This is a genomic window from Streptomyces sp. NPDC006733, assembly GCF_040636125.1.
Lineage (GTDB): Bacteria > Actinomycetota > Actinomycetes > Streptomycetales > Streptomycetaceae > Actinacidiphila.
In genome coordinates, this window is record NZ_JBEYJD010000010.1 from 115,344 (window position 1) to 171,012 (window position 55,669).

Annotated in this window: 51 protein-coding genes and 1 pseudogene (2 of these 52 only partly in view); 26 read left to right on the plus strand and 26 right to left on the minus strand. The window is 73.8% G+C overall.

The features are described from left to right. Positions 1-102, plus strand: partial view of a glycerol kinase GlpK gene (gene glpK / locus ABZ721_RS11610; RefSeq protein ID WP_358788432.1) — the 3' end only. The gene continues 1,413 nt to the left of window position 1, outside the view; the window shows 102 of its 1,515 coding nt (coding positions 1,414-1,515); its start codon lies off the left edge, out of view; it ends in the stop codon at positions 100-102. 71 nt (positions 103-173) lie between these two features. On the opposite strand, the gene ABZ721_RS11615 is transcribed toward glpK, so the two are convergent. From ABZ721_RS11615 to ABZ721_RS11625, 3 genes are all read right to left on the minus strand, one after another. Next, complete coding sequence (locus tag ABZ721_RS11615) at positions 174-1,403, minus strand: aromatic acid exporter family protein (RefSeq protein WP_358788433.1); 1,230 nt, start codon at positions 1,401-1,403, stop codon at positions 174-176. Between the two features lie 201 nt (positions 1,404-1,604). Then, a complete protein-coding gene (locus ABZ721_RS11620) occupies positions 1,605-1,880 on the minus strand; it encodes a hypothetical protein (protein ID WP_358788434.1) in 276 nt (91 codons plus the stop codon). A gap of 93 nt (positions 1,881-1,973) precedes the next feature. After that, positions 1,974-2,792, minus strand: coding sequence for a putative protein N(5)-glutamine methyltransferase (locus ABZ721_RS11625; RefSeq protein WP_358788435.1), 819 nt, complete (start codon positions 2,790-2,792; stop codon positions 1,974-1,976). Positions 2,793-3,032: 240 nt separating this feature from the next. On the opposite strand from ABZ721_RS11625, the gene ABZ721_RS11630 reads away from it, so the two are divergent. The 3 genes from ABZ721_RS11630 (at position 3,033) to ABZ721_RS11640 (ending at position 9,093) form a co-directional block, all read left to right on the plus strand. Next, complete coding sequence (locus ABZ721_RS11630) at positions 3,033-3,350, plus strand: hypothetical protein (protein ID WP_358788436.1); 318 nt, start codon at positions 3,033-3,035, stop codon at positions 3,348-3,350. Between the two features lie 85 nt (positions 3,351-3,435). Continuing rightward, positions 3,436-8,199 (plus strand): HEAT repeat domain-containing protein, encoded by a 4,764-nt coding sequence (locus ABZ721_RS11635; RefSeq protein WP_358788437.1) that lies wholly within the window; start codon positions 3,436-3,438, stop codon positions 8,197-8,199. Between the two features lie 111 nt (positions 8,200-8,310). After that, positions 8,311-9,093, plus strand: coding sequence for a glucosamine-6-phosphate deaminase (locus ABZ721_RS11640; protein ID WP_358788438.1), 783 nt, complete (start codon positions 8,311-8,313; stop codon positions 9,091-9,093). A gap of 73 nt (positions 9,094-9,166) precedes the next feature. Here ABZ721_RS11640 and ABZ721_RS11645 read toward each other — a convergent pair whose 3' ends face one another. Beyond that, entirely contained in the window at positions 9,167-9,577 is a 411-nt protein-coding gene (locus ABZ721_RS11645) for a VOC family protein (protein ID WP_358788439.1), read from the minus strand. Between the two features lie 96 nt (positions 9,578-9,673). Beyond that, positions 9,674-10,069 carry an AraC family transcriptional regulator gene (locus ABZ721_RS11650; RefSeq protein ID WP_358788440.1) on the minus strand — a complete coding sequence of 132 codons (396 nt, stop codon included), beginning with the start codon at positions 10,067-10,069 and terminating at the stop codon, positions 9,674-9,676. A 101-nt stretch (positions 10,070-10,170) separates the two neighbouring features. On the opposite strand from ABZ721_RS11650, the gene ABZ721_RS11655 reads away from it, so the two are divergent. Then, complete coding sequence (locus ABZ721_RS11655; RefSeq protein WP_358788441.1) at positions 10,171-10,761, plus strand: DNA-3-methyladenine glycosylase I; 591 nt, start codon at positions 10,171-10,173, stop codon at positions 10,759-10,761. Here ABZ721_RS11655 and ABZ721_RS11660 read toward each other — a convergent pair. Continuing rightward, complete coding sequence (locus tag ABZ721_RS11660) at positions 10,758-10,931, minus strand: hypothetical protein (protein WP_358788442.1); 174 nt, start codon at positions 10,929-10,931, stop codon at positions 10,758-10,760. The two genes, ABZ721_RS11655 and ABZ721_RS11660, sit on opposite strands and share 4 nt — an antisense overlap. A 212-nt stretch (positions 10,932-11,143) precedes the next feature. Here ABZ721_RS11660 and ABZ721_RS11665 point away from each other — a divergent pair, with 212 nt between their 5' ends. Then, the gene (locus ABZ721_RS11665; protein WP_358788443.1) at positions 11,144-11,533 is read left to right on the plus strand and encodes an STAS domain-containing protein; all 390 of its coding nucleotides are present in this window, start codon (positions 11,144-11,146) and stop codon (positions 11,531-11,533) included. Here the strand turns inward: ABZ721_RS11665 and ABZ721_RS11670 are convergent. Next, positions 11,508-12,737 carry a phospholipase D-like domain-containing protein gene (locus ABZ721_RS11670; RefSeq protein ID WP_358788444.1) on the minus strand — a complete coding sequence of 410 codons (1,230 nt, stop codon included), beginning with the start codon at positions 12,735-12,737 and terminating at the stop codon, positions 11,508-11,510. The two genes, ABZ721_RS11665 and ABZ721_RS11670, sit on opposite strands and share 26 nt — an antisense overlap. Before the next feature lie 229 nt (positions 12,738-12,966). Here ABZ721_RS11670 and ABZ721_RS11675 point away from each other — a divergent pair, with 229 nt between their 5' ends. Beyond that, a complete protein-coding gene (locus tag ABZ721_RS11675) occupies positions 12,967-13,662 on the plus strand; it encodes a hypothetical protein (RefSeq protein WP_358788445.1) in 696 nt (231 codons plus the stop codon). Positions 13,663-13,688: 26 nt separating this feature from the next. On the opposite strand, the gene ABZ721_RS11680 is transcribed toward ABZ721_RS11675, so the two are convergent. Then, positions 13,689-14,522 (minus strand): NmrA family NAD(P)-binding protein, encoded by an 834-nt coding sequence (locus ABZ721_RS11680; protein ID WP_358788446.1) that lies wholly within the window; start codon positions 14,520-14,522, stop codon positions 13,689-13,691. 61 nt (positions 14,523-14,583) lie between these two features. After that, positions 14,584-15,117 (minus strand): GNAT family N-acetyltransferase, encoded by a 534-nt coding sequence (locus ABZ721_RS11685; RefSeq protein ID WP_358788447.1) that lies wholly within the window; start codon positions 15,115-15,117, stop codon positions 14,584-14,586. A gap of 156 nt (positions 15,118-15,273) precedes the next feature. On the opposite strand from ABZ721_RS11685, the gene ABZ721_RS11690 reads away from it, so the two are divergent. Beyond that, entirely contained in the window at positions 15,274-15,624 is a 351-nt protein-coding gene (locus ABZ721_RS11690; protein ID WP_358788448.1) for a hypothetical protein, read from the plus strand. A 3-nt stretch (positions 15,625-15,627) separates the two neighbouring features. Here the strand turns inward: ABZ721_RS11690 and ABZ721_RS11695 are convergent, their stop codons facing one another. Together ABZ721_RS11695 and ABZ721_RS11700 are read right to left on the minus strand one after the other, a co-directional pair. Continuing rightward, a complete protein-coding gene (locus tag ABZ721_RS11695) occupies positions 15,628-16,422 on the minus strand; it encodes a maleylpyruvate isomerase family mycothiol-dependent enzyme (RefSeq protein WP_358788449.1) in 795 nt (264 codons plus the stop codon). A 63-nt stretch (positions 16,423-16,485) separates the two neighbouring features. Then, the gene (locus ABZ721_RS11700) at positions 16,486-17,472 is read right to left on the minus strand and encodes an aldo/keto reductase (protein ID WP_358788450.1); all 987 of its coding nucleotides are present in this window, start codon (positions 17,470-17,472) and stop codon (positions 16,486-16,488) included. A gap of 224 nt (positions 17,473-17,696) precedes the next feature. Here ABZ721_RS11700 and ABZ721_RS11705 point away from each other — a divergent pair, with 224 nt between their 5' ends. Beyond that, positions 17,697-19,658: a protein kinase gene (locus tag ABZ721_RS11705; RefSeq protein ID WP_358788451.1), complete on the plus strand. Its 1,962-nt coding sequence runs from the start codon at positions 17,697-17,699 to the stop codon at positions 19,656-19,658. Positions 19,659-19,713: 55 nt separating this feature from the next. On the opposite strand, the gene ABZ721_RS11710 is transcribed toward ABZ721_RS11705, so the two are convergent. Together ABZ721_RS11710 and valS are read right to left on the minus strand one after the other, a co-directional pair. Continuing rightward, a complete protein-coding gene (locus tag ABZ721_RS11710; protein ID WP_358788452.1) occupies positions 19,714-20,151 on the minus strand; it encodes an anti-sigma factor antagonist in 438 nt (145 codons plus the stop codon). A gap of 250 nt (positions 20,152-20,401) precedes the next feature. Continuing rightward, entirely contained in the window at positions 20,402-22,975 is a 2,574-nt protein-coding gene (valS, locus tag ABZ721_RS11715) for a valine--tRNA ligase (RefSeq protein ID WP_358788453.1), read from the minus strand. A gap of 141 nt (positions 22,976-23,116) precedes the next feature. Here valS and ABZ721_RS11720 point away from each other — a divergent pair, with 141 nt between their 5' ends. From ABZ721_RS11720 to ABZ721_RS11735, 4 genes are all read left to right on the plus strand, one after another. After that, on the plus strand, positions 23,117-23,797 hold the full coding sequence (locus ABZ721_RS11720) for a chaplin (RefSeq protein ID WP_358788454.1): 681 nt from the start codon (positions 23,117-23,119) through the stop codon (positions 23,795-23,797). 251 nt (positions 23,798-24,048) lie between these two features. Next, positions 24,049-24,993, plus strand: a complete 945-nt coding sequence (locus tag ABZ721_RS11725) for a CAP domain-containing protein (RefSeq protein ID WP_358788455.1) — start codon at positions 24,049-24,051, stop codon at positions 24,991-24,993. A 26-nt stretch (positions 24,994-25,019) separates the two neighbouring features. Then, a complete protein-coding gene (locus ABZ721_RS11730) occupies positions 25,020-26,546 on the plus strand; it encodes a sigma-70 family RNA polymerase sigma factor (protein WP_358788456.1) in 1,527 nt (508 codons plus the stop codon). 16 nt (positions 26,547-26,562) lie between these two features. Beyond that, complete coding sequence (locus ABZ721_RS11735) at positions 26,563-27,222, plus strand: GPP34 family phosphoprotein (protein WP_358788457.1); 660 nt, start codon at positions 26,563-26,565, stop codon at positions 27,220-27,222. A gap of 90 nt (positions 27,223-27,312) precedes the next feature. On the opposite strand, the gene ABZ721_RS11740 is transcribed toward ABZ721_RS11735, so the two are convergent. Together ABZ721_RS11740 and ABZ721_RS11745 are read right to left on the minus strand one after the other, a co-directional pair. Continuing rightward, entirely contained in the window at positions 27,313-27,786 is a 474-nt protein-coding gene (locus tag ABZ721_RS11740) for a GH25 family lysozyme (RefSeq protein ID WP_358788458.1), read from the minus strand. 75 nt (positions 27,787-27,861) lie between these two features. Then, on the minus strand, positions 27,862-29,196 hold the full coding sequence (locus ABZ721_RS11745; protein WP_358788459.1) for a helix-turn-helix transcriptional regulator: 1,335 nt from the start codon (positions 29,194-29,196) through the stop codon (positions 27,862-27,864). A 117-nt stretch (positions 29,197-29,313) separates the two neighbouring features. Here ABZ721_RS11745 and ABZ721_RS11750 point away from each other — a divergent pair, with 117 nt between their 5' ends. The 3 genes from ABZ721_RS11750 to ABZ721_RS11760 are packed head-to-tail and all read left to right on the plus strand — an operon-like array spanning position 29,314 to position 30,187. Beyond that, positions 29,314-29,745 (plus strand): ATP-binding protein, encoded by a 432-nt coding sequence (locus tag ABZ721_RS11750; protein WP_358788460.1) that lies wholly within the window; start codon positions 29,314-29,316, stop codon positions 29,743-29,745. Beyond that, complete coding sequence (locus tag ABZ721_RS11755; RefSeq protein ID WP_358788461.1) at positions 29,745-29,948, plus strand: hypothetical protein; 204 nt, start codon at positions 29,745-29,747, stop codon at positions 29,946-29,948. The genes ABZ721_RS11750 and ABZ721_RS11755 overlap by 1 nt, the downstream gene beginning before the upstream one ends. Next, the gene (locus ABZ721_RS11760; RefSeq protein WP_358788462.1) at positions 29,948-30,187 is read left to right on the plus strand and encodes a hypothetical protein; all 240 of its coding nucleotides are present in this window, start codon (positions 29,948-29,950) and stop codon (positions 30,185-30,187) included. Before ABZ721_RS11755 ends, ABZ721_RS11760 begins: the two co-directional genes overlap by 1 nt. Here ABZ721_RS11760 and ABZ721_RS11765 read toward each other — a convergent pair. After that, positions 30,156-30,944 carry a GH25 family lysozyme gene (locus ABZ721_RS11765; protein WP_358788463.1) on the minus strand — a complete coding sequence of 263 codons (789 nt, stop codon included), beginning with the start codon at positions 30,942-30,944 and terminating at the stop codon, positions 30,156-30,158. The two genes, ABZ721_RS11760 and ABZ721_RS11765, sit on opposite strands and share 32 nt — an antisense overlap. Between ABZ721_RS11765 and ABZ721_RS11770 the strand changes: the two genes are divergently transcribed. Then, positions 30,916-31,641 (plus strand): ABC transporter ATP-binding protein, encoded by a 726-nt coding sequence (locus ABZ721_RS11770; RefSeq protein WP_358788464.1) that lies wholly within the window; start codon positions 30,916-30,918, stop codon positions 31,639-31,641. The genes ABZ721_RS11765 and ABZ721_RS11770 overlap by 29 nt on opposite strands. Further along, entirely contained in the window at positions 31,638-33,323 is a 1,686-nt protein-coding gene (locus ABZ721_RS11775) for a hypothetical protein (RefSeq protein ID WP_358788465.1), read from the plus strand. Before ABZ721_RS11770 ends, ABZ721_RS11775 begins: the two co-directional genes overlap by 4 nt. Before the next feature lie 18 nt (positions 33,324-33,341). Here the strand turns inward: ABZ721_RS11775 and ABZ721_RS11780 are convergent, their stop codons facing one another. The 5 genes from ABZ721_RS11780 to ABZ721_RS11800 form a co-directional block, all read right to left on the minus strand. Next, complete coding sequence (locus tag ABZ721_RS11780) at positions 33,342-34,349, minus strand: sugar phosphate isomerase/epimerase family protein (protein WP_358788466.1); 1,008 nt, start codon at positions 34,347-34,349, stop codon at positions 33,342-33,344. Positions 34,350-34,458: 109 nt separating this feature from the next. Further along, positions 34,459-35,652, minus strand: coding sequence for a Gfo/Idh/MocA family oxidoreductase (locus tag ABZ721_RS11785; protein WP_358788467.1), 1,194 nt, complete (start codon positions 35,650-35,652; stop codon positions 34,459-34,461). Positions 35,653-35,710: 58 nt separating this feature from the next. Next, entirely contained in the window at positions 35,711-36,763 is a 1,053-nt protein-coding gene (locus ABZ721_RS11790) for a substrate-binding domain-containing protein (protein ID WP_358788468.1), read from the minus strand. A gap of 13 nt (positions 36,764-36,776) precedes the next feature. Next, entirely contained in the window at positions 36,777-37,898 is a 1,122-nt protein-coding gene (locus ABZ721_RS11795; protein WP_358788469.1) for an ABC transporter permease, read from the minus strand. After that, a complete protein-coding gene (locus ABZ721_RS11800) occupies positions 37,895-39,385 on the minus strand; it encodes a sugar ABC transporter ATP-binding protein (RefSeq protein WP_358788501.1) in 1,491 nt (496 codons plus the stop codon). The genes ABZ721_RS11795 and ABZ721_RS11800 overlap by 4 nt, the downstream gene beginning before the upstream one ends. Positions 39,386-39,792: 407 nt before the next feature. Between ABZ721_RS11800 and ABZ721_RS11805 the strand changes: the two genes are divergently transcribed. The 4 genes from ABZ721_RS11805 to ABZ721_RS11820 all read left to right on the plus strand — a co-directional run bounded on the left by ABZ721_RS11805 (position 39,793) and on the right by ABZ721_RS11820 (position 47,577). Then, positions 39,793-41,043: an ROK family transcriptional regulator gene (locus ABZ721_RS11805; RefSeq protein WP_358788470.1), complete on the plus strand. Its 1,251-nt coding sequence runs from the start codon at positions 39,793-39,795 to the stop codon at positions 41,041-41,043. Between the two features lie 283 nt (positions 41,044-41,326). Continuing rightward, positions 41,327-44,518: a carbohydrate-binding protein gene (locus tag ABZ721_RS11810; protein WP_358788502.1), complete on the plus strand. Its 3,192-nt coding sequence runs from the start codon at positions 41,327-41,329 to the stop codon at positions 44,516-44,518. 47 nt (positions 44,519-44,565) lie between these two features. Then, positions 44,566-46,167 carry a ThuA domain-containing protein gene (locus tag ABZ721_RS11815; protein WP_358788471.1) on the plus strand — a complete coding sequence of 534 codons (1,602 nt, stop codon included), beginning with the start codon at positions 44,566-44,568 and terminating at the stop codon, positions 46,165-46,167. 687 nt (positions 46,168-46,854) lie between these two features. Then, positions 46,855-47,577: a glycoside hydrolase domain-containing protein gene (locus ABZ721_RS11820; RefSeq protein WP_358788503.1), complete on the plus strand. Its 723-nt coding sequence runs from the start codon at positions 46,855-46,857 to the stop codon at positions 47,575-47,577. 21 nt (positions 47,578-47,598) lie between these two features. On the opposite strand, the gene ABZ721_RS11825 is transcribed toward ABZ721_RS11820, so the two are convergent. Beyond that, complete coding sequence (locus tag ABZ721_RS11825; RefSeq protein ID WP_358788472.1) at positions 47,599-47,790, minus strand: hypothetical protein; 192 nt, start codon at positions 47,788-47,790, stop codon at positions 47,599-47,601. Positions 47,791-48,026: 236 nt separating this feature from the next. Here ABZ721_RS11825 and ABZ721_RS11830 point away from each other — a divergent pair, with 236 nt between their 5' ends. Further along, positions 48,027-48,491 (plus strand): hypothetical protein, encoded by a 465-nt coding sequence (locus ABZ721_RS11830; protein WP_358788473.1) that lies wholly within the window; start codon positions 48,027-48,029, stop codon positions 48,489-48,491. Positions 48,492-48,526: 35 nt separating this feature from the next. Here ABZ721_RS11830 and ABZ721_RS11835 read toward each other — a convergent pair whose 3' ends face one another. The 3 genes and pseudogenes from ABZ721_RS11835 to ABZ721_RS11845 all read right to left on the minus strand — a co-directional run bounded on the left by ABZ721_RS11835 (position 48,527) and on the right by ABZ721_RS11845 (position 50,506). After that, on the minus strand, positions 48,527-48,907 hold the full coding sequence (locus ABZ721_RS11835) for a hypothetical protein (RefSeq protein WP_358788474.1): 381 nt from the start codon (positions 48,905-48,907) through the stop codon (positions 48,527-48,529). 89 nt (positions 48,908-48,996) lie between these two features. Beyond that, a pseudogene (locus ABZ721_RS11840) lies at positions 48,997-49,266 on the minus strand (helix-turn-helix domain-containing protein); the annotation flags it as partial. Between the two features lie 271 nt (positions 49,267-49,537). After that, positions 49,538-50,506, minus strand: a complete 969-nt coding sequence (locus ABZ721_RS11845; RefSeq protein ID WP_358788475.1) for an NADP-dependent oxidoreductase — start codon at positions 50,504-50,506, stop codon at positions 49,538-49,540. 190 nt (positions 50,507-50,696) lie between these two features. On the opposite strand from ABZ721_RS11845, the gene ABZ721_RS11850 reads away from it, so the two are divergent. Next, positions 50,697-51,077 (plus strand): helix-turn-helix domain-containing protein, encoded by a 381-nt coding sequence (locus tag ABZ721_RS11850; protein ID WP_358788476.1) that lies wholly within the window; start codon positions 50,697-50,699, stop codon positions 51,075-51,077. On the opposite strand, the gene ABZ721_RS11855 is transcribed toward ABZ721_RS11850, so the two are convergent. Further along, entirely contained in the window at positions 51,046-54,336 is a 3,291-nt protein-coding gene (locus ABZ721_RS11855; protein ID WP_358788477.1) for a BTAD domain-containing putative transcriptional regulator, read from the minus strand. The genes ABZ721_RS11850 and ABZ721_RS11855 overlap by 32 nt on opposite strands. A gap of 139 nt (positions 54,337-54,475) precedes the next feature. On the opposite strand from ABZ721_RS11855, the gene ABZ721_RS11860 reads away from it, so the two are divergent. Both ABZ721_RS11860 and ABZ721_RS11865 read left to right on the plus strand, forming a co-directional pair. Next, entirely contained in the window at positions 54,476-55,240 is a 765-nt protein-coding gene (locus tag ABZ721_RS11860) for an SDR family oxidoreductase (RefSeq protein WP_358788478.1), read from the plus strand. 119 nt (positions 55,241-55,359) lie between these two features. Continuing rightward, positions 55,360-55,669: the 5' portion of a hypothetical protein gene (locus ABZ721_RS11865; protein ID WP_358788479.1), read on the plus strand. It continues 47 nt past the right edge of the window; 310 of the gene's 357 nt are visible here — the first part of the coding sequence; its start codon is at positions 55,360-55,362; the stop codon falls past the right edge of the window.

Here is a 55,669-nt window from a genome sequence, read left to right on the forward strand (position 1 = left end):
GACCGCTGGGACCCCGAGTGGGACGAGGACCGCCGCGAGTCGGGTTACGCGAACTGGAAGCGCGCGGTGGAGCGCACCTTGGACTGGGTCGAGGTCGACTGACCGCATCGCGACCGCCCGCCCGATGCCCTCGCCGACCGCCGCTGGTCACCGCCGCTCCCCCGCCGGCGGGGTCACGGGTCGGCGCGGGAGACGCGCCGGCTCGCGGTGCCGCGCAGGCGGCGCTTGAACGCGTCGATGCGCGGGAAGCGCTCGCGCTGCTCACGGGAGTAGCGGTCGAGCTCCTCCACCAGGCGGACCGAGCGCTTCTCCACGTCCAGCTCGTCGAGGATGCGGTCGATCTCCGCGAGCAGCGCCCCGTGCAGCTGCCACTGGCGCGGGTGCTCGCGCACCTTGTCCAGCAGCAGGTGCGCGACCGTCTCGCGGTGCACGGCGCTCTGCTCCAGCGCCCGGCTCAGCTCGTCCTCCGCCTCCTCGGCGTTCGCACTGACCTGAGTGGTGATCAGTACGGCGAAGCTCTCGATGGCGATGGACACGTGGCGCAGCAGCTCGTCGAGCGCGGCGGCGACGTCGGCGGGGAACAGGGGCTCGTCCCGCCGCTCCTTCGCCAGATCCGTCAGCGTGCGGGCCAGGACCCGCAGCACCACGGCGCAGATCTCCAGGGTGTCCAGGCCCGTCCGCAGCACGACCCGGGACAGCAGCCCCTCGCGCACCCGCGGATTCCACCGCAGGCTCTCCTCGGCCTGCCGCAGTGAGGCGTCGACCTCGACGATGTCGTGGTCGAGCCGGCGGGCCTCGTGCAGCCGCCCTGCGGCGCGTTCCACGGGGGTGTTCCCGGCCAGCTCGGCGCCCATGTCGCGGAAGAGCCGTCCCATGCGGCGGGACAGCGCCTCGATGGACTCCCCCGCGGACTGCACCCACACGGGTGGCGCGAACAGGAGGTTGAACAGCAGCCCCACCCCGGCGCCGATCAGCGTCTCCACGACCCGGTCCCACGCGGTGTCCGCCACACGGCTCACGCCGAGGACGAGCATCGCGCTGATCGCGACCTCGGGGACGAACTCGTCCACGCGCACGAAGCGGCCGATGACCAGCGACGTGAGGATCGTCAGGCCCAGGGTCCACCAGTTCAGCCCGACCAGGGAGCTGAAGGCGCTGGCGATGAGCACGCCGGCCACCACCGCGTTGACGCGGCGGACCCCTGTCGTCAGCGTGGCGTACAGGGTGACCTGCACGACCAGCAGCGCGGTCAGGGGTGCGGTCAGCGGCGCCGGCTCCGGGGTGAGCCACACGGCGGCCTGGTAGGCGATGACCGCCGCCGCGGTGGAGCGCAGCGTCTGGGCGACGACGGGTTCGTTGGACTTCTGGACGAATTTGATGACGGGATCAGGTACGACGGGCATCTCCCACCCCTTCCCGATCATGGAGCGCTCAGGCATCTGGCCTGAGCCGGAGACCGGCACGGGGCTGGGCGGACCGGCACGGGGCGGTGCCCGCGCCGGTCCCGGCGGCGACGTGTCCTCCTGCTGTCGCCGACAGCGTTACCCGGTCACCGCCCGCGAGAAACAGCAGGAGCGGCCGGCGGCGGCCGCAGCGCGGGTGGCTCAGCCGACCAGCTCGTGGCCGGCCTTCATCGCGTCCTTGCCCGCCTTCACCGCGTCCTTGCCCGCCTTGACGGTGTCCTTGACCGCCCCCACCTTCTTGTCCAGCTTGTTGCCGACGACGCCCTGCGCCGCCGTCTTGGCCTTCTGGCCGGTGGTCGCGGCGGTCTGCGCGGTGCCGCTCAGGGTCCCTCCGAAGTCGGCCTGGGCACAGGGGGCGGCGGCGGCAAGCAGCGCGGAACTTGCGGCGGCGGCGGTGAGAAATCGACGAACGTTCATGATCCAGGTAACGCGCGGGACGGCCAGAAGGCACGCAAACCGTGCAGAACCCACTCTTCGGGACGCAGATCCGCGGGCCCGCCGGGGTGCGCGTCACCCCTCCGGGCGGGTCCCGATGACGACGGTGGCGTACAGCTCCTCCGATACGGCCACCCGGGGGATCAGCCCGTCGCGCGCCACGATGGCGACGGCGTCCGGCACCTGCCGCTCGCTGGTCTCGAAGAGCAGCCGGCCGCCCGGGGCCAGCCACCGGCCGGCCCGCGCGGTCACCCGCCGCAGGACGTCCAGCCCGTCGGTGCCGCCGTCGAGTGCCACCCGCGCCTCGTGGACCCGGGCCTCCGTGGGGAGCAGGTCGATCTCCTCGGTCGGCACGTACGGCACGTTCGCGAGCAGGATCCCGACCCGGCCCCGCAACCCGCCGGGCAGCGGTTCGTAGAGGTCCCCCTCGTACACCCGGCCGCCGACGGCGCCGACGTTGCGGCGGGCGCAGCGCACGGCGGCGGGGTCGATGTCGGCGGCGTGCAACTCCACCGGGCCGGGGCCGTTGCCAGGACCCGGCTGCCGCGCCGCCACGAGCGCGGCGCCCAGCGCGCCCGAGCCGCAGCACAGGTCGACGACCACGGAGCCCGCCCGGAGCAGGGCCGCCGCCTGGTCGACGAGGAACTCGGTACGGCGGCGCGGCACGAAGACCCCGGGGTCGACGGCGTACCGGTGGCCGTGAAACTCCGCCCAGCCGAGGACGTGTTCGAGCGGCAGGCCGTCGGCGCGGCGTTCCACCATGGCGGCGAGTTCGGCGGGGTTCTGCGCGGTGGAGAGGAGCAACTCGGCCTCGGCCTCGGCGAACACACAGCCGGCGGCACGGAGTCTGCTGACGATGGCGGAGAGCGGGAGTACTGCGGGTGAAGTCGGCACGATGAGCCTTTCGGAACGCCTGTGGGCGCTCCCGCGGTCACCTATGCCTGACGGTGAGCCGCACGGCCGCGAGGGGGGAGCACCCGACCTGATACAGCGGTGATGGGTCCCACCTCCTCGGTTGATCACTGGTAACGACGGCAACACTGTACCCGACCGGGGCCGGGCGGCCGGGTGTCGTACGGGTGCCGGCCCGGACCGGTCTGGTGAAAAACGGCCGCCGGCGGGTAGGCGACGCTCATGACCAATTTCGTCGTCTCCCTGCCAGGCACCCTCAAAGCGCCGCTCTCCCCCGAGACCAAGGGGAAGATCCTCTCCGCGCTCCAGGGCACCGATCCCCAAGAGGTCGCGGAGGGCGAGGCCGCGGAGCTGGACGCGCTGAGTCTGGATCCGGACACCTCCACGTTCACCCTCCGTCTGGAGGTGGAGGCGGAGAACAGCGGCCAGGCCCGCGAGGAGGCCCGCGCCCTGGCCGAGGGCGCGCTGCGCGGAGCCGGTCTCGACGAGGAGTCCGCGCCCCTGGGCACCCCCGTCATCACGGCGATCGATGTGGACTGAGCGCCGGTCCCCGGACGCCCCCTGACGGAGCGCCACTGCGGGAATCCGCTGGTGGAGCCGGAATCGGCACGGCTAGCATCCGCTGATGACGACCCCGGCAGACCAGGACCTCCGCACGGCGCTCCAGCGGGCCGGCCTCGACGGGACGGCAACCCGATGGGACGCGGCGGCCTGTACGCCCGACGTCCTGGGACGCCTCGTCCGGCACGCGAACCCCCGGGTCCGGTACCTGGGGCTGACGCTGCTGATGGAGCGGCTCGCACCGGACCGGGTGCCCGACGAGGCCGGGTCGGCCGCCTTCGCCGCCCTACTGCCGCGGTCGGTCGACGGACCGCCGGAGGCGGCGCTCGCCCTCGCCGCGCTGTACGCACGGCTGGGGCCGCACCTCGACGGGCGGCCCTGGCCGTCGTGGCGTGCGGCGCGGCTGCCGGTGCGGGTGCGCATCGCCTGGCTGCGCGCCGAACTCCTCAACGACCCGGCGGTGCTCCGCACGGAGCCGCCGGGAGAGCTGCTGTACCAGGCCGTACGGGACGTGTCCCTGGCCGACGCGCACCGGCCGGGACGGCTCGTGCGCGAGTTGGCGCACAGCGGCGACCCGGTGCTGTCGGCCGCGGCGCTCCGGCTGGCCCGGGAGGGCCTGCACGCCGGGCTGCTGGCTCCGGCGCTGGTCCGTGACCAGGTGGTGCGGCTGCTCGACGCACCGGGCGCGGACGTCACCGCCGGCGCGCTCGCGGAACTCGCCGAGCCGTGGGCCGTGCTGGACCCGTTGCCGGCGGAGCGCCTGGCGCCGTTCCTCGGCCCGGCCGCGGCGGACGCCCGCCCCGAAACCGCGCGAGCCGCCCTCACCACCGCGGCCCGGCACGGCCACCGCCACCTGCTGCTGCGGGCCGTCGACGATCCCGACCTGGCACCGGACCCGCGACGGCGCGCGATGGAACTCCTCGGCGGCCTGGCCGACCGCGGCGATGTCCCCCGGCTGACGGCGAGCGCGGCGGCGGACCCGCTGCTGCTCGCCGCACCGGCGGTGACGTGTCTGCGCGGGCTGCACCGGCGCGGGCACTTCCCCACGGACGCGGACGTCCCGGCCATCGTCGGCCTGGCGCTGGCCGATCACTCGATCGCGGCCGGTGACGTCGCGACGATCCTGTTCACCAGTCGTCGGACGGTCCTGCACGTGCTGATGGACCGGGAGGCGACCGGAGCCGATCTCGACCGGCCGAGGAGACTGGACCTGCTCGTCGCCCTCGCCGAGCAGGGAGCCGGGAGCGATGAGGACCGGAGCGGTGAGAGCGGCGAGGGTCGGGACGACGGGCCGACCGTCGGCGAAGCGCTCACCCGGCTCCTCCCGTCCGCTCCCGAGCCCGGACCGGTGCTCGACACGATCCGCAGGCTGCGGTGCACCGGCGCGGAGGAGGCGGTGATCGCGCTCCTGCCGTCGGCGCCCGCGGCGGCCCTCGACACCCTGGAGGCCATCGGCGGGGACCGGACCGTGGCGGCGCTGCGACAGGGGCTCGGTCTCGGGCCCGGGCTCGCCGCGGAGCAGGGGGCGGGGAGCATCGCGCCGCACCTGCGCGGCGTCCGCGACCGCGCCCTCGAACTGCTCTGGTTGCTGACGACCGGACCGGAGCAGCGGCGCGCCCTGCTCGGCCGGCTCGACGCCGCCGACCTCCCCCGGCGCATCGCGGCCGACCTCGGCGGCCCGGACGAGCAGGAGTTGGCGCTCCTCGGCTCCCACCTGGACCCGGACGACCCGGTCGCGGCCCTGTGCACGCTCGCCGCCCACGGCGGCCCCGGCACGCTGCCGGTCCTCGCCGACCTCCTGCTGCGCGTCGTGGCCGACCTCGCGGCCGGGGAGGCGAGCGGCGCGGCCCGGGACGTGCCGAAGGGGTCGTTCGGCGGCGAGCCCGTGGTACCGGACGCGGTCCTCGACGCCCTGTCCGCTGTGGGCGCTCGCCTCCACGCACGGGGCAGGATCCGGCCGGTCTGCCTGCTCGACGCCGCGACGGCCTCGGAGGCGGGCGACGCGCTCGTCGCGAGCATGGTGCTCGACCTGCTGGACCGGCCGGGGCTGACCGACGGCGAGCGGACCCTCCTGCTCGAGGCGCTGCTGCGCGCGCCCTACCCGGGCACCCGCCGACGGGTGCACCGCCTGCTGCGCGACCGCGATCCGCGGGTGCGCGGACACACCATCGCGCTGCTCGCCCGCGACACCACCGGCGAGGACGCCCAGGCGCTCTCGGCGTCCCTGATCGCCCTGCTCTCCCCGCCGGGCGACCAGGACATCCGGACCGTACGGCAGGCCCTGCTGGCCCTGGGCCACGCGCGCGCCCGCTGGGCGGCCGGCGCGGTCGCCCGGTGCCTCGACCATCCGAACATGAACATCAAGAAGACGGCGGCCGGGGTCCTGGCCCTCGCGGGCACCCCGGCGGCGGTGCCGAAGCTGCTGTTCTGGCTCGGCCGCCACGACAATCCGGGGCTGCGCACGGCCCTGGCCGCGGCGCTGCGCGCGGTCCTCGGCGACGCGTACGCCGCGACCGTGCTCGCCGCCGCCGAACTCGAAGCGGCCGCACTCGACGCCGACTCCGGCCGCGCCCGCGAACTGCTGCTGGCGGGCCTCGACGGCGCGCTGCCGGCGCGCTCGGTCCTCGCGCTGGACCACCAGGGCTCCCCGGTCGTGCCGGCCCTGCTCTCCCTCGTGGCGGCCGGTCGCGTCCGCCTCGCGGCGGGGACGGTGGAGGAGCTGGCGACGGCGATGGCCCGGCACGGTGTCACCGCGAACCCGGCCTGCCGCCCGGCGCAGGACGGTCGAGCCGAGCGCGACATCCGGTCGCTGACGACGCGGGGCTGGGACCCCGCGATCGGTCTACGCGTCGCCGCGCTCCCGGATCCGCTCACCGCGGGGCAGTCGGCGGACTTGCGTCCGCTGCTGGCCGACTGGCTCCGGCTGGCCGCCGCGGACCGCTCCGCCCGCGGTCCCGTCCTGCGGCTGGTTCCGCGCCTGTGCCCGGAGCGGTGGACCGACGACGAACTGGCGGTCCTGTCCGGGTACACCGGGGTCGTGGTGCGGGAACTCGGCGCACCGTCCGCCGACCGCGACGGGCTGCTCGCCGTGCTCGAGGCGGTCGCACCGAAGCTGTCCGCCGTCGGTGCCGCGCATCTCGCCGAGGCGGTGCGCGCGCTGCCGCCCGCCCCCTCGGGCGAGCGCTCCGTCCTGACACTGCTGCGGCGGTGCGGTGCGGTGCTGGTGCGCGCCGACCTCGACCGGGCGCTGGCCGCGGCGCGGCGGGGCGCCGACCCCTGGCGGGCCGCGTCCGCCGTCCTGCGGGAGGCGTTCACCGCCCGTCCCGACGGCGCGCCCTCCGCCACGCCCGAAAGCGCGGCATGGCGGACCGCACTGGACGCCGCCCTGCGCACCTCGGACGGCGCCGCGCTGCACGCGCTCCGCGGCCGGGACGACGCGGGCGTGGGCTCCCGGCAGCGGCTGGCCGCGCTCATCGACGCGTACGCCTGCGCCGGTCCCGAGGCGCGCGAGGTGCTCGTGGACTGGATGACGGAACTCCAGCCGCTCGACGCACCGGCCTGGACCCTGGCCGAGACCGTCCGCGAGCCCCTCCCCGCACCTCGCGCCGTCCGCCCCGACGACCTGGACCAGCCCCGTTCCGCCGCCCTGCGCGCACGCCTGCTGACCTTGCTGGAGTCCCCCGATCCCGACCGCCGGGACGCCGCCGCACGGGCGCTCCTCACCTGGCCGGAGCCCGCGACCCGGCTGCTCGTGCTCCGGGCGTTCCTCCGCGGCCGCGTCACCGTGCCGGTGGGTCACGAGCAGGCCCGCCTGGCGGCCGGCATCGGCCCGGCCGAATTGCGCGGCCCGGAGATCCTGCCCGAGCGGGCGGCGCTCGTGGCGGAGCGGCTCGACGGCCGGGAGCTGGTGCCGCTGATCCCGCTGCTGCTGGAATGGTGGGAGCACGGCCCCCCGGCGTCCGGCCCGACCGTGCGGAACCTGCTCCACCGGGTGCCCGCCGACGCGCTGGCGGAACAGCTGGCCGACCGCCTGGCCACGGGCGCCTGGGGATTCCTCGACCTGCTCACCGGCCGTCCGCTGCTGCGCACCCCCGCGCTGGAGCGGACCTGCGAGCGGCTGCGCGCCGAGGGGCACGGTGAACTCGCCGACGGGCTCCGCCTCGTCCAGGGCCCGCTGCGCGGCCCGGACGCCGGAGCGCGGGACGCCGCCGCCCTGGCGGCGCTCCGCGCCCGCCCGCAGGACGCGCCGGGAGGAGCCGTGGCCGAGCCGTCACGGGCGGAGCTGATGGCGCTGGCCCGCACCGGCACTCCCCAGCAGATCCGCCACGCGCTCTCCCGGCTGGCCGGGGCCCGGTCCGGCCGGGATCGGACGGATCCGACCCAGCCGTCGGAGTCCTCGGACTCGACGGAGCTGGAGGAGCTGGCGGAGCTGATCGTCGGGCTGCTGCGCCATCCCCGGCCGGGGGTCCGGCTGCGCGCCCACCGGACCTCACGGTCCCTGTTCGACCGGCGGACGTACCTGCTGCACACCGCGGTCCTGCTGGCCGACCCCGAACCGCATGTCGTGCGCACGGCCGTCCTGGCCCTGAGCCACGCGCGCTGGGAGCCCGCGCTGCCCGCCATCACCGCGCTGCTGGAGCACGCCCATCCCGTCGTCCGGAAGTCCGCCGCCGAGGGGCTGGTCGGTATGGGCGAGGCGGCGGTGCCCGCTCTCCGGTACGCGGCCGACCACGCCCGGCCGGACCGGCGGGCCCGCTACGCCGACGTGCTGGAGCGGATCCGTGAGCGGACCCGGGCGGCCGGCGGACAGCGGATCGCCTGGTCGTGAACGTTTGCCGTACCGCATGATCCGGGATCTGGACCGCCGACCCGTCCACCGCCCTCCTCCGGTAAATTGGTCTACACCACGACGTGTATGCCTCAGAACGGTGGAATCAGCATGGAAGTAGTGATCGTTCCGGACGCCGAAGCGGGGGGCGAGCTCATCGCCTCCGCCATCGCCGGCCTGCTCGCCCGCAAGCCCGACGCCCTGCTCGGCGTAGCCACCGGATCGACGCCGCTGCCGATCTACCAAGCGCTGGCCGCCCGGGTCGCCGCTTCCACGCTCGACGCCTCGCGGGCGCGCATCTGCCAGCTCGACGAGTACGTCGGCCTGCCCAAGGGGCACCCCGAGTCCTACCGCTCGGTCGTGCTGCGCGAGGTCGTCGAACCGCTCGGCCTGACCGAGGCGTCCTTCATCGGCCCGGACGGCACCGCTGAGGACGTCGCCGCCGCCAGCGCCGAGTACGACCGCGCGCTGGCCGCCGCGGGCGGCGTCGACCTGCAGCTGCTCGGCATCGGCACGGACGGGCACATCGGGTTCAACGAGCCCTGCTCCTCGCTCGCCTCCCGCACCCGCATCAAGACGCTCACCGAGCAGACCCGCGTGGACAACGCCCGGTTCTTCGACTCGCTGGACGAGGTGCCGCACCACGTCATCACCCAGGGCATCGGCACCATCCTCGAGGCGCGCCACCTGGTGCTGCTGGCGACCGGCGAGGCCAAGGCCGAGGCCGTGGCGCTCTCCGTGGAGGGCCCGCTGTCCGCGATGGTGCCGGCCTCGGCGCTGCAGCTGCACCCGCACGCCACCGTCGTCATCGACGAGGCGGCCGCGTCCGGCCTCAAGCTCGCGGACTACTTCCGCGCCACGTACGCGGCGAAGCCCACCTGGCAGTTCCTCTAGCCACGAAGTCGCGCCGTCGGGCCGGTCGCCACGGGCCACAACCGCTCCCGCGGCTGTGGCCCGTCGGCGTCGCTCAGGACTTCGGCTGGGTGAAGCGGATGCTGTTGCCGAAGGGGTCGCGCAGACCGCAGTCGATGCCGTACGGCCGCTCGGTGGGCTCCTCGGTGAACTCCACGCCCCGGCTCAGCAGCGTCTCGTACGTCTTGCGGGCGTCGTCCGTGCTGAAGATGAGGTGGCCGCCCATCACCCCCTTGGTCACCAGCTCGCGGACCTGCTGGGCCGTCTCCTCGGACATGGCCGGGGCGCCCGGCCGCTCCAGCAGGATCTGCCGCTCCGGGTGGCCGGGGACGGCGACGGTCAGCCAGCGCATGAAGCCCATGTCGATGTCGGCGGCGACCTCCAGGCCGAGCTTGCCGACGTAGAAGTCGAGGGCCTGGTCCTGGTCGAGGACGTAGATCTGTGAGTGCGTGATCGCTGTGAACATGGGCATCACGCTACCGAGCGGGCCGGACGAAAACTTATCCAAAACTGCTCAGTCGCGGCAGGCCACGAGCAGCGCCCAGCAGCAGGGTGCCCGGCGTCAGGCGCTCGGCCGGGTCCACGCCTTCGTGAAGCACGTCGGCACGTCCGCCGCGGGCGCGGCCTCCTTGCGGTACGTCCTCGGGGAGCGGCCGACGATGTCCCGGAAGGTACGGCTGAAGGTCCCCGGGCTGCCGAAGCCGACCTGGAAGCAGATGTCCGTCACGCTGAGACCGGTCTCCCGCAGCAGGGACATCGCACGCTCCACGCGGCGGCGCTGCAGGTAGCGGTGCGGCGTCTCGCCGAACGTGGCCCGGAAGGTGCGCGCGAAGTGGGCCTGCGACACGTGGGCGATCCGGGCCAGGGCCGGGACGTCCAGCGGCTGCGCGTACGCCCGGTCCATCGCGTCCCGGGCCCGCAGCATGCGGCGGTTGGTGTCTTCTGCGGCGCTGCTCACGCTCCGAGTATCGCTGTCGGTGCCCCGCTGTAGCATCCGATCCGTCCGCCCTTCCCTGCCCGACCCATCCCCGCCCGCCCCAGCACCCCCGAGGACAGCCCGTGAGCGCAGCGCCCGCCGAACCCGTCACCCGTTGTGCCTGGGCGGAGGGCGGCTCCCAGCTCATGGCCGACTACCACGACACCGAGTGGGGCGTCCCGTCCCACGACGACGCCTACCTGTTCGAGCTGCTGCTCCTGGAAGGCGCCCAGGCCGGGTTGTCGTGGTCCACGGTGCTGAACAAGCGGGAGAACTACCGCAAGGCCCTCGACGGCTTCGACTACCGGAAGATCGTCCGGTACGAGCAGGCCAAGCTGGACGAGCTGATGACCGACGCCGGGATCGTCCGCAACCGCCTCAAGGTCGCCTCCACGGTGAAGAACGCCCGCGCCTTCCTCGCGACGCGCGAGGAGTTCGGCACCTTCGACACCTACCTGTGGCAGTGGGTCGACGGGACGCCGGTGGTCAACCGCCCCCGGCCGACGGATCCGCTGCCCGCCCGCACCGATCTCTCCGACCGGCTGAGCAAGGACCTCAAGCGGCGGGGCTTCACCTTCGTCGGCACCACCATCACCTACGCCTACCTCCAGGCGGTCGGCGTCGTGGATGACCACGCCACGACGTGCACGGCCCGGGCGGGCATCCAGCTCTAGCCCCGGCCCCGGTCCTGGCCCTCGGCGTCACCGTCGCCGTCGGCGTCGAGCGGGCAGACCGTGGGCCTGCCGTTGTCGTCACCGTGGTAGAGGGGCTGCTCGTCCGGGTCGGCGCCGGTCCCGTTCGGGATGCCGATGTTGTCGCCGCAGTGGCACACGATGGTGATCATCGCTACTCCTCAGAGTGCTGGGAAAGGCTCCGCGGAGGCCGGGAAAGGCCCCCGACCACTCCAACCCAGTTCTCCGCGCCGGTCCTGTTTTGCTGCTCCGGCCGGGTTCGCCCGGAGACCGCGGGCACAAGTGTGCGAAGTGCCTGACCGGAGGCGGATCGCCCTGGCACAATGACCGCACGGGGCAGTCGATCTTCGAGTGGGAGCGCTCCATGACGCGCTTGCAGGCGCGACGAATACACCGCCATGACGGCCTCGCCGTCCTGGCGGTCGTCGGTGAGCTGGACCTGGACAGCGAGCAGGTGCTGGCCGACGCGATCGCTTCGGTGCTGGACACCGGCCGGTCACAGCTGATCCTGGACTGCGGTGATCTCAGTTTCTGCGATTCCCGCGGGCTGGGGCTGCTGCTCGCCCTCCGGCAGACCCTGGACGAGCGCGGCGGCTCCCTGGTCCTGGCCGCGCCCAGCCCTCAGCTGCTGCGCACCCTGGAACTGACCGGCGCCGACCAGATCATCACGCTGGCCGGCGACGTCGAGGAGGCGGCCGGCCTGCTGCCGCCCCCCGACGCCACCGGTGTCACAGGAAGCGCCGGATCGGGATGACCGCCACTTCCCCGAGCCGCTGCATGGAGGAACGCCGGTTCCACGAGCCGGACTCGATCAGCTCGCTGACCGCCAGGTCCTCCTCGAAGTGCTCGTCGAGGGCCGCGGTGAAGGTCTCGTCGAGGACGGCCAGCATGACCTCCTCGTCGTGGTCCAGCGAGCGGCGGTTGAAGTTCGTGGACCCGATGAGCGAGGCGACGTGGTCGATGGTGATCACCTTGGCGTGCATCATCGTCGGCTGGTACTGCCAGATCTTCACCCCGGCCGCGACCAGTTCCTCGTAGAAGTTCTGGCCGGCCAGCTGGCACACCCGCTTGTCGGTGTGGGGTCCCGGCAGCAGGATCTCCACCTCCACCCCGCGCCGGGCCGCGTCGCACAGCAGCTGGATGAAGAAGGCGTCGGGTGCGAAGTACGCGGTGGCCAGGCGCAGCCGTTCCTGGGCCGACTCGATGACCACGCGGATCAGCGTCTGCATGTCCTGCCAGCCGAAACTGGCGGAGCCGCGCACCACCTGGACGATCGCGTCGCCCTGCGGGGCGTGCTCGACGAAGCGGTCGCGGTCGTCGAAGAGGTCGGCGTGGCACTCGGCCCAGTTCTGGGCGAACGCCGCCGCGATGCCGTCCACCGCCGGACCGCGCACCTGCACGTGGGTGTCGCGCCACTCCTTCTCGTTCGCGGCGTTGCCGCACCACTCCTCGGCGATGCCCACCCCGCCGGTGTACCCGGTCGTCTCGTCGACGACCAGCACCTTGCGGTGGCAGCGGTGGTTCTGCTTCAGCGGTGAGAGCCACAGCGGCTTGCGGAACCAGGCGACCTGCACCCCGGCCTGCTCCATCTCGTCCAGCAGCTCCTGCTCGATGAGCCGGCTGCCGAACCCGTCCAGCAGCAGCCGGACCCGCACTCCCGCGCGGGCCCGGTCGGCGAGCGCGGCGGCGAACTCCCGGGCGATCTCCCCGCGCCAGTAGACGAACGTCATCATGTCGACCGTGTGGCGCGCCGACCGGATGCTCCCCAGCATCGCCGAGAAGATCTCGTCGCCGTTGCGCAACGGCACCAGGGCGTTGTTCTCCGTCGCCGCGATGCCGATGAGCCGCTCCAGCCGGCGCCGTATCCGCTGCTTGCGCTCGGCGTACGACAGCTCGCCGGGCGTGGGCGGCGCACCCGCCCCGGGCAGTGTCTGCTCGTGGTCCTCGACGGTCGTCATCCAAGATCTCCTGCGTAGTGAGCTGCTGAGGTGACTGCTGCCCCGCCGCACGGCACCGATGCCCGGGTTTCGGAGCGAAGTGAACCGTTTGGACTGGGCCAACGTACACACCCGCCGGTGCGGGCGCAGATGTGGCCGTGCCGCGGAGTGGCCGCGGGTCGCGCGGCGGGGACGGGCGGCGCGGTGCCCGCGCGTTGGCGGGTGGGGGTGCGGGGGTTACGGTCCTGCCATGTCTCCCTCACCCGAAGCCGTGCCGTCGCCCGCCGCGCCCTCCGCTGCCGCCGCCCCGTCGCCGTCGCCCTCCCCCGTGACCGCGGACGATCTCGACCGGTCCGTCCAGCTCTCCGTCGCGCTGCTGCGCAGGGCGCCGGCGACGGCCTGGGACGGCAGGGCGGGTTCGCTGGAGTGGGACTGCTGGGAGACCGTCGAGCACCTCAGCGACGACCTGTTCGCCTACGCGGCGCAGCTGGGGCCCAGGACGCCGCCGCTGGAGAGCGAGGTGCCGTTCGTCTGGGAGAGCCGGCGCCCCGGCGGCCCGAAGAACGCCGTCCACGCCGACCGGACCGCGGGGGCCGCCGGGCTGCTGCAGGTGCTGGAGGCGTGCGGCGCGCTGCTGGTCGCGATGGTGCGCACGTCGCCGGCGCACACCCGGGCCCACCACGGGTTCGGAGTCTCGGACCCCGAGGGCTTCGCCGCGATGGGGATCGTGGAGACCCTGGTGCACACCCACGACCTGGCCGCGGGACTCGGGCTCGACTGGACGCCGCCTGCCGACATCTGCGCGCGGGTGCTCGCCCGGCTGTTCCCCGAGGCGCCGGACACCACCGAGCCGTGGCCCACGCTGCTGTGGGCCACCGGCCGCGCGGAGCTGCCCGGCCGGCCCCGCCTCACCACCTGGCGCTGGTACGGCGCACCCCGCCCGTAGGGCGTGCCGCCACGGCCGCGCAAAGGTCAGCGGAAGTCGTCCGCGTGGTCGTGCGCCCAGGAGCGGAAGGTCCGCGCCGGGCGCCCCAGCAGGCGCTCCACGGTGTCCGTCACCCGCTCGGGCGTGTCCACGAACGACCGCCACGCCGCCAGCCTGGCCTCGACGAACGCCGGGTTGCCCCAAGCCGCCGTCAGCTGCGCACGGGCCGTCTCCGGCGGCAGGTCCTCCCAGCGCACCTCGCGCCCGACCGCCTCGCCGATGATCCGCACCTGTTCGGCGTGGGTGATCGACTCCGGACCTGTCAGCACGTACCGGGCACCCTCGTGCCCGTCCGAGGTGAGCACGAGGGACGCCACGTCGGCGATGTCGCGCTCGTGGATCAGCGAGCGCGACGCCCGGCCGTAGGGCCAGCGCACGACCCCCTGCCGGATCTGGTCGGCCCAGCCGAGGGTGTTCGTGGCGAAGTCGATGGCCCGCAGGAACGTCCAGGCCCGCCCGGACGCCCGGATCTGCCGTTCGATCTCCTGGTGGAACGACGTCGCCCGCTCGCCGTCCGCGAGGTCGGCGACATCGGTCGACAAATACACCATGTGGCGGGCGTGTTCGGCGATCGCCTCGACCGCGCGCGGATCGGCCGGGATCCCCGGCCACATCAGGTAGACGCGCTCCACCCCGCGCAGTGCGGCCTTGAGCGACTGCGGCGACGTCAGGTCCCCGCGCACGACCTCCACACCCCCGGGCAGCGCGGCCCGGTCCGGATCGCGGACGAGGGCGCGGACGTCGAACCCGGTGCCCGCCAGTGCGGAAACGAGGTGTCTGCCGATGGTGCCGGTCGCGCCGGTGACAAGAATCGTGGTCATGACGGGGCCAACCCCGGTCGCGGCCGGACTATGCCGTCCGGCCGCGACCGGTTCGGTCGCGTCAGGCCTGGAACTCGGTGAGGTCGATGCTGTGGACGCGCAGGCGCCGGCCGCTGGCCGGGTCCACGGTCTCGCGGTCCAGGACCATGCCGAGCTTGCGCATGACGTTCTCGGAGGCGTCGTTGCCGACCTGCGCGATGCTGATGACGCGGTCCAGGCCGCGGTCCTGCAGGGCGAACTCCAAGGTGGCGTGGGCGGCCTCGGACGCGTAGCCCTGGCCCCAGAACTGCTGCCCGAGCCGCCAGCCGATCTCCACGGCCGGCAGCACCTCCGGCAGGAACCCGGGCACGGACAGCCCCGTGAACCCGGCCAGCTCGCCGGAGGCGAGCAGCTCGACGGCGAAGATCCCGAAGCCTTCGTCGTCCCACTCCTCCTCCCAGCGCTCGATGGACTCCGCGGTGCTCTCCAGATCGCGGACCGAGCCGTCCCTGATCCAGCGCATCACCTGCGGGTCGGCGTTGATCTCCGCCATGGCCGGGAGGTCGTCGTCGTGCCAGCGGCGGAGGAGGAGGCGGGGGGTGCGGATTTCGGTCATACCCGCATCCTGTCGAACGACGCCCCCGAACGGTAATCGGCTCCGGGCCCCGGCCGGACGAACAACCCGTTGGCCGCCCGGCGCACGGCGCCGCTATCCTGCCCACTCCCGACCAGCGGGATCACCGGACCCGCCGCCCGACAGAAGGCATCCACCATGACCGGCCGACCGACGACGACCCTCTGGCGCCCGACCGGTCCCCGCGAGCTGGAGCTGGTGCGGGAGCTGGAGTGGCGGGCCTGGCCGCCGCGGCTGCCGGAGCAGCCGATCTTCTACCCGGTCCTCAACGAGGAGTACGCGGTCAAGATCGCCCGGGACTGGAACGTCCCGCACGACGGCGCGGGCTTCGTCACCCGCTTCGAGGTCGACTCGGCGTTCGTCGCCCGGTACCCCGTCCAGCAGGCCGGGGGCCGCACGATCCTGGAGCTGTGGGTCCCGGCCGAGGAGCTGGACGAGTTCAACGCCCACATCGTCGGCACCATCGCCGTGGTGCACGAGTTCCGCTGAGGCTCACACCGGCGGTACGAGGGTGAAGTAGCGGTCGAGGACGGCCTGGTCGCCCTTGGCCTCGAGGTGGTCGGCGGGGATGCGGTTCCAGAGGTACAGCATCAGGTCCGAGGCGGTGCCGGCCAGTTCGACGTCGCAGGGGCCCGCTTCCGCGGTGAGCCGCACGTCGTCGCCCGTGACGGACACCGTCCAGGCGCCCTCGACGTCGGTCGCGCGGAAGCCGAACCGCTCGCCGGCGCCGGGGGGAGCCTGCTTCCAGGCCCGCCGGGCCGGTGCCATGACCTCGAAGGTCTGGCTGACGGCGTCGCGCGCCAGCTCGGCCGCCACCGGCTGCGCGGCGCCGGTCACGCCCTCGGCGTCCCAGCGGTGCAGGGCCGCCTCGATCGTCTGCATCCGCACCCAGAAGGCGACGGTCCGCTCCTGCGACCAGGTCCACACCGTCCGATCGCCGGCGACGCTCCCGAACAGGGCGGCCAGCGCGCGGGCCCCGTCCGCGAACCAGTCGACGAGACCGGGCGGGACGGGACCGCGGCTCGGTGCCGACTCGGGGGTCGGCCAGCCGGTGCGGTCGTCGGGCAGCGCGAACAGGGTGACGTCCGTGACGTCGGGCGGCGCCATCAGCCCGTTCTCGACGATGGCGGCCACGAACCGGTGCACGCCGCCGAGGTGCAGCACCAGATCGGACACCGTCCAGTCCGGGCAGGACGGGACCGGAAGCGCGTCACCGGCACCGGCCGCCCGACGGATCGCGGCCTCGAACGCCTCGATCTCGCGTTGGAAATGGGGCACGTAGTCCATGGCTCCCACTCTGCCATCACCGCATCGGAACCGACACGGGCCCCACGCGCCGCGCGGCGGTGGTCAGTTCGCCGCGTCCAGCCGTGCGCGCTGGTCCGCCGTCAGCTCCAGGTCGACCGCGGCCAGGCTCTCGTCCAGCTGCGCCACCGAGGAGGCGCCGACCAGCGGAATGACCGGGATGTCCGAACCGATCAGCCAGGACAGCACGACCTGGTTGGCGGTCGCGCCGGTCTCCTGGGCCACCTCGCGCAGCGCGGCGAGCCGGACGGGCGTGCCCGCGTGGTCGAAGTCGGAGGTCAGCGGCTTGTCCGCGCGGCCGTAGGCGCCGCCGAGCAGCGGCGAGTAGGCCACCAGCGCGAGTGCGGGGTTGGCGCGCAGGTAGCTGAGGTGGTCGCCGCTGAGCACGCCCTCCTGGCCGTCCGGGGAGCGCAGGCTCGGGAAGTCGGTGCGCCGCCGCAGGTAGCTGTGGTGGTACTGCAGGACGTCGTACCCCGGCAGGCCCGCCGCCGCGGCCAGGCCGCGGGCCTGCTCCAGCCGCCACGCCCAGTGGTTGCTCGCGCCGAGCAGGCCGACCGTGCCCTCGGTGACGAGTTCGGCGAAGCTCTCGACGATCTCCTGGGCAGATGAGTTCGTGATCTGGGTGTGCGCGTACAGCAGGTCCAGCTTCTCCACGCCGAGCAGCTCCCGGCTGCGCTCCGACGACTCCCGGATCGACTTGGCGGACAGTCCCTCGACCTCGCGGGCCAGGGTGGAGCTGGGCGCGAGGGGCCGGCCCCCGAGTTTGGTGGCGATGGTCAGCTCGTCGCCGGCGCCGCGGCTGCGGCGCCAGCGGCCGAGCAGCGCCTCGCTCTCGCCGCCCTGGGTGCCGTTGACCCAGTAGGCGTAGTTGTTGGCCGTGTCGATGAAGGTGCCGCCGGCTTCGACGTACCGGTCCAGGATCGCGAACGACGTCGCCTCGTCGGTGGCCGTGCCGAACAGCATGGCGCCCAGACTCAGCACACTGACCTCGCGGCGGGTGGCCGGGTCCGTGCCGATCGTGCGGTAGAGCATGTGCTTTCCCCTCGTTGAGCCCCTTCGTGGCGGGCTGTGGGCAGGAGTCTGCATGCTGGAGCGCGCTCCAAGTCAACCCCCGCCGACCGGTGCGGCGGGGGCCGACTTGCGCGACAGCGCCCCCTGCGGGCCGGGCGGCTCTACTCTGATCGTGGGCCGGACACGCAGCCGGCGGGGAGCTTGCGGCGCCCGGCCGGTACGGGTTCCGGAGGGGGTGCGACAGGGTGGAGCAACTCGGTCCCGGGGATCCGCGGCAGGTGGCGCAGTACCGGATCGTCGCGCGGCTCGGTGCGGGCGGCATGGGGCAGGTCTATCTGGCGCGTTCGCCGGGCGGCCGGTCGGTCGCGGTGAAGGTGGTCCGGGCCGATCTGGCCCAGGATCCGCAGTTCCGCGTCCGGTTCGCCCGCGAGGTCGAGTCCGCGAAACGGGTCAGCGGGGTCTTCACGGCCCCGGTGATCGACGCCGACCCGAACGCCGACCCCCCGTGGCTGGCCACGGGTTACGTGGCGGGGCCGTCGCTGACCAGCGCCGTGACGGAGTTCGGGCCGCTGCCCGAGGACGCGGTGCGCATGCTCGTCGCCGGGCTCGCCGAGGCGCTGGTCGCCATCCACCGCGCGGGACTGGTCCACCGCGACCTCAAGCCGTCCAACGTGCTGCTCGCCCTGGACGGGCCCAAGGTCATCGACTTCGGGATCGCCAAGGCGCTGGAGTCCGCCGGGCTGACGATGACCGGGCTGGCGATCGGCTCGCCCGGGTTCATGGCGCCCGAGCAGGTCACCGGCGGCGAGATCACCTTCGCCACCGACATCTTCGCGCTGGGCGCGGTGCTGGTCTTCGCGGCGACCGGACGGTCCCCCTTCGGTACCGGCGCCACCCCGGCGCTGCTGTACCGGGTGGTCAACGACGAGGTCGGCGTCGACGACCTGCCGGCGGGCCTGCGCCCGCTGGCGCGCGGCTGCCTGGCCAAGGACCCGGCGCGGCGGCCCACCGCGGCGCAGGTCCTGGACGGGCTGGACTCCCTCGACCCGCCGCCGACCGCGACGTTCGACTCGGGCGGGCGCTGGCTTCCGGTGCCGCTGACCCGGGCGATCATGCGGCAGGCCGGGATCCTCGAAGAGGATCCCACCGTCCTCGACCCGTCCCCGGCCGCCCCGTCCGCCGCACCGGCCCCGTCCGGCTACGGCTATCCCGGTCCGCCGGAGGGCACCGCTCCGCCCGCCGGGTTCGGGCCGCCGCCGTTCGTCCCGTCCGCCGGCAGCACCGCCGGCAGGGGATCCGGGGGCCACAGCGCGTACACCACGGTCCCGCAGGCACCGCGCCCGCCCGGATCACCGGAGCCGCCGAAGCGCCGCCGGGGGCGGATCCTCGCGGCGGCCGTCGCGATGCTGCTGCTCGGGGGCGGCGGCGCGATCGCGCTGAACCTGCTGGGGAACAAGGACCAGCCCGGCGGCAGCTCGGGCTCGTCCTCGGGCTCGTCCAGCACCGCCTCCCCCACCCCGTCCGGCACGGCCGCCACGCTGGCCTGCGGCGGCATCAAGGACCCCTTCACCTCGACCACCACGGCCGCGGGCTGGGTCCCGCACCACAACGCGGACGAACCGATGGTCATCTCCGGCGGGCAGCTCGCCGTCACCGCCTCCGACGGCGCGGACCTGCGGGCCGACATCCCCTCGGTCGGGGCCCGGGCGCCGGTCTACTACCGCCCGGTGAGCGGGAACTTCACCGCCACGACGCAGGTGAGCGCGCTGCCGCGCTACACCTACCAGGGCGCCGGGCTCTTCCTCGGAGCCGCCGGCTACGGGTACATCCGGCTGGAGCGCGGCTACGGCGACACCGGCGGCATCACGTTCGAGTACTACCGGGACGACGGCAAGTACATCGCCATCGACTACGCCTTCACCACCGCGGAGTCCAAGGGCCGCAAGCTCATCAGGACGGACGCGCGCAGCGTCCAGCTGCAGCTGCGGCGCGTCGGCGACACCGTGACCGCGTCCTGGCGGGAGAACGCGGCCGCCGCCTGGCAGGAGCTGGGGCAGGCCCCGACGCCGGGGGCGTCAGGGACCAAGGGGAAGCCGGAGCTGCGGATCGGCCTGTCCGTGGTGAACCGCTCCCAGTCGCCGCAGGGCGACCCGCAGAAGCGGCCCTTCACCGCGACGTTCGACTACGCCGACATCAGCTGCGACTGAGCCCGCCCGGACCCGGCCCGCGGGCCCGCCGTCACCGCGGCCGCCGTCACCGCTGTCACCGCGGCCGCCGGTGCGGGGCGCGGGCGCAGGCGGCCTCGACCGTCGCGACCGGCCGCAGGTTCCTCGTGAGGTCGGCCAGCCGCAGGACCCGCAGGTGCCAGGGGTGGGTGCAGACCAGGCCCATCCAGCCGTCGTGCTCCAGGAGCCGGCGGCGGGTGCGGACCAGCAGGGTCAGCGCGGCACAGTCGAAGAACTGGGCGGGCCGCAGGTCCACGACCACCAGGGAGCCCGGCGACTGCGTGGCGGCGGACAACCCCGCGTCGACCTCGTCGATGGTCGACAGGTCGATCTCCCCGCCCAGCTCCACCACGGTGAACTCGCCCCGCGCGTAACTGTGCACGAGCCGGGGCCGCCGCGCTGCGGCCTCCAGCGGTGCGGCCTCCAGGCGAAGGCCTGCGTGGCCCGTGTGCATAGCCGGGATGTGATCATCCATGCGCGGCCCCCTGTCCAACAGCTCCTGAGTGGTCCTCGGAAGCGCTCAGCCATACGGACTACCACCGGGGTCCCGGGCGACATCCTGAACTGTAGGGACAGGGAGGAATGCAGAAACGTACAGGCACGAGGTCATTCAGCCCTGCGGGTGAATAAGACCGAGCACGTTGCCGGTCGTCATATTTTTGTACAGGTGCGGCCCGTGCCGCGGCTGCCCCGATCCACGGGGCCGGGACAGCCGCCGGGCACCCTCACAGACTGACGCGCACCGCCAGCGGCCCGGCGTCCTCCCGCCGCTCCACGGCGCCGATCCGGCCCGCCGCCCGCACGTCGGCGTCGACCAGGGCGTAGCGGGCGAGCGCCTCGCGCGGCCCGGAGACCACGGCCGTCGTCACCTCGGCCCGCATGGACACCTTCGCCTCCGACTTGGCCTTGCGGACCGCGGAGATCACGTCCGCCGCGGTGGCCAGCAGCGTCCCGTCCCCGTCGGCGGCCCGGGCGCGGATCTCCTTCGCCACGGGCCAGCCCGCCCGGTGCACCGAGCCCTCGGCGTGCCAGGACCACACCTCCTCGGTGACGAACGGCAGCAGCGGGGCGAACAGCCGCAGCAGCGTGTCGAGGGCGGTGTCCAGGGCCGCGCGGGCGGAGTGCGTCGCGGCGACGTCCTGCTCCCCTCCGGCGCTGCCCTCGGCACCGTAGGCCCGGTCCTTGACCAGCTCGACGTAGTCGTCGCAGAACCGCCAGAAGAAGTGCTCGGTGCGCTCCAGCGCCCGCGCGTAGTCGAAGTCCTCGAACGCGGCCGTGACCTCCTCGACGGCCGCCGCGAGCTCGGCAAGCATCGCGCGGTCCAGCGGTTCGGTGACCGGCGTGCCGGCCGGGACCGCGCCGAAACCCCGGACGAACTTGCTCGCGTTGAGGATCTTCACCGCGAGCCGGCGGCCGATCTTCATCTGGCCGGTGTCGAACGCCGTGTCGGTACCGGGGCGGCCGCTGGCGGCCCAGTAGCGCACGGCGTCGGAGCCGTGCTGCGCCAGGAGGTCGGCCGGGGTGACCACGTTGCCCTTGGACTTCGACATCTTCTTGCGGTCCGGGTCGAGGATCCACCCGGAGATCGTGGCGTGCTTCCAGGGCAGGACGTCGTGCTCGGCGTGCGCGCGGACCACCGTGGAGAAGAGCCAGGTGCGGATGATCTCGTGGGCCTGCGGCCGCAGGTCCATGGGGAAGACCCGGGCGAACAGGTCCGGGTCCTTCAACCACCGGCCGGCGATCTGCGGGGTGAGCGACGAGGTGGCCCAGGTGTCCATGATGTCGGGGTCGCCGATGAACCCGCCGGGCTCCCCGCGCTGCGCCTCGGTGTATCCCGCGGGCGCCTCGGCGCTGGGGTCCACCGGCAGCGCCGCCGCGTCCGGGGCGATCGGCCGGTCGTACTCCGGGTTGCCCTCCTGGTCCAGCGGATACCAGACCGGGATCGGCACGCCGAAGAACCGCTGCCGGCTGACGAGCCAGTCGCCGTTGAGCCCGCTCACCCAGTTCTCGTAGCGCACCCGCATGTGCTCGGGGTGCCACCGCAGTTCGGCGCCGCGCCGCAGCAGCTCCTCGCGCAGCGGGACGTCACGGCCGCCGTTGCGCAGGTACCACTGGCGGGTGGTGACGATCTCCAGGGGCTTGTCGCCCTTCTCGAAGAACTTCACCGCGTGGGTGACCGGCCGCGGCGCGCCCTCCGTCTCGCCGCTCGCGCGCAGCATCTCCACCACCCGCTCGCGGGCGGTGTGCGCGGTGGCTCCGGCCAGCCGGCCGTAGGCGGCCCGCGCCTGCTCCGCGACGACGCCCTCGGGCGGATCCGCGGTGAAGCGGCCGTCCCAGCCGATCACCGGGCGGGTGCCGAGCCGCAGTTCGCGCCACCAGGTCACGTCCGTGGTGTCGCCGAAGGTGCACACCATCGCGATCCCGGAGCCCTTCTCCGGGTCGGCCAGCCGGTGCGCCAGCACGGGCACGGCGACGTCGAACAGCGGGGTGCGCACGCTCGTGCCGAACAGCTCCTGGTAGCGGGCGTCGTCGGGGTGGGCGACGAGCGCGACGCAGGCGGGCAGCAGCTCGGGACGGGTGGTGTCGATCAGGACGCGGCGGCCGTCGGCGCCGTGGAAGGCCAGCCGGTGGAAGGCGGCGGGCCGTTCCCGGTCCTCCAGCTCGGCCTGGGCGACGGCCGTGCGGAAGGTGACGTCCCACAGCGTCGGGGCCTCGGCCATGTACGCCTCTCCGCGGGCCAGGCTGTTGAGGAACGCGGACTGCGAGGTGGCACGGGCCTCGTCGTTGATCGTCTGGTACGTCCGCGTCCAGTCCACCGACAGCCCGAGCCGGCGCCACAGGTCCTCGAACGCCTTCTCGTCCTCGACGGTCAGCCGCTCGCACAGCTCGATGAAGTTGCGCCGCGAGACGGGGATCTGCTGCTTTCCCGGCGTCCGCGGCGGGGTGAAGTCCGGGTCGTAGGGCAGCGCCGGGTCGCACCGGACGCCGAAGTAGTTCTGGACGCGCCGCTCGGTCGGCAGGCCGTTGTCGTCCCACCCCATGGGATAGAACACTTCCTTGCCGCACATGCGCTGATAACGCGCGATCGCGTCGGTGTGCGTGTACGAGAAGACATGGCCGACGTGCAGCGAACCGCTGACGGTGGGCGGCGGGGTGTCGATGGAGAACACCTGCTCACGCGTCTTGGAACGGTCGAATACGTAGACGCCCGACGTCTCCCACCGGTGGGACCACTTCTCTTCCAGCCCGTCGAGCACAGGCCTGTCGGGAACGCCACTGGGGCGGTGGGTGAACGTCATTTCGACATGCTAAAGGAAGGGCGTTGTACGCGATCACTCGAAGGGAGGCAAATACATATGAGCCATAACCCGAATGCCGCCGCCGCGTTGGGACGGGTGCGGACGTTCGGTCCGTGCGTCATTCCGGAAGGCAGGAAACCCATGCAACAGGTCGCCAGGAAGGGACTGCTCACCGTCATCGCCGCCGGCGGGGCACTGGCCGGTGCGGGTCATGCGTACGCCGACGCGGGCGCGGGCGGTGACACGGTGGGATCCCCCGGTGTGCTGTCGGGCAACTCGGTGCAGCTTCCGGTGCACGTTCCGGTCAACCTGTGCGGGAACACCGTCAACGTCGTCGGCCTGCTCAACCCGGCCACCGGCAACGCGTGTGCGAACGTCTCGCACGGCAGCGGTCCGGGCCGGGTTCCGGCCACCGGCCCCCGTTCCCCGCACACGGACGGCTCGGTCGCGCACGGCACCGCGCAGGGCTCGCCGGGGATCGTCACCGGCAACGGCCTGCAACTGCCCGTCGATCTGCCGGTGAACCTGAGCGGGAACTCGGTCAGTGTCGTGGGCATCGGGAGCCCGTCCATCGGCAACGTCTCGTCGAACCGGCCCGACACGCCGCCCGCCGTCACCCTCCCCGCGCCCTGGCACCGGACCCTGCCGGCCGCGCCGACCGCGCCGGTCTCGGCGAGCCAAGAGGCCCCGCTCGTCCAGGCCGACGCCGGGGAGGTGCTCGCGCACACCGGCACGGACTCCCTCGGCTTCGCGGTGCCCGCGGGAGCGGCCCTGCTCATCGGCGGCGCCGTGCTGTACCGGAGGTCGCGTCCCCGGACGTGACGGGCTCGAACGGGCGCCACGCCCGGCCCGCACTCCATCGTGCTGCCCGGCTCGGCGCTCGGCGCAGGGCTCTGCGCCGGGCCCTGCGTCGGGCCCTGCGTCGGCCCGGCCGCGCCCGCCCGCCCGCGTCCTGACGCGCGTCCTGTCTCCGACGGAACTCGTCCGCGGATTTGTGTTATCGGCTTCCGGCCGCCGGATCTCCTGTGTGTTGCACCCGCACCCAGCAGATCCCGCACCGGAAGTGAACCCGCGTGAACCGTGAGCCCCAACCCTCCATATCCACCCCGTCCGCCCCGGAACCCGGCGCGAACGGCGCCCCGTACCCGCAGCGCCCGGACGGCCGGGGCGCCCATTCCGCCGCGCGGGGCCGCAGCGCCGGGCGGCACGGCGGACGGCACGGCGGACGCGGCGGCCAGCACCGGGGGCGCCGCTCGCGCTGGGCGGTGACGGTCGGCGGCGCGGCCGCGCTGATAGCCGTGGCGGGCGGCGGGTACACCGTGGTCCGGTCGGTGACGGAACCGGCCGACCAGACCCGGTCGGCCGCGGGGCCGGCCCCCGTCACGGGCGTCCGCGGTACCCCCGGCACCCCGGGCGGCGCCTCGGCGGCCCCGCACTCCACGGCCCCCGCCACACCGTCCCGCAGCGCCTCCGTCACGGCCGCCCCCTCCTCGCCGCGGCCGGGCACCCGCCCGGCCACCACCGCACCGCACACCACCGGAACGGCCACCGGCGCCACCGGCACGGCCGGCGCGGACAAGGGCGCCGGCGCCCGCAAGGCCCCCTCCTCGGGGACGCTCTCCGGCGGGACGACCGCCCGGTACGCGCAGCAGGTCGTGGACATGGTCAACAGCGAACGCGCCCGCAAGGGCTGCAAGCCCGTCACCGTCAACGCCGCGCTGCAGGCCGCGGCCCAGGCGCACTCCGACGACATGGCCGCGCGCGACTACTACGAGCACAACACCCCCGAAGGCGTCGGACCGGGCGCGCGCATGACCTCCGCCGGCTACCACTGGAGCACCTGGGGCGAGAACATCTACAAGAGCCCCCAGGACGCCCGGACCGCGATGGACGGCTGGATGAAGAGCCCCGGACACCGTGACAACATCCTCAACTGCGCCTTCAAGGAGATAGGCGTCGGCATCAACCTCGCTTCGAACGGTCCCTGGTGGACCCAGGACTTCGGCGCGGCCTCCTGAGGCCGCGGACGGTGCGAGGCGACGACGTGGCACGAGACGGTGGACGGGAGCGGTCGTACGTGGAGCGGTCGGACGTGGAGCGGGCACGCGGCACCGCGCTGGTGACGGCCGCCCGGGGCGGGGACGAAGCGGCCCGCGAGGAGCTGGTCGCGGCCTACCTGCCGCTGGTCTACAACATCGTGGGCCGGGCGCTGGACGGGCATGCCGACGTCGACGACGTCGTGCAGGAGACGATGCTGCGCGTCCTGAGCGCCCTGCCCGACCTCCGCGACCCGGCGTCGTTCCGCTCCTGGCTGGTGGCCATCGCGATGAACCAGGTCCGCCGGCTGCGCTCGGCGAGCGGCCCGCCCCGGACCGCCGGGCTCGACCAGGCGCGCGAGCTGGCCGACCCGACGGCCGACTTCACCGACCTGACCATCTGGCGGCTGGGTCTGTCCGGGCAGCGCCGGGAGGTGGCCGAGGCCACCCGCTGGCTCGACGCCGACGACCGGGAGCTGCTGTCGCTGTGGTGGCTGGAGGCGGCCGACGTCATCACCCGCGAGGAGCTGGCCGCCGGGCTCGGCGTCCCGGCACGGCACGCGGCGGTCCGCGTCCAGCGGATGAAGGAGCAGTTGGAGACGGGCCGGCTGGTGGTCCGGGCGCTGGCCGCCGTGCCGCGCTGCCCCGAGCTGGAGTCCCTGCTCGCGCCGTGGGACCAGGTGCCGTCCGCCCTGTGGCGCAAGCGCGTCGCCCGGCACGCCCGCGACTGCCGGGACTGCTCGGGCCGCGCCGTCGACCTGGTCCCGGCCGAGGGGCTCCTCGCCCGCCTCAGCCTGGTGCCGGTCCTCCGCTCCCCCGACACGACGTTCGCGACCGCGATGTCACCGGCCGCGATGTCCCCGACGGGCTCGACGCCGACGTCCCGCGGTTCCGGCGGGCCGGGACGCTCGCGTGCCAGAGCGCCACGCTCCCGGCGACCCCGCACCCCGGCCGTGGCCGCCGGCGTCCTCCTGGTGACGGCCCTGGCGGTGACGGCCGTGCTGCGCTGGCAGCCCGACCGGGCGCCCTCGGCGGCCCCCACCCGGACCGCCGCGCCCCCCGCGACGACGACCGCACCCGCCCCAGCGCCCCCGACGCCGACGGTCACCTCCGCTCCGCCCACCACCCCCGCGAAGCCGCCCGCCCGCCCCCGGCCCACGCTCGAACAGCAGGTCACCGAGCTGGTCAACGCGCAGCGGGCGCTGCACGGCTGCCGCCCGGTGCGCGCGGACCCGAAGCTGCACGCGGCGGCGCAGGGCCACGCCGACGACATGGCCGCACGGGGCTACTACGAGCACGACACCCCGGAGGGAGTCGGCCCGGACGCGCGGATCACCGCCGCGGGGTACGCGTGGAGCCGGTGGGGCGAGAACATCGACCGCGGCCCGGCGAGTGCCGCGCGGGCGGTCGCCGACTGGATGGGCGACGCCGCCCACCGGGACAACATCCTCGACTGCCGGTTCACCCATATCGGCGTGGGCGCCAACCTCGGCTCCGGCGGCCCGTGGTGGACCCAGGACTTCGCCGCCCACTGAGCCGTACGCTGGGGCGATGGAACTGACGCTGGCGGAGGAGCTGTTGCTGCTGGCCCGCACCCCCGAGGGCAGGAGCACGATGTCGGGGCTGGTGGCCACCCGCGGGGTGGCGGGCGCCCTGCTCATCGAGCTGGCGCTGCGCGAGCGCATCGTCGTCCGGGACGGCAAGCTCGTCGCGACCAAGCAGGACACCGGTGGCAGCGCCGACGCGGAACTCGACGCCCTGTACGCGCAGATCCGCGACGACCGACCGCGCAGCGCCAAGCGCTGGGTGCAGAAGGCGGAGTCCCGCCGGGTGAACGGGCGGGTGCTGTCCGGGCTCGCCGCGAAGGGCGTGCTGCGCGAGGAGCCGTACCGGGTGCTGGGCCTGTTCCCGTCCACGCGGTGGACCAGCCGCAACCCGGCGCTGCCGAACGACATCCGCGACCGTCTCACCGCGATCGTGGGCGGCGCCCGGCCGGACGACCGCTCCGCCGCCCTCATCGCCCTGGTCGACGCCTGCGGACTCACCAAGAAGACGTTCCCCGGCATCGACCCCCGCCTCCGCAAGGCCCGCATCAAGGAACTCGCCCAGGCCCAGTGGTCCGCCGCGGCCGTCCAGGACGCCGTCACCGCGGTCCGCGCCGCCATCACCGCGGCCATCGCCTCCGCCAGCGCGGCCTCCTCAACAGGCTGACCCGCCCCGATACCGGGGCCGCCCGTCGCTGCCGGCCGCCCCCTCAGCCCGCGGGGTCGTCCGGCGGGGTCGCCTTGGCCGCGAGGTCGGTCACCGCGGCGGCCAGTGCTTCGACCTTCGCGCTCCCGCGGCCAGCGCCTCCAGCAGCTCGGCGAGGTGCCCGTCCGAGGCGGCGACGTATGTGGCCGCGTCCTGCGGGAGTTTGTCGCGGGTGCTGGTGATCCGGTGGTTCCAGACCGCGGCGGCGACCGCTCTGATCCCCTCGGGGGTCAGGCCCGTCCTCGTGGTGCCGACCGCCCAGGTCTCCATCGCGGCGCGGCTGGTGAAGCGGGCCACGTTGTGGTCGATGTCGTCCGCGGAGCTGTACTGGTGGACCAGCCAGGGGTGCTTGACGCCGGGGGAGCCGGCCGGGAGGCCGCCGGTCGCGATCCACAGGCCGTCGCCCGCGAACGAGGTCGTGTCGCGGTTGAACCAGTAGTCCTTGTTGCAGTAGAAGATCACCCGGTGGCCGGGGGCCCGGCTCCTCGCGTAGCGGATCCAGGCGTCCTGCTCGTCGCAAGGCATCGGCAGATGTGACACGGGGATCGGGGACAGCCGCAGATGGGGTTGAACAGGCGACGGAGTCGCCTCCCCGCCGCTCTAGGACCCGAGGGAAGAGGCAGCCCCGGCGGCCACCTCGGAGACCTGTTCGTGGAACTCCCGGGGCAGCGTTTCGCGGGGGTAGCGCGTCTCCAGCTCATGAGTGAGTTCGCGGGCCACCGTCAGCAACGACGGCAGGGACTTCCGTGATGTCTCCAGCGCTCGCGCTCCGACGGTCACGGCCTCCTCCATCTCTCCCGATCGCGCGGCGGCGACGCCCAGCGTGAGGCGGGCCTCAGCGACCCGCATCGGAGAGATCTCCACCCCGTCGGCGGCGGTGCCGTTGCGAACGACTTCCTGCGCGTGGACGGCGGCGCGCTCGTCGTCACCGAGCATGCGGTAGGCGTCCATCTCGTAGAAGTCCCACTTGTCGGGGTCGATCACGAAGTGGTGATCCGGGTACTCCGGTCGTGGGAGGCGTTCGAGGCGGGCCCGTCCGGCGTCCAGGGTGCCTCGCACCTGGCGGGCGTCGCCCATCCTGGCGTAGGCCTTGGCCTGCTGGGCGTACAACTGCACACCGATGCCATGGGTCGAATCGGCGCGGTGGCCGGCCTCGACGCAGTCGATCACCTCGGTGTAGCGGCCCTGGGTCACGGCGAACCACGCACCCAGTTCCCAGGACCACGCCTCGATCTCCCCGTGTCCGGCCTCCTGGCCGATGTGGAGTGCTGAGGCGCGGCTCAGGTTCGCGGCCTGGCGCTGCCCCATGTCGTATTCGAGGCATCCGCCGAGCAGGAAGAGCCATCCGGCCGATACGAGCAGTTCACGGTGCTGCTTGAGGGTGGTGCGGCCTTCGAGGAGTTGGGTGATGTGCCGTATGCCGGTGCGGGTCTGTGTGTGCAGTTGATCGGGCTGCATGTAGGCGTAGCCACGGCACAGCTGGTTGATCGCCTCGGTGATCGTTTCCATATCGGTCGGACCGATGTCGGTGGCATGGGTGCGGCGCGCCAGTTCCGCCACTTCCCAGGGTCCGGGTTCCGGGGCGAGCATGCCCCAGCTCGCGGGCTGACCCACGACAGGTGCGGGCACGGCCAGGGGCGATGCTGTCTCCCATGGCCGTGAGGCGAGCCCGATCATGTGGCCAGGGATGCGCAGCGCGTCGGCGATCTCTTCGATCTTCGCGATGGACGTGATGCGCGTGTCGCCGCGGGCGAGTGTCCCGACGCGTTCCGGCTTGATGCCACAAGCTTCCGCGATCTGGTTGTAGCTGATGCCGCCCCATTGCCGGGCGAGGAGAAAGACCCGGCCGAAGTCCCGTGTGCTGAGCGCTTGTCGGACGTCCTCGCGCTCCAGGACGCGCGGCGGAAGGGTGGGTGGCGGCGTCACGTTGTGCATGCCCCGGGCCCCCGAGTCAGACGGAACGCATGGTGATCTTCTCTCCCAAGTCTACCCATGATGGGTCTACCCAGCGTGGGCTAACGCGGTGGTGATCCCGGCGCGACGCTGGCGGGCATGAAGACGCAACAGGCCCATCCGGACGGGCAATCGGTGGTCCGGCGCTGGAGCCGTCACCCTCGCAACGTCGGGCGGGCGCGCGCTGAGCTACGCGACGCGCTGACCGGCTGGGGCATGGCGGAGGTCGCGGACTCGGCCGTCCTGGTGCTGTCCGAGCTGCTGACGAACGCGATCGACCACGCACGCGTATCGCCGGGCCGGCAGATCGAGACACGCTATCGGCGCGAGGACGCCGGGGTGCGCATCGAAGTGCACGACGCGGCAGAGCAACGGCCCCGGCGCGCAGGACAGGGCAACGACGTGGAGCGGGGCCGCGGCTTATTCATCGTGGACGCGCTGGCGGACGGCTGGGGAGTCAGCGACCGGGACGGCGTGGGCAAAGCCGTCTGGGCCGTGGTGACGGTCTCCGGCAGCGGGCGGTGGCTCTGATGACGCGGGTGGCAGCGCTGCGGGTGAAGCGCGGGGACCGGGTGAGCGTGCACGGCCGCCGGCACGAGGTGAAGGCGGTGCGAGCGGGCCGATACGCCTCCGGCGACCTCATGGTGACCCTGGTCTTCAAGTCCGGTTCACCGCTCCGGATGAGCGCAACGGCCCTGCTGACGGTTGATCGTGATGGACGGGCGGTGCGGTGATGGGGGACGTTCGGGCGGTCCTCAAGTTCGTCGATTGGATGTTGCAGCTCGACACGTCGACGTGCCTGCCGATCTTCGAGATCCAGTGCACGATGTGCGGCAAGAAGTCGGTCAAGGCGGAGTCCGCCGACGAACCGCAACTGTGGGCTCTGCGGCACGCGGGCCTGTCAGGACACGTCGGCTTCTGGGCCATGACCACGTGCTCCTTCAAGGCAACGCGGGAAGAGGAGAAGCAATGAGGCGCTGACTGGGTGTCCGCGAGCGCGTGGCGTCGCGGCGGCCGTCAGCGCCGCGTAGAGGTCTTCCGGTGCGGCGTCCGGGGTGTCGGCGAGTGCGGGTGCGCTGTCGGCGGTGGCGAGCGGGATGAGCGTGCGGTGCAGGGCGCGGGTGCCGGTGGCCGGGTTGGTCAGGGCGCGGTCGACGCCGAGGAGGGCTTCCTGTCCCCCTCGGTGCGAGCGCGGCCTTCGACAGGAAGTGGTCGACCTGCGCCGTCATCGAACCGGGCCGGCCGACGTGGTGGAAGCCGGTCACCAGGCCCACGGCTCTCGCGGTCGCCCGTTGCGGGGACCCTTTCGGTTTGACGTACCCGGTGCCTTCGGTGATCTTGCTGATCGCGAAGTCCAGGCCGGTCGTCGCGGAGTTCGCGACCTGGTGGTCGGAGACGTCCACACCATGGATCACGACGGGCCCCGTCCCTCGTACGCAGCGACGGCCGTGCCGTCGCGCGGGTCGTGGGCCGGCGGCCACCGGTGTGCCGGCCGCCGCCGGACAGGATGCTGTCTCCGTCCTCCACCGCCGGTGCGGGGCGTACAGCTGGGTCCGACACCCCGGTCCGCGGCGCCCGGCGGCGGGCCGGCCGCGGGCGGCGTGGACAATGACGGGAGCCGACCCCTTCACGCGCGGAGCGCGGGGCGCAGGGAGCGGGGCCGGCTCCGGGATTTTCCGCGGGCTTGGAGGAGTACGGCCGATGGGCGCACCACCGCTACTGCAACTCACCGGCGTGAGACGTTCCTACGGAAAGCGCACGGTGCTGCATCCGGTGGACCTGTCGCTGGACGGCGGCCAGTGCGTCGCGCTGCTCGGCCACAACGGGTCGGGGAAGTCCACCCTGCTGCGGATCGCGGCCGGGCGGGACAAGCCCACCAAGGGCAAGGTGACCTTCGACGGCCGGCCGATGTCGGAGAACGACGCGCGGGTGCGGGCCCGGGTCGCGGTGGTGGGCGACACCGTCGCGTGCTACCCGGACCTCACCGTGCGGCAGCACCTGCAGCTCGTCGCGGTCGCGCACGGGGTGGAGGGCGCGGACGCGTGGATCGATCACGTGCTCGCCGACCGGCTGCTGAGCGAGCATGCCGCGTCCCTGCCCTCGGGGCTCTCCTCCGGCCAGCTGCAGTCGCTGCTGCTGGCCTCCGCCCTGGTGCGGCCGCGGGACCTGCTGCTGCTGGACGAGCCCGAGCAGCGGCTCGACCCCGACGCGCGGCGGCGGCTGGCGGACCTGATCACCGCCGAGGTGGCCGACGGGGTGGGCGTGCTGCTGGTCACCCACCATGCCGAGCTGGCGCGCGCCGTCGCGGACCGGGTGCTGGTGCTGCGCGAGGGGAAACTGATCGCCGACGGCACCCCGGACGAGGTGCTCTCCGACGACGTGACCGACACGTCGTGGCAGACCGGCGCCGCGGGCGCCGCCCGGTGAGCACGGCGACGCGGCACACCGAGGAGCAGGCCGACGACGAACGGGACGCCTCCTGGGACGAGGAGGACGACTGGACCGCCGAGGCGCTGCTGCTGTTGCGCAACCTGCGCTCGCCGCACCGCCGCAAACGGGCCGGCCAGGTCGGCTTCGCCGTCTACTGCGTGCTGCTGGTGCTGGTCGTGTGGGGCGTGCTGCCCGGCTTCAGCCTGTTCCTCAAGAGCTCCATGGGCGCGGACTACACCGTGCACGGCTCGGCGATCCTGGCCGCCGTCCCGTCCGGCGTCTGCGCGCTGGTCCTCGGCTCGCTGCTGGTGGCCGCGCGCGACGCGCTGTGGCGGGGTCCGGTGGTGCCGCCGCGCGACAGCGCGGACTGGCTGCTGACGCAGCCGGTGCGGATCGCCCGCATCCTGCTGCCCTGGTTCTGGCTCTCGTGCGGGGTGGCGCTGGCGGTGGGGCTGCTGGCCTCGGTGATCGGCATGGTGACGCTGGCGCTGACGGTCAAGACCGGCCTCGCGGCGGCCTTCGCCTGGTGCGCGGTCGGCGGGGTGTGCGTCCCGCTGCTCGCCACCGCGCTCGCGGTGGCCGTCGAGGCCCACGAGTCCGTCGCCCGGTGGGTGCGGACCGCGACCCCGTACGCGGGGCTGCTGGTGCTCGCCCTCGCCGCGCAGAGCGCGCTGGCGGCGGCGGGTCACCGGGTGGGCCGGCTGGAGCGGGTCGAACTGTGGTCGGGGCCGTGGGGCTGGAGCGGGATCGCCGTGCTGTCGCCGACGCGGGCCGCCGTGCCCGGCGGCCCGGTCGCGGCGCTGCTGGCGCTCGCCGTCACGGCGGCCGCGATCGAGCTGGCGCGGCGGGCCGCGGGATCGCTGCCGCTGGCCACCGTGCGCCAGCGGTCGCGCACCACGACCGGCGTGCTGGCCGCGCTGCAGACCGTGGAGCTGCGCACCGCCCGCCAGGTCGCGGCCGGGGCCTCCGGCACACCGCGCCCCGCGCGGCTGCGGCTGCCGGCCCCGCGCCACGCGGCCCTGGCCGTGCCGTGGCGCGACGCGCTCGCCCTGATCCACGCCCCGGGCCGGCTCGGGCGGGCCGTGCTGCTGTCCGCGCTCGCGGTCCTGAGCGCGGCCGTGGCCGTCGGCGCGCACCACGCCGGGGGTGTCGCGGCCACGGCCGCCGCGCTGGTCTTCGGCTACTGGGCCGTCGCACAGCTCCTGGAGCCGGCCCGGCTGGAGACCGACGACACCCGGCGCGGTTCGTGGTCGCCGTACCCGTACGGCGGCCTCATGCTGCGCCACACCATCGTGCCGCTGCTGCTGGGGCTGCTGCTCGCCCTGGTCGCGGCGGTCTGGGTGCTGCTGCTGGGCGGCGGGGCGCGCGTCGTGGCGGCGCCGGCCGTGGTGCCGGCGCTCGTCGCCGCGGGTCTGGTGAACGCCTGCCGGGGGGTGTCCAAGCAGCACCTGCTGCTCTCACCCGCGCAGAGCCCGACCGGCAGCGTCGGCCCGGTCCTCTTCCTGGGCTGGTACCTGTCGGGACCGCTGGTGGCGATCGCCGCGCTGCTCGGCCCGTGCGTCCTCGCCCTGCACGCGCCGACCCCCGCGCACCTGCTGTTCATGGTCGGCGCGAGCGCCGTCACGACCGCCAGCCTGCTGTGGTGGGCCCATGCGCGGGCCGGGAAGCTCCTCACCTGACCGCGGCCGCCCGGGGCCTCACTTCGTGGAGAACGCCGCGTCGAACGAGGCGGCGGGCGGCTCGATGGCCGCCAGCCGGCGCACGAACGCCAGGGCTTCGGGGGCGCCCAGCAGCCGGTCCATGCCCGCGTCCTCCCACTCGACGCTCAGCGGCCCGCTGTAGCCGATGGCGTTCAGCGCGCGGAAGCTGTCCTCCCAGGGGACGTCGCCGTGCCCGGTGGAGATGAAGTCCCAGCCGCGCCGCAGGTCGGACCACGGCAGGTGCGAGGAGAGCCGGCCGCGCCGGCCGTCGCCGGTGCGGACCTTGGCGTCCTTGCAGTCGACGTGGTAGATCCGGTCGGCGAAGTCGAGGATGAAGTTGACCGGGTCGAGGTCCTGCCACACGAAGTGCGACGGGTCCCAGTTGAGGCCGAACGCGGGCCGGTGGCCGATGGCCTCCAGGGCGCGGACCGTCGTCCAGTAGTCGTACGCGATCTCCGACGGGTGCACCTCGTGGGCGAAGCGGACGCCCTCGGTGTCGAAGACGTCGAGGATCGGGTTCCAACGGTCGGCGAAGTCCTGGAAGCCCGCCTCGATCATCGCGGCCGGTGCGGGCGGGAACATCGCGACGGTGTGCCAGATCGACGAGCCGGTGAAGCCGACCACGGTGTCGACGCCCAGCAGCGCGGCGGCGCGGGCGGTGTCCTTCAGCTCCTGCGCCGCGCGGCCGCGCACTCCCTCGGCGTCGCCGTCGGCCCAGATCCGGGCCGGGAGGATGTCCTGGTGGCGCTGGTCGATGGGGTGGTCGCACACGGCCTGCCCGACGAGGTGCGTGGAGATCGCCCAGACCTTGAGGTGGTGCTTGTCCAGGATCTCCAGCCGGCGCGGTACGTAGCCGGGGTCGGCGAGCGCGCGGTCGACCTCGAAGTGGTCGCCCCAGCAGGCGATCTCCAGGCCGTCGTACCCCCAGCCGGAGGCGAGGGCGCAGACCTCCTCGAAGGGCAGGTCCGCCCACTGGCCGGTGAAGAGGGTGACGGGACGGGGCATGGCGGTCCTCCGGCGGGGAGCGGGTGGGGGTGGGAAGCGGGGCGGCGGATCCTGTCGGCGGCAGGAGCCACCACCCCGCGCTGTGGGGGTGGACGGGCGGGAGCCCGGGTCAGCCGACCGGCGTCCACCGGCTGTCGTCGCGCGCGCTGGCTTCCACGGCCGCCAGCACCCGCTGCACCTGCAGCCCGTCGGCGAACGACGGCGCGGGGTCGCAGCCGTCCCCGATCGCCTGCACGAAGTCGCGGATCTCGTGGGTGAAGCTGTGCTCGTAGCCGAGGAGGTGCCCGGGCGGCCACCAGGCGCCGGCGTAGGGGTGTTCGGGTTCGGTGACCAGGACGCGGCGGAACCCGGCGGTGCGCGCGTCCTCGGTGTGGTCGTGGAACCACAGGTCGTTCATCGACTCGAAGTCGAAGGCCAGCGACCCCTCGGATCCGTTGAGTTCGATCCGCAGGGCGTTCTTGCGGCCCGCCGCGAACCGGGTGGCCTCGAAGGAGGCGAGCGCGCCGGCCGCGGTGCGCGCGGTGAACAGCGCGGCGTCGTCCACCGTGACCGGGCCCGTCCGTCCGGAGCCCGCCGCCGAGGTCAGTCCGTCCGAGGCCGCGGCGAGCGGGCGCTCCTTGACGAACGTCTCGGTCACCGCCGAGACGCCGGTGACGGGCGAGCCGCCGACGAACTGCGCCAGGTCGATGATGTGCGCGCCGATGTCGCCCAGCGCGCCGGAGCCCGCCCGTTCCTTCTGCAGCCGCCACACCAGCGGGAACCGCGGATCGGTGATCCAGTCCTGGAGGTACTGGGCGCGGATGTGCCGGATCCGCCCCAGCCTGCCGTCGGCCACCAGCCGGCGGGCGAGCGCGATGGCCGGCACCCGCCGGTAGTTGAAGCCGACCATGGAGCGGACGCCGCGGGCGGCGGCGCGCTCGGCGGCGGCCGCCATCGCCTCGGCCTCGGCGACGGTGTTGGCGAGCGGCTTCTCGCACAGCACGTGCTTGCCCGCCTCCAGGGCGGCGACGGCCAGCTCGGCGTGGCTGTCGCCGGGGGTGCAGATGTCCAGGACGTGGATGTCGTCGCGGACCAGCAGTTCCTTGACGTCCGTCACGGCCCCGGCCCAGCCGAGCCGCTCGGCGGCGCGCGCGACGTCCGCACCCGAGCGGCCGGCGACGGCCACCATCGCGGGGCGGCGCGGCAGGTCGAAGAACGCGCCCACCGAGCGCCAGGCCTGGGAGTGCACCCGGCCCATGAAGGAGTACCCGACCAGGCCGACGCCGAGGGCCTGCGGCTGTGCTGCGGACGTCGCTGGGGACATCGTCGTCGATCCCTTTCGCTCGTGCCCGGGCCGCCGTTCGGCCGGGGTCCTGACGGGGTTACGAGAAGCCCACGGCCATGTACTGGTCGACGTTCTCCTTCGTCACGACCGCCGAGAACGTCGTCACCGACGCCGGTACCTCGTGCTCGACGAGGTCGGCCATGCCGTGGCCCTGCGCGATGAGCCGGGCGACGGTGATCGAGGAGGACGCCATGCTCGGGCTGTAGAGCACCGTGGCCTTCACCGGGCTGTCGTCGGCCTTGATCGACTCCATGGCCTGGCGGGAGCCGGCGCCCCCGACCACCACGAACTCCTTGTCGCGCCGCGCCTGCTTGATCGCCGCGAGCACGCCGATCCCCTGGTCGTCGTCGTGGTTCCACATCGCGTCGATCCTCGGGTTGGCCTGCAGCAGTTGCGCGGTCACCCGCTGGCCGGTGGCAACGGTGAAGTCGGCGGCCTGCCGGGCGGCCAGCCGCAGCCCGTTGGCGGCCAGCGCGTCCTTGAAGCCCTTGCTGCGCTGCTGGGTCAGTTCGAGGTTGTCGATCCCGGCGACCTCGACGATGACGGGGTCGCTCTTGCCCGCCGCCTTCAGCCGGCGCGCGATGAAGTTGCCGGCGTTCACGCCCATGCCGTAGTTGTCGCCGCCGATCCACGTCCGGTAGGCGAGCCCGCTGGCGAAGATCCGGTCCAGGTTGATCACCGGGATCCCGGACGCCATCGCCTTCTTGGCGATCTCGGTCAGGGCCTTGCCGTCGAAGGGCAGGATGACGAGCGCGTCGACCTTGGCGTCGATCAGCGACTGCACCTGCTGGATCTGCGCGGCGACGTCGTTGGTGCCCTCGGTGGCCTTGAGCGTGACGTCGGAGTACTGCTTGGCCTGGGCCTTGGCGTTGATGGTGATCGCGGCGGTCCAGCCGTGGTCGGCGGCGGGGGCCGAGAACCCGATGGTCACCGCCTTGCCCGAGGCCGTTCCCGTCGACGACGCGCCCGCCTTGACCTGCGGGGCGCTCTTGTCGTTGTCGCTGCTGTTGGTGCATCCGGTCAGGAGGGCGCCCGCGCCGATCGCCGCGCCGCCGAACAGGACGTGTCTGCGGTCCAAGCTCGTGCTCATATCGGTCTCCGAATCAGGTGGTGACGGGCCGGCCACGGCCCCAGCGCTGGATGAGCAGGACGGCGATGATGATCGCGCCCTGGGCGATCTCCTGGATGGGCGTGGTGAGGTTGTTGAGGATGAACAGGTCGGTGATGGTCGTGAAGACCAGGACGCCGAGGATCGACCCCAGGACGGAGCCGAAGCCGCCGGTCAGCAGCGTCCCGCCGACGACCACCGCGGCGATCGCGTTGAGTTCGTAGAGCATGCCGTGGGTGGCCGCACCGGTGTTGGCCTGCGCGGTGAGCATCACGGCGGCGATACCGCAGCAGAAGCCGGAGACGACATACAGCAGGCAGGTGTGCAGCCGGACGTTGATGCCCGCCAGCCGGGCGGCCTCCGGGTTGCCGCCGACGGCGTAGGTGCGGCGCCCGAACGTGGTCCGGTTCAGCACCAGCCAGCCCACCACGACGACCGCGGCGAAGATGTAGACCAGCAGCGGAACCCCCAGCCAGCGGGTCTCGGCGATGGACAGGAACGTGTCCGCGGTGACGATCTGCGACTTGCGGTCGGAGAGCTGCTCGGCCAGACCGCGGGTGGCGACCATCGTCGCCAGCGTCACGATGAAGGCGACCAGCCGCCCGTAGGCGATCAGCAGCCCGTTGAGCAGCCCGCAGAGCGTGCCGACGAGCACGGACGTGAAGATCATGACGGCCGGGCCCTGGGCCTGGCTGCCGGTGGTGGTCGACCACACCGAGGCCAGCGCGATCAGCGCACCCACCGACAGGTCGATGCCGCCGCCGATGATGACGAACGTCATCCCGACGGTGACCACCCCGATCACGGCGGCGAGGCTGAGGATCAGCACCAGGTTGCTGGTGGTCGCGAAGCTGCCGCCCTTGGTGATCGCTCCGATGCCGCACAGCACGCCCAGGGCGATGACCAGCGCGAGATGCCGCAGCGCCCCGGCGCCGCGGCCGCCGCCGGACCCCCCGCCCCGCCCGCCGATACCGCCGAGGGACGCGAACGGCCCGGTGCGGACGCCTTCCTTGGCGGCGTGCGCGGCCAGCTCCTCGACCCGGCGGTGCTCGTCCGCCTCAAGAGCGCCGGCGGGGACGGAGAGGCCGGGGGCGGGGGCGTGCGGTCTGTCGCTCATAGCGCGCTTCCTTCCATCACCAGGTCCAGGACCCCGTGTTCGTCGATGTCGTCCGCGTCGCAGGCGTGGATGACCCGGCCGTCGCGCAGCACGAGGATCCGGTCCGCCAGACCGAGCACCTCCGGCACTTCGCTGGAGACCAGCACGATGGCCAGTCCCGCGTCGGCCAGTGCCCTCATCTGCGCGTACAGCTCACTGCGGGCGCCGACGTCGACGCCCCGGGTCGGTTCGTCCAGCAGCAGCACCGCGCAGCGGCGCAGCAGCCAGCGGGCCAGCACCGCCTTCTGCTGGTTGCCGCCCGACAGGGTGCGCACCGGCCGGTCCGGGTCGTCGGGGCGCAGCTGGACGGCGGCGATCTGCCGGGCGGCGTCGGCCGCTTCGCGGCGCCGGTCGAACCAGCCCCAGCGGGCGTAGCGGCCCAGGGAGGCGACGGTGATGTTGCGTCCGACGCTCTCCAGCATCAGCAGGGCCTGCGACTTGCGTTCCTCGGGCGCGAAGCCCATGCCGCGGCGGACGGCCGCCGTGGTGCTGCCGGGCCGCAGCGCCGTGCCGTCGAGCAGGACGCGGCCGCTCAGCGGCGTCCTGGCGCCGTAGATCCCCTCCAGGATCTCGGAGCGGCCGGAGCCGACCAGTCCCGCGATCCCGACGATCTCACCGGCGCGGACGCTGAACGAGACGTCGTGGACGCGGCCGGCCACCGAGAGCCCCTCGACGCGCAGGACCTCGCGGCTGCCCGCTCGCGAGCCGGGCGCGGGGCGCGCGGGGAAGGTGTGCTCGACGGTGCGGCCGGTCATCAGGGCGACCACGTCGGCGGTCGGGGTGGTGCGGGCGGGCAGGCCGACGGCGCGGGTGCGGCCGTCCTTGAGGACGGTGATGCGGTCGCCGATCTCGCGGATCTCCTCCAGCCGGTGCGAGATGTAGACGACGGCCACGCCGGTGGCGGCGAGTTCGCGGATGATCCGGAACAGGTTGGCGACCTCGTCGTGCGCGAGGGCGGCCGACGGTTCGTCCATCACGATGAGCCGCGCGTCGTGCGACAGGGCGCGGGCCATGCTGACGACCTGCTGGGCGGCCGCGGCCAGTTGGCCGAGCGGCCTGCCCGGGGGGATCTCGGCATGGCCCAGCCGGGCGAGCAGGGCGCGGGCGGCGCGGTGCATCTCGCCGCGCCGGGTGACGCCGAACGAGGCCGGTTCGTGGCCGAGGAAGATGTTCTCGGCGACGCCGAGGCCGGGGACGAGGTCGAGCTCCTGGTAGATGGTGGCGACGCCCAGCCGCATGGCGGCGGTGGGGTGCGAGAGCCGTACCGGCTCGCCCTGCCACAGCAGTTCGCCCGCGTCCGGCTGGTGCGCACCGGACAGCACCTTGATCAGGGTGGACTTGCCTGCGCCGTTCTGCCCCAGCAGGCAGTGCACTTCCCCGGCGCGGACCTCGAGGTCGACCCCGTCCAGGGCGCGGACGCCCGGGAACTCCTTGACGATGCCCCGCATCGCGAGCAGGGGCGGATCTGCGGTGGCGGTCACGGGGACCTCCTCGGTGGCGCCAGTGAACGGCGGTACGTATGCGGCTGCGGTGCTGAGCGGCGGTACGCGTGGCGGCCGTGCGGGCGTTGCGTGGAGCGGCACGGCGTGAGGCGGCATGGCGCTTGCGGCGTTGCGTGGGGCGGCAGGGTGCTTGCGGCGTGACGTGTGCGGCTGTGGTGCTGAGCGGCAGTACGTGTGCGGCGGTGCAGCTGTGCGGCGGTGCGGCGCCGATCCTGGCGCACCTCTGTGACCTGGGAATACCGGTCGTACAAGGTGACGTGAGAGGCAGTCGGAACCTTGACGCCCCGCTGCGGTGCGACTTAGTTTGTGGTCGCGACTAACGAGTGTCAATGCTTCGCACAAAGGGGTGTGCCATGCGGCCCGTCAGCAGCGGAGCGGTCGACTTCCTCGATGTCCGGGAGACCAATCTCGCCGCCGTCCTGCGCTTCATCCGCCGCGAGGCACCGTGTTCGCGGGCCGAGGTGGCCGCCGGTACCGGGCTGAACAAGGCCACCATCTCCAACATCGTGGCCGAGCTGATCACCCGCGGCATCGTCGTCGAGGTGGGGGCGAGCGAGGAGCGGCGGATCGGCCGGCCCGCGGTCATGCTCACGCTGGACGGCCGGCGGTTCACCGCGCTCGGCCTGGAGGTGAATGTCGACTACCTGTCGGCGGTCATGGTCGACCTGGCCGAGCGCGACGTCCTGACCTGGCACGAACCGGTCCAGGCAGCCGAGTTGGGCGCCGAGGGCTGCGTCGTGCGGCTGGCCGACCTCGCCCGCCGGGCGATGGGCGAGATGGCCCGCCAGCACCGCGAACTGCTCGGCATCACCATTGCCGTACCGGGCCTGATCGGGATCCTCGACGGCGAGGTGGCCGAGGCGCCGAACCTCGGCTGGAGCAGGTTCCGGCTCGTCGAGCGCTTCCGGGAGCAGCTCGACGACAGCAGCGTCGCCCTGTCGCTGGACAACGACGCCAACCTCGGCGCTGTGGGCGAGTACCGGCGCGGTGCGCTGGCGCACACCCAGAACCTCGTCTACCTGACCGGCGAGGTCGGGGTGGGCGGCGGCGTGATCATCAACGGCGCGCTGATGCGCGGCTCCTCGGGGTACGGCGGCGAGGTCGGGCACATCACCCTGATGCAGGACGGGCCGCTGTGCGGATGCGGTCGCCGGGGCTGTTTCGAAGCGCTGGTCGGCATCGGCTCGATCATCCAGCAGGCGGCCCCCGACCTGGCCGGCGACACGGCGCAGCCGTTCACGGACCTGGGCGCGAAGGTCGCCGAGGTCGCGCGCCGGGCCGAGGCGGGCGACCCGCGGACGACCGCCGCGCTGGTCCGCGTCGGGGAGTGGCTGGGGCGCGGATCGGCCATCCTGCTCAACCTTTTCAACCCCCAGGCCCTCATCCTGGGCGGCTACTTCGTGACGCTGGCGCCGTGGATCATGCCGCCCGCCCGGCGGACGCTCGCCGCGCACACCATCGCGCCGAACCTCGGCGGCTGCCAGGTCGCGCTGTCCACCCTCGGCTTCACCGCGGCGGCCAGGGGCGGAGCCTCGTCGATCATCGACGCCATCGACACCGCGCGGCTCCCGCTGCCGCGCGGCGGTCCCACCGCGCACCACTGACCCGGTGCGGGCCCCCTTGACGCCCACGCCCGCCCCCTTTACTTTCTCCCCGCAACCAACGAACCCCTCCTGAGCGTTCAGGAGGACCGGTCACCGGACGCCTCGGCGGGGCGTCCTTCCACAAGGCGGCTTCGCGCTGCCCTGGAAGGGGAACGCCGTGCGTTCAGTCCTGCCCGCAAGGTTCTCGGGGCTCGCGAGCCCTCCGCCCGCAAGGCCCGCGCGACTCCCGCACCGGGTCCGCCTCCGTACCCTGCTCACCGCCCTCGTCGGCGCCGCGCTGCTCCTGCTCGGCGCCACCGCGGCCGTTGTCCCGGCCTCCGCCCACGAGGGTCCGCACCCGGACGCCGCGGCCGCCTTCCAGCAGGTGCAGCTCGCCCGCGGCACCGCGCAGACCGGTGAGCCGATGAGCCTGGCGGTGCTCCCCGACCGCACGGTCCTGCACACCGACCGGCGCGGCACCATCTTCAAGACCGACGCCGCCGGCACCACCTCCGTCGCGGGCACCCTGGCCGTCTACACCCATGACGAGGAGGGCATCCAGGGCATCACCGCCGACCCGGCCGTCGCGACCAACCGCTGGATCTACGTCTACTACTCGCCCGTCCTGAACACCCCGGCGGGCGACGCCCCCTCCGACGGGACCGCGGCCGACTTCGCGCCCTTCGCCGGGCACAACCAGCTCTCCCGCTTCACCCTGCGGGCCGACAACACCATCGACCCGGCCAGCGAGAAGCAGCTCCTGCAGATCGGCACCAATCGCGGCATGTGCTGCCACGTCGGCGGCGACCTGGACTTCGACGCGGCCGGCAACCTGTACATGACCACCGGCGACGACTCCAACCCCTTCGCCTCCGACGGCTACAGCCCGCTGGACACCCGCGCCTCGCGCAACCCCGCCTACGACGCCCAGCGCACCGCCGCCAACAGCAACGACCTGCGCGGCAAGCTGCTGCGCATCCACCCCGAGGCCAACGGCACCTACACCGTCCCGGCCGGGAACCTGTTCGCCCCGGGCACGGCGAAGACCCGGCCCGAGATCTACGCGATGGGCTTCCGCAACCCGTTCCGGATGAGCGTCGACCGCCCGACCGGCACCGTCTACCTCGGTGACTACGGGCCCGACGCGGGTGCGCTGAGTGCCAACCGCGGACCGGGCGGCCAGGTCGAGTTCGACCGGGTGACCTCCCCCGGCTTCTACGGCTGGCCGTACTGCACCGGCACCAACACCACCAACGAGACGTACAACGCCTTCGACTTCGGCACCAACACCTCGGGCGCGAAGTTCGACTGCGCGGGCGGCCCCGTCAACAGCTCCCCCAACAACACCGGGATCAGCAAACTGCCGCCCGCCCGGTCCTCCTGGATCAAGTACGACGACTGCAGCGTCGCCCAGTTCGGCTGCGGCAGCGAGTCCCCCATGGGCGGCCCGGTCTACCGCTACGACCCGAACCTCGTCTCGTCGGTGAAGTTCCCCCAGGCCTACGACGGGCACGCCTTCATCGGCGAGTTCGGCCGCCGCTGGATCAAGGACGTGCAGGTCGGCGCGGACGGCAGCGCGGGCACCATCACCGACTTCCCCTGGACCGGCACCCAGGTCATGGACATGGCCTTCGGCCCGGACGGCGCCCTGTACGTCCTGGACTACGGCACCGGCTTCGGTGACGGCGACTCCTTCTCCGGCCTGTACCGCATCGAGGCCATCGGCGCCGACGGCCGCGCCCCCGTCGCCCAGGCCGCCGCCACCCCGTCCTCCGGCCAGGCGCCCCTGGCGGTCGCCTTCTCCTCGGGCGGCACCACCGACCCCGACGGCGACGCGCTCACCTACGCCTGGGACTTCGACGGCAACGGCAGCACCGACTCCACCGCCGCGAACCCGTCGCACACCTACCCCGCCAACGGCCAGTACCAGGCGAAACTCACCGTCACCGACACCCACGGGCTGACCGGCACCGCGAGCGTGACCGTCACCGTCGGCAACACCGCACCGGTGCTGACCATCACCGCACCAGCCAACGGCCAGATCTTCCACTTCGGCGACGCCGTCCCCTTCCGGGTCACCGTCACCGACGCCGAGGAGGGCACCGTCGACTGCTCCCGCGTCCAGGTGCAGTACCTGCTCGGCCACGACAGCCACGCCCACGCCATCACCGACGCCACCGGCTGCTCGGGCACCATCCAGACCGTCGTCGACGGCGAGCACGCCGGCTCCGCGAACCTGTTCGGCGTCTGGCGCGCCTCCTACACCGACCACGGCGCGGGCGGCCAGCCCGCGCTGACCGGCACCGCCACCAACATCACGCCCACCGCGACCAGGCAGGCCGAGTACTACACCGGCTCCAGCGGCATCCAGACCGCCGCCCACGACGCGGCCGAGGGCGGGACGACCGTCGGCTACATCGAGACCGGCGACTGGATCTCCTTCACCCCCTACAACCTGACGGGCATCACCACCTTCACCGCCCGCGCCTCCTCGGCCGGCTCCGGCGGCACCCTCGAACTGCGGGCCGACTCCCCCACCGGCACCCTCATCGGCTCCGCGACCGTCCCGGTCACCGGCGACTGGAACACCTTCACCGACGTCACCGGAACCGTCACCGCCCCCACCGGCACCCACACCCTGTACTGGGTGTTCAAGGGCGGCGCGGGCAACCTCTACGACCTCGACCAATTCACGTTCGGCGGCCCGGGCGGCGGCCCGGGCACCGTCCAGGGCGAGGCGTTCACCAGCTCCTCCGGCGTCCAGATCGCCCCGCACGCCACCGCGCACGGCGGGCAGACGCTCGGCTACATCGACAACGGGGACTGGGCCGGCTACGCCGGCACCGACCTCAGCCACGCCACCGGGCTCACCGTGCGAGTCGCCTCCGGCGGCATCGGCGGCACCCTGGAGGCCCGCGCGGGATCGGCCACCGGACCGCTGCTCGGCAGCGTCACCGTCCCGGTCACCGGCGGCTGGGAGAACTACACCGGCCTGACACTGCCGCTGACCCCGTCCGCCACCAGCGGGCTGTTCCTGGTCTTCCGCGGCGGCACCACCGGCTCGCTCTTCGACGTCGACGACTTCACCGTCACCACCGGCGCCCCGCTCAGCACCACCACCCAGGCGGAGAGCTGGACCGCCACCGGCGGCCTGCAGACCGCCGACCACGCGACCGCGCACGGCGGGAAGACCGCCGGCTACATCAACAGCGGCGACTGGGCGACGTACGCCGGCACCGACCTGTCGAAGGTCACCCGCTTCAGCGCCCGCGTCTCCTCCGCCGGAGCCGGCGGCACCCTCCAGATCCGGGCCGGCTCGGCCACCGGCACGGTCCTGGGCACCGTCGCCGTCACCCCCACCGGCGGCTGGGAGACCTTCGCCGACGTCTCCACCGCACTCACCGCCAACCCCGCCACAACGATCTGCCTGACCTTCACCGGCGGCGCCGACTACCTCTTCGACGTGGACGACTTCACCCTCACCCGCAGCGCCTGACGGCGCGCACGCCCGCACCGCCCCCTCACCTCGCGGAAAGGCACCCCATGTCCGGACCCACCCGCTCGCGCCGCAGGCACGGAACGCGCCGCCGCCGGCTGCTGCCGACGCTGGCCGCCGCGCTGCTCGGCCTGCTCGCCCCCTTCACCCTGACCTGCTCGGCCGACGCCGCCCCCGCCTTCACGGTGCTGGTCTTCTCCAAAACCGCCGGCTTCCGGCACGACTCCATACCGGCCGGGATCGCCGCCATCCAGAAACTCGGCCAGGACAACGGCTTCGGCGTCGACACCACCGAGGACGGCGCCGCCTTCACCACCGCCAACCTCGCCCGCTACCAGGCGGTGGTCTGGCTCAGCACCACCGGCGACGTCCTCGACACCGCCCAGCAGTCCGCGTTCGAGAGTTACGTCCGCGCGGGCGGCGGCTACGCGGGCGTGCACGCCGCCGCCGACACCGAGTACGACTGGCCCTGGTACGGCAGCCTGGTCGGGGCGTACTTCGCCTCGCACCCCGCCGTCCAGCAGGCCGCCGTCACCGTCGAGGGCCCCGCCGACCCGGCCACCGCGCACCTTCCGGCCCGCTGGATCCGCACCGACGAGTGGTACAACTACCGCGCCAACCCCCGATCGCGGGTGCACGTGCTGACCTCACTCGACGAGAGCAGCTACTCCGGCGGCACCATGGGCGGCGACCACCCCAACACCTGGTGCCACCCCTACGACGGCGGACGCGCCTGGTACACCGGCATGGGCCACACCCAGGAGAACTGGTCCGACCCCGCGTTCACCCGGCTCGTCCTGGGCGGCATCCGCACCGTCGCGGGCGCCGTCGCCTCCGCCTGCAACAACCCGATCGGCACCCCCGGCGGCACCACCGTGCAGGGCGAGGCCTGGAGCAGCCAGAGCGGTGTCATGGCCGCCGCGCACGCGGCGGCGCACGGCGGGGCGACCGCCGGCTACATCGACAACGGCGACTGGAGCGGGTACGCCGCCCTCGACGCGCGCACCGCGTCGACGGTGACGGTGCGGGTGGCCTCCGCGGGCTCGGGCGGCACCATCGGCTTCCACTCCGGTTCGGCGGCGGGCCCGCTCCTCGGCTCGGTCACCGTGCCGGTGACCGGCGGATGGGAGACGTTCACCGACGTGTCGGCGTCGCTGGCCGCCGGCGACGCGCCGGGCCTGTACCTGACCTACTCCGGCGGCCAGGGCGCGCTGTTCGACGTCGACGACCTCACCCTCACCCCCGGCTCGGCACCCCCCGCCACGACCACCGTCCAGGCCGAGAGCTGGACCGCCCAGAGCGGGGTCCAGGCCGCCGACCACGCGGGGGCCCACGGCGGGCGCACCGCCGGCTGGATCGACAACGGGGACTGGATCGGCTTCGCGGGCGAGGACACCTCCCGGCTCACCCGGATCTCCCTACGGACGGCGTCGGCCGGCTCCGGGGGCACCACCGCCGTCCACTCCGGGTCGCCCACCGGCCCGCTGCTCGGCACCGTCACCGTCCCGGCCACCGGAAGCTGGGACACCTTCACCGATGTGGCCACCGCCCTCACCCCGCACGCGGGCACCGGCCTGTACCTCGTCTTCACCGGCGGCAGCGGGTCCCTGTTCGACGTCGACGACCTCACCCTGACCCGGACCGGCTGACCGGGCCGCGGCGGCGAACGGGGGGTGCGCACGTCCCGGCAGGCCCGGGACGTGCGCAGGTCCGCGTACCGGGGATGAGGCTCCTGGCCCATGCGCGTACCGGTCCTGGAGGACGATCCCCGGCTCGGGCCCGTGACCGTGGATCACGACGCGGGCTGAGCCGTCCCGACGGCGCTGGCGGCCTTCGCCCTGACGGCGGCCTGAAAGCACCGGGGCGCTCAGCGGTTCTGGCCCCCCGGACGGCGAACGTGATATTTACTCGGACGATCACCGAACCTCCGTTCGGATCCACCGTCCCGCCCACCCGTTGAGGACTCCGTGCCGAACCGTCGCCGTCCCAAGCAGCGTCGCTACATCGCCCTGTCGGTCGCCGGCCTGGTCCTCCTCGCGGGCGGCGGCGCCATCGCGGCCGAGGCCGTGTCCTCGCGGGGGAACGACGACGCGCGGCACTCCCGGGCCGCCGCCGACCGGCCCGGCCCGGACGGCGCCCCCGGCGCCGTGACCGGCACCGCGAAGCCGTCCGCGCAGGGCGCGGCCGAGCCGGGTGCGAGCGCGTCCGCTCCGGCGGGCGGCAAGCCGTCGGCCACGGCCTCGGGCGGCCCGGCCGCCAAGGCGACGGCGACCACCGCGGCCGGTGCGTCCTCCGGCCTGAAGCAGCCGCCGGGGGGTCCCGGCAGTGTGGTGGGAATGCCCTCGGCGCGGGTCTTCACGGGCAGGGCCTTCGACACCTGCACCGCCCCGAACCTGACGACCATGGCCGCCTGGCGCAAGAGCTCTCCGTACGGCGCCGCGGCCGTCTACATCGGCGGCAAGAACCGCGGCTGCGCCCAGCCGCAGCTGACCGGTTCATGGGTCCGGACGGTGCACGCCGCCGGCTGGCAGCTGATCCCGCTGTACGTCGGAGCGCAGCCGCCGTGCCAGACGAGCGGGAACCCGGAGCGGATCAGCGCCGCCAACGCCGCCTCGCTGGGCGCCGCGAACGGCGCGGACGCCGTCGCGAAGGCGTCCGCGCTGGGGATGGCGCGCGGGAGTGCGATCTACCTGGACATGGAGGCGTACGACATCGCCGACGCGTCCTGTGTCCAGTCCGTGCTGACGTATGTGCAGGCGTGGAACCGGGCCGCGCACGCGAAGGGCTACCGGGCCGGCTTCTACGGCTTCAGCCAGAGCAGCGCCGCCGCGATCGCGACCGCCGCCGGCCGGAACGCCGCGGACCTGCCCGACGCCCTCTGGTACGCCCGCTACGACAACAACGCCGACACCACCACCGGTTTCCCCTTCGCCTCCGGCCTGTGGACCGGCCACCGCCGCGGCCACCAGTACGCGGTGAACAAGAAGGAGACCTTCGGCGGAGCCACCGTCACCGTCGACCACAACGCCTGGGACGCCCCGGTCGCCGTCATCGGCTGACGTCCGGGCACCGACGCCGGCTCAGTCGCCGGCCGCGGCCTCCTGTCCGTCGGCGAGCGCCGCCAGCCTCTCCGCCGACCAGGACAGCCGCCCGGCCCGCAGATCGTCCACCACCGAGCGCACCCACTGAACCTCCGCGGCCGTCACGGCGCGGAGGTATTCGGTCTCCAGCAGGGAGATCCGCGGCAGTCCGCGCGCGCTCTGGGTCTCCACGGTCGCGCCCGGCAACGCCGGTCCCGGCCGGCGGGGCCCGCCCCGCGCGGCCCGCGGAGATCGGGCCCGCGGATTGCGGGTACCGTGGAGGGGGGCAGCCGCGTCTGCCTGTTCCACGTCCGGGCCCGCTGTGGGCCATGAGGGCGAGGACAAGGGTCATCGACTCACGCCATCGCCTCAGTCCGGTCTTCCCCGGCCTTCTGCGGGACCGCGTGGAGAACCGCTGGAGAGACTGTATGACGACGAACCGTGCCCGCAAGGACGTCATCCGCGAGCGGATGATCGCGACGGGTGAGACGTACAACGTCGCCGCCCGCAACATCCTCGCGATGCGCCACACCTCGCAGACCGCCGAGGCCCGCCGCGTGCAGCGCTGGCAGCCCCCGGTCCGGCTCGACCTGCCGTGCCCGTGCGGCAGCACCTGCGAGCCGGGCGAGAAGTGCGGACGCTGCCACGCGCTGCACAAGCACGTCGCGCGCGACCCCGGCAGCCTGGTCGACGTGGAGGTCTGGGAGGACCGCTACGAGTGCATGGGCTGCTCGGCCTCGTACGCCGTTCCGGTGCTGCTGCCGGAGAGCCCCTGGGGCGTGGTCGACATGGTGCCGCAGGGCGGCGTGGCGGAGCCGGTGGCCAAGGCCCGGCTCTTCCCGGGTGTGGTCCATCCGCGGATGGCCTCCGAGGTCGGTCACGACCCCTCCTGAGCGACCTGTCCCGAGCGCACCTCGCCGCGCCCGCGTCACGGCGGGTCCAGGTGCGCGAGGGCCGCTGACGTCAGGGCCGTGATGCCCGCCGGGACGGTCAGCCGCGGGTCCGGGCGGAACTCCGGAGCGTGGTTGGGCGGCAGCGCGGCCAGTTTGGCGGCGGCCGAGTCCCCCGGGGCGTCGGCCCACTGCCGGGGTCCGACGGAGCCGAGCATCCAGTAGGCGGTCCTGATGCCCTCGACGCCGTGCAGCGACAGCCCCGCGGGACCGTAGAGCGGGAAGTCCTCGGTCGCCAGCGACGGCGGCCAGACCGCCACCCGCTGCGGGCCGAAGGCGCGCTCGTGCGCGCGCAGCACGGCGGCGGCCGTCCCGTGGTCCGCCCGGGTGGGGTGGGAGCCGGAGACCGTGCTGATCACCGGTTCCGCCGGGCAGTCCGACGCCGCGCACTCGGCGCGGACCACCCGCCGCACGGCGCCGGTGGCCCGGTCGAGGGAGTCCCGGTGTCGGCGGCGATCCGGTAGCCGCCGGGAACGGCCTCGATCAGGTTGCCCGCGATGCCGTACTTGGCGAAGAGCTGCCGCAGCCGCTGCACGCAGGTGTGCAGCGCCGCCTTCGCGGTGACGGGCCGCTCCTCGCCCCACACGACCCGCTGCAGGAAGTCCACCGACACCACGGAGTTCGGGTGCAGGAGCAGCGCGGCCAGGAGATTGGCGGGTTTGGACGGCTGCAGCACGATGACGTCCCGGCCGTCGGTTACTCCCAGCGGACCCAGCAAAAGGAATCGCGGATAGGTCTCCGGGAATCTCGTGACAGCACTCGCTCCCGCGTGCCAGGACTGTTCTTCCCCGATGTCGACAGATTGCTCTCTTCGCATTTCCGCCCACTTCCCACTGATGCCCGCGAAAGTATCAGCGGCGAGAACGGGCCACAAGGGAGCAGGAATACGGAAAGGGGCCCCTATAAATTACCGGAGCCCCTCCCCCTTGCCCTTGCCATTCCTAAGGGTTGACGAACGCGGTGAATGCGCCGCCGACCCTTTGTTCCCCTTAGGCGATGTGCAGGGTGAGCTTGCCCCGGGTCCGGCCGCGCTCACCGCGGCGCTGCGCCTCGGCGGCCTCCGCCAGCGGGAGGACGTCCTCGACCTCGACGGCGAGCACGCCCTGGTCGATCAGTCCGGCGATCGTGGCCAGGGACTCCCCGTCGGGCTCGACGAGGTAGGCGGCGGCCCGCACCCCGCGCTCGCGCGCCTGTTGCACCAGCGCGGGCGAGACGCCGGACGGGACGGCGACGAGGACGCCGCCCGCGCGCAGCGTGCCCAGTGAGCGGGTGCTCGTCCGGTCGTGCTCGTCACCGACCAGGTCGAGGACGACGTCGACGTCGTGCACCACGTCCTCGAAGCGGACCGCGGTGTAGTCGACCACCTCGTCGGCCCCCAGCTCGCGCAGCCAGGCGTGCTTCGGCGCCGACGCGGTGCCGATGACGTGCGCGCCCAGGTGCTTGGCGACCTGCACGGCGAAGTGCCCCACCCCGCCGGCCGCGCCATGGACCAGCACCCGCTGCCCGGCGGCGAGGCCGGCGGTGACGGTCAGCGCCTGCCAGGCGGTCAGGGCGGCGAGGGGCACCGCGGCGGCGTGGTCGTGGTCGAGCGTGGCGGGCTTGCGGGCGAAGTGCCGGGCCGGGGCGGTCACGTACTCGGCGTACGCGCCGGCCTCGCGGGGGAACAGCGGCATCCCGTACACCTCGTCGCCCACCTCCAGCGTGTGCACGCCGAATCCCACCTGCTCCACCACGCCCGAGACGTCCCAGCCCAGGACGAACGGCGGCGCGCCCAGGGCGCCGGCCATGCCGCCGCCCTCGCGGGACTTCCAGTCCACCGGGTTGACCCCGGCGGCGTGCACCCGCACCAGCACCTCGTGCGGCACCGGCTCCGGGCGCGGCAGCTCGGCGAGGCGCAGCACCTCCGGGCCGCCGAAGGCGTCCTGGGTGATCGCGCGCATGGTCGGCTTCTCGTTCATCTGGTGCTCCCGGTGCGGGTCGGCGCCCACGGCGCCGACCGGTGATCCATACGCGCCGGACGCTACCCAGCGGGTAGTGGTTACCTGCAAGGGCCACTACTATCTTTTGGAAAGCAATACAGGTGGGAGCGGTGAAGGGCAGCACGTACGGCGTGTCGCCGCACCCTCCGCGACAGAGAAGGCAGTACTCATGACCATCGCGTGCACGACAGGCAACCACGCACAGCACGACGTCTACGCCGCGCTGTGCCCGTGCCGCGACGTGCTGGACCTGCTGGCCAACAAGTGGACGGCGCTGGCGATCGGCGCGATGGAGGAGGGGCCGCAGCGCTTCGGCGCGCTGCAGCGACGCCTGCAGGGCATCAGCCCCAAGGTCCTGACCAGCACCCTGCGGCGGCTGGAGGACAGCGGGTTCGTCGACCGCACGGTCTACCCGGCCGTTCCGCTGCACGTGGAGTACGCGCTGACGGAGCTGGGGCGCGGCGTCGCCGTGCCGCTCGGCGTGCTGCGCGCCTGGGTGGAGACCCACCTGGACACGGTCAGACCGGACGCGACGGCCGGCTGCTCCTGAGCGCGGCCGGCACCGGGACGGCACCCGGGTCCGGGACGATGCCTGCGGCCGGGCCCCCGCCCTCCTCCGGCAACGGGTCCGCCCACGCGTCCGCTCCCAGCGCGGCGCCGCGCCGGAACGCGCCGGTGAACGCCTCCGCGCCCAGGACGGCCTGCGCCGACCGCGTGACGCGGTCGACGTCGCCGCGCTCCGCGGCGGGCAGCGGCGCACCCGCGGCCCGGCGCGCGGCGTCCGCCGCGCCCAGCAGCGCGGCGGCGTGATCGGCGCGACCGGACAGGGCCTCGGCGCCCGCCAGCCCCTCCAGCGCCAGCGCGACCGCCCGCGGATCGCCGACGAGGCGGGCGACGGCGAGCCCCTCGGCGTGCAGGGTCCGGGCGGCGGCCGCGTCGCCGCGCAGTTCGGCCACGAAGCCCAGCTCGGCGAGGACGAACGCGTTGCCCGCCTCCGAGGAGACCGTCGCGTACCACTCCCGGATCCGCCGGAAGAGGGCTTCCGCGGTGGCCAGTTCCCCCTGCCGGCGGGCGCCCAGGGCGAGGCCCATCGACGCGTGGATCTCACCGAATTTGAAGCCCGATGCGACGGCGAGCCGCCGCGCCCGCTCGTGCAGCTCCCGCGCCCGGTCCGTGTCCCCGGTCAGCAGCGCGATCCTGCCCAGCCCCGACAGCTGGTAGGAGACCTCGGCCGCCAGCCCCAGCTCCTCCGCCATCCGCAGGCCGTCCTCCAGCAGGCGCGCGGCCGTCGCGTAGTCGCCGTGCACCTCGGCGCGGGCGGCGAGCGGCGAGACGCCGCGCAACCGGCCCCACCGGTCGCCGAGTTCGGCGAACAGCTCCGCGCTGCGCTCACCGTCGCGGCGCACCGCCGCCATGTCGCCGCGGATCAGCCGGTGCGTCGCGCGCAGCCCGAGCGCCGCGGCGATGCCCCATCGGTCCTGGTGGGCGCGGAACCCCGCCAGCGCCCGGTCGGTGAGGTCCTCGCTGGCGGCCAGGTCACCGGCGTTGAACAGGGCGTGGGCGTGGAACCACTGGGCCGCGGCCCGGCGGCCGGGGTCGGTGATCCCCTCGTAGCCGGGCAGCGGCGTCCGCTCCCCCGTCAGCAGGGCGAACCCGGCGTGCAGGGCGCCGACTTCGGCCCGGAGCGCGGCCGGTCCTGAGCCGTGCTCCCCGGCCGCCAGCGCGGCGTGCAGCGATCGGCGGGCCTCGCCGAGGCGGCCGCGCAGCAGCCAGTACCAGGACAGCGCGGAGGTCAGGCGCAGCGCCTCGTCGGCCGTCCTCCGCCGGAGCGCGGTCGCGAGGGCGGCTCGCAGGTTGCCGGTCTCGGCGTCGAGCCGGCGCAGCCAGCGGCCCTGCTGCGGACCGCGCAGGTGCGGCCCGGCCCGCTCGGCGAGGTCGGTGTAGTACGCCAGGTGCCGGTCCCGTACGGAGTCGAGGTCGGCCGTCTCGTGCAGGCGCTCGGTGCCGTAGGCGGCGATCGATTCGAGCAGCCGGTAGCGCGGGCCCGCCGGCTCCGGTTCCGGGGTCATGACGACGAGGGACCGTCCGACGAGCCGGACCAGCAGGTCGAGCACGTCCTCCGCCCTGACCCCGTCGCCCGGGCAGACCGCCTCGGCGGCCTGCAGCGTGCAGCCGTCGGTGTGCGCGGCCAGCCGGCGCAGTACGACGCGCTCGGGGGCGGTCAGCAGCTCCCAGCTCCACTCGATCACGGCCCGCAGCGTCCGCTGGCGCGCCGGGGCGCCCCGGTGGCCGCCGGTCAGGACGCGGAAGCGGTCGTCCAGCCGGTCCGCCAGCTGGTGCACGCCGAGCGCCCGCACGCGGGTCGCCGCCAGCTCCAGCGCGAGCGGGATGCCGTCGAGCCGGCGGCAGATCACCTCGACGGCGGCGGTGTTGGCGGTGTCGAGCACGAACCCGGGCGCCGCGGCCGCGGCGCGGGCGGTGAAGAGCCGCACGGCCTCGGTGGGTCGCAGCGGTTCGACGCTCCGGAGCACCTCACCGGCCAGCCCCAGCGGCTCCTGGCTGGTGGCCAGGACGCGCAGCCCGGGCGCGCTGCGCAGCAGGACGTCCGCCAGCTCGGCTACGGCCTCGATCGCCGGCTCGCAGTTGTCCAGGACCAGCAGGACGGTGCGGTCGCGCAGCGCCGCCGCGAGCCGGTCGGCGGGGGCGGCCCGGACGACGGAGGGTCCGGGGAAGCCCGCGGCCGTGTCGTCGCGCAGGCCCAGCGTGGTGGCGATCGTCTCGGCGAGCTCGGCGCTTCCGGCGCCCGTTTCGGCCGCCTGCCGACCGGTGGGTTCGACGATCCAGACGCCGTCGGGGAACGCGTCGGCGACCCGGGCGGCGGTCTCGATCGCGAGCCGGGTCTTGCCGACGCCGCCGGGCCCGGTGAGCGTCACCAGCCGCCCGGCCCCGAGCAGGGACGCGGCGGCGGCCACCGACTCCTCCCGGCCGACGAGTTCGGTCAGCGGAGCGGGCAGATTGGTGCGCGGGCCCGCGCCGGGTTCCGCACCGGATGCGGCACCGGCCGGCTCCGTCGCGTCCAGCTCCGGGGCGCGGGTGAGGATCGACCGGTGCAGCGCGACCAGCCCCGGGCCCGGGTCGAGACCCAGCTCCTCGGCGAGCCGGTCGCGCAGGTCGCGGTACGCGGCGAGGGCCTCGCCCTGCCGGCCCGCCCGGTACAGCGCCCGCAGCTGTACCGCGCGCAGCCGCTCCCGCAGCGGATGCTGTTCGACGAGGGCGCCGAGCTCCGCGACGAGCGGGCCGTGCCCGCCCAGCTCCAGCCGCAGCTCGGCCTGTTCCTCCAGCGCGGCCAGCCGCTGCTCCGCCAGCTGCCCGGCCGCCGTGCGCACGAACTCCTCGTCGGCGAGGTCCGCGTACGCCGCCGGGCCGCGCCACAGCCGCAGCGCCTCGGTCAGCAGGGCGGCCCGGGCCCGTGGGCCGCCGGCGGCGGGCACCCGCGCCAGCAGTGCCCGGAACCGGCCCGCGTCCACGTCACCGTCCTCGACGCGCAGCGAGTAGCCGGCCGGCTGGTGCACCACCAGGTCGCGGCCCACGACGCGGCGCAGCTGGGAGACCTTCGCCTGGAGAGCGTTGGCGGCACGGCCGGGTGGCCGGGCGCCCCACAGGTCGTCGATGAGCCGGTCGGCCGGGACCGGCCGCCCCTCGTGCACCAGCAGGTCCGCCAGCAGCGCCCGGACCTTCAGCTCGGGCACCCGGACCACGGTCCCCCGGTCGTCCCAGACCGCCAGTGGACCGAGCACCCCGAAACGCATGCCGCGACCCTAACCCGGCCCGTCCGGGACCCGTCGCCGGCGGGCCCGCAGCAAACCGTCAGGAGACCGTCAGCGCCGTCGCGCACCGTGGTCGTCACCGGCCCGCAGGGGGCGGGAACTCACCGAGGAGCAGCAGCACATGAGCATGTACGCGGGCAAGAAGGCCGTCATCACCGGCGGCAGCACGGGGATGGGGCTGGCCATCGCCAAGCGCCTCGTCGAGGGCGGCGCGGAGGTCCTGGTGACCGGCCGCAACGAGCGCAATCTGGCGCAGGCGAGGACCGAGCTGGGTCCGGGGGCGCACGTGGTGCGCTCGGACACGGCGGACCTGGCGGACATCGCCGCTCTGGGGGCGACGGTCGAGCAGAAGTTCGGGCACGTGGACCACCTCTTCGTCAACGCGGGCATCGCGGAGCCGGGGTCGGTCGAGTCCGCCACCGAGGAGTCCTACGACCGCCAGTTCGCCGTCAACACCAAGGGCGCGTTCTTCACGGTGCAGCGGCTGAGCCCGCTGCTGCGCGAGGGCGGCTCGATCGTCTTCACCACCTCCGTCGCCGACACCACCGGCACCGCGGGCATGGCCGTCTACTCGGGCACCAAGTCCGCGCTGTGGTCCTTCGCCCAGGTGCTCGCCACCGAACTCGTCGGCCGGGGCATCCGGGTCAACGCCGTCAGCCCCGGCTTCATCGACACCCCGACCGCCGGCGCCACCGGCCTGTCCGCCGAGGAGCGGGCGGCGTTCCACGCGCTCGGCGACGCCGTCACCCCGATGCGGCGCCACGGCACCTCCGACGAGGTCGCCCGCGCGGCCCTGTTCCTCGCCGTCGACGCGACGTTCTCCACCGGGGTGAAGCTGCATGTCGACGGCGGCCTCGGCCAGCACGTGGCGGTGCCGCGGTCCTAGAGCGGGCCCGCTGCCGGGCGCCCGGTTCCGCCGGGTGCCCGAGGGCGCGGATTGCGCCATCCGGAACGCGCTCCCCCGCCGGACACATCAGTGGCGCGGAAAGGGACATACGTACAGGTATGACTCTTCCCAACGCAGGGCGGCACGAGAAAGAGATGGTCGGCACCCGGAAACTTCCCGAGGTCGAGCAGGCCTTCCGGGCCCTGGAGGCCGTCGGGGCCGGGCCGACCCAGCAGACGCAGCTCTCCCGGGGCGCGCTGACGGGCTACCTGTGGGCGCTGGGCCGGGGGAATCCGGCCCCGATCACCGGCGCCCCGACCGAGGGGGCACCGGACCTGCCGCAGCTGACGGCCGAGGTCGACGCCGCGGCGGTGCAGCTGGCGGACGCCGCCCAGCGCACGACCCCGCGCGACTTCACCCAGGGCGTGC

Bases quoted from the DNA above. Each gene is read 5' to 3' on its own strand.
- ABZ721_RS11615 (WP_358788433.1), bottom strand. From the start codon at position 1,403: ATGCCCGTCGTACCTGATCCCGTCATCAAATTCGTCCAGAAGTCCAAC.
- ABZ721_RS11620 (WP_358788434.1), bottom strand. From the start codon at position 1,880: ATGAACGTTCGTCGATTTCTCACCGCCGCCGCCGCAAGTTCCGCGCTG.
- ABZ721_RS11630 (WP_358788436.1), top strand. From the start codon at position 3,033: ATGACCAATTTCGTCGTCTCCCTGCCAGGCACCCTCAAAGCGCCGCTC.
- ABZ721_RS11635 (WP_358788437.1), top strand. From the start codon at position 3,436: ATGACGACCCCGGCAGACCAGGACCTCCGCACGGCGCTCCAGCGGGCC.
- ABZ721_RS11640 (WP_358788438.1), top strand. From the start codon at position 8,311: ATGGAAGTAGTGATCGTTCCGGACGCCGAAGCGGGGGGCGAGCTCATC.
- ABZ721_RS11645 (WP_358788439.1), bottom strand. From the start codon at position 9,577: ATGTTCACAGCGATCACGCACTCACAGATCTACGTCCTCGACCAGGAC.
- ABZ721_RS11660 (WP_358788442.1), bottom strand. From the start codon at position 10,931: ATGATCACCATCGTGTGCCACTGCGGCGACAACATCGGCATCCCGAAC.
- ABZ721_RS11665 (WP_358788443.1), top strand. From the start codon at position 11,144: ATGACGCGCTTGCAGGCGCGACGAATACACCGCCATGACGGCCTCGCC.
- ABZ721_RS11670 (WP_358788444.1), bottom strand. From the start codon at position 12,737: ATGACGACCGTCGAGGACCACGAGCAGACACTGCCCGGGGCGGGTGCG.
- ABZ721_RS11675 (WP_358788445.1), top strand. From the start codon at position 12,967: ATGTCTCCCTCACCCGAAGCCGTGCCGTCGCCCGCCGCGCCCTCCGCT.
- ABZ721_RS11680 (WP_358788446.1), bottom strand. From the start codon at position 14,522: ATGACCACGATTCTTGTCACCGGCGCGACCGGCACCATCGGCAGACAC.
- ABZ721_RS11685 (WP_358788447.1), bottom strand. From the start codon at position 15,117: ATGACCGAAATCCGCACCCCCCGCCTCCTCCTCCGCCGCTGGCACGAC.
- ABZ721_RS11690 (WP_358788448.1), top strand. From the start codon at position 15,274: ATGACCGGCCGACCGACGACGACCCTCTGGCGCCCGACCGGTCCCCGC.
- ABZ721_RS11695 (WP_358788449.1), bottom strand. From the start codon at position 16,422: ATGGACTACGTGCCCCATTTCCAACGCGAGATCGAGGCGTTCGAGGCC.
- ABZ721_RS11700 (WP_358788450.1), bottom strand. From the start codon at position 17,472: ATGCTCTACCGCACGATCGGCACGGACCCGGCCACCCGCCGCGAGGTC.
- ABZ721_RS11710 (WP_358788452.1), bottom strand. From the start codon at position 20,151: ATGGATGATCACATCCCGGCTATGCACACGGGCCACGCAGGCCTTCGC.
- valS (WP_358788453.1), bottom strand. From the start codon at position 22,975: ATGACGTTCACCCACCGCCCCAGTGGCGTTCCCGACAGGCCTGTGCTC.
- ABZ721_RS11720 (WP_358788454.1), top strand. From the start codon at position 23,117: ATGCAACAGGTCGCCAGGAAGGGACTGCTCACCGTCATCGCCGCCGGC.
- ABZ721_RS11735 (WP_358788457.1), top strand. From the start codon at position 26,563: ATGGAACTGACGCTGGCGGAGGAGCTGTTGCTGCTGGCCCGCACCCCC.
- ABZ721_RS11740 (WP_358788458.1), bottom strand. From the start codon at position 27,786: ATGCCTTGCGACGAGCAGGACGCCTGGATCCGCTACGCGAGGAGCCGG.
- ABZ721_RS11745 (WP_358788459.1), bottom strand. From the start codon at position 29,196: ATGCACAACGTGACGCCGCCACCCACCCTTCCGCCGCGCGTCCTGGAG.
- ABZ721_RS11750 (WP_358788460.1), top strand. From the start codon at position 29,314: ATGAAGACGCAACAGGCCCATCCGGACGGGCAATCGGTGGTCCGGCGC.
- ABZ721_RS11755 (WP_358788461.1), top strand. From the start codon at position 29,745: ATGACGCGGGTGGCAGCGCTGCGGGTGAAGCGCGGGGACCGGGTGAGC.
- ABZ721_RS11760 (WP_358788462.1), top strand. From the start codon at position 29,948: ATGGGGGACGTTCGGGCGGTCCTCAAGTTCGTCGATTGGATGTTGCAG.
- ABZ721_RS11770 (WP_358788464.1), top strand. From the start codon at position 30,916: ATGGGCGCACCACCGCTACTGCAACTCACCGGCGTGAGACGTTCCTAC.
- ABZ721_RS11780 (WP_358788466.1), bottom strand. From the start codon at position 34,349: ATGCCCCGTCCCGTCACCCTCTTCACCGGCCAGTGGGCGGACCTGCCC.
- ABZ721_RS11785 (WP_358788467.1), bottom strand. From the start codon at position 35,652: ATGTCCCCAGCGACGTCCGCAGCACAGCCGCAGGCCCTCGGCGTCGGC.
- ABZ721_RS11790 (WP_358788468.1), bottom strand. From the start codon at position 36,763: ATGAGCACGAGCTTGGACCGCAGACACGTCCTGTTCGGCGGCGCGGCG.
- ABZ721_RS11795 (WP_358788469.1), bottom strand. From the start codon at position 37,898: ATGAGCGACAGACCGCACGCCCCCGCCCCCGGCCTCTCCGTCCCCGCC.
- ABZ721_RS11800 (WP_358788501.1), bottom strand. From the start codon at position 39,385: ATGCGGGGCATCGTCAAGGAGTTCCCGGGCGTCCGCGCCCTGGACGGG.
- ABZ721_RS11805 (WP_358788470.1), top strand. From the start codon at position 39,793: ATGCGGCCCGTCAGCAGCGGAGCGGTCGACTTCCTCGATGTCCGGGAG.
- ABZ721_RS11815 (WP_358788471.1), top strand. From the start codon at position 44,566: ATGTCCGGACCCACCCGCTCGCGCCGCAGGCACGGAACGCGCCGCCGC.
- ABZ721_RS11820 (WP_358788503.1), top strand. From the start codon at position 46,855: ATGCCCTCGGCGCGGGTCTTCACGGGCAGGGCCTTCGACACCTGCACC.
- ABZ721_RS11830 (WP_358788473.1), top strand. From the start codon at position 48,027: ATGACGACGAACCGTGCCCGCAAGGACGTCATCCGCGAGCGGATGATC.
- ABZ721_RS11845 (WP_358788475.1), bottom strand. From the start codon at position 50,506: ATGAACGAGAAGCCGACCATGCGCGCGATCACCCAGGACGCCTTCGGC.
- ABZ721_RS11850 (WP_358788476.1), top strand. From the start codon at position 50,697: ATGACCATCGCGTGCACGACAGGCAACCACGCACAGCACGACGTCTAC.
- ABZ721_RS11855 (WP_358788477.1), bottom strand. From the start codon at position 54,336: ATGCGTTTCGGGGTGCTCGGTCCACTGGCGGTCTGGGACGACCGGGGG.
- ABZ721_RS11860 (WP_358788478.1), top strand. From the start codon at position 54,476: ATGAGCATGTACGCGGGCAAGAAGGCCGTCATCACCGGCGGCAGCACG.